Annotated in this window: 44 protein-coding genes; 9 read left to right on the top strand and 35 right to left on the bottom strand. The window is 42.7% G+C overall.

Annotated elements, in window-relative coordinates:
• The 6 genes from ACYQ5K_RS10645 to ACYQ5K_RS10620 form a co-directional block, all read right to left on the bottom strand.
• Nucleotides 1-135 (bottom strand): HPr family phosphocarrier protein (locus ACYQ5K_RS10645; protein ID WP_459777548.1); only part of this gene is annotated, 135 nt, incomplete at its 3' end.
• A gap of 94 nt (nucleotides 136-229) precedes the next feature.
• Nucleotides 230-2419, bottom strand: coding sequence for a PTS transporter subunit IIABC (locus ACYQ5K_RS10640; protein ID WP_195231461.1), 2190 nt, complete (start codon nucleotides 2417-2419; stop codon nucleotides 230-232).
• A gap of 238 nt (nucleotides 2420-2657) precedes the next feature.
• Nucleotides 2658-4043, bottom strand: coding sequence for a sodium-dependent transporter (locus ACYQ5K_RS10635; RefSeq protein WP_173689289.1), 1386 nt, complete (start codon nucleotides 4041-4043; stop codon nucleotides 2658-2660).
• A gap of 258 nt (nucleotides 4044-4301) precedes the next feature.
• Complete coding sequence (locus ACYQ5K_RS10630) at nucleotides 4302-5045, bottom strand: amino acid ABC transporter ATP-binding protein (protein ID WP_334297102.1); 744 nt, start codon at nucleotides 5043-5045, stop codon at nucleotides 4302-4304.
• Nucleotides 5042-5686: an amino acid ABC transporter permease gene (locus ACYQ5K_RS10625; protein WP_173689291.1), complete on the bottom strand. Its 645-nt coding sequence runs from the start codon at nucleotides 5684-5686 to the stop codon at nucleotides 5042-5044. Before ACYQ5K_RS10625 ends, ACYQ5K_RS10630 begins: the two co-directional genes overlap by 4 nt.
• A gap of 47 nt (nucleotides 5687-5733) precedes the next feature.
• Nucleotides 5734-6564, bottom strand: coding sequence for a transporter substrate-binding domain-containing protein (locus tag ACYQ5K_RS10620; RefSeq protein ID WP_173689292.1), 831 nt, complete (start codon nucleotides 6562-6564; stop codon nucleotides 5734-5736).
• Between the two features lie 474 nt (nucleotides 6565-7038).
• On the opposite strand from ACYQ5K_RS10620, the gene hydF reads away from it, so the two are divergent.
• A complete protein-coding gene (gene hydF / locus ACYQ5K_RS10615; RefSeq protein WP_173689293.1) occupies nucleotides 7039-8286 on the top strand; it encodes a [FeFe] hydrogenase H-cluster maturation GTPase HydF in 1248 nt (415 codons plus the stop codon).
• 734 nt (nucleotides 8287-9020) lie between these two features.
• Here hydF and ACYQ5K_RS10610 read toward each other — a convergent pair.
• The 16 genes from ACYQ5K_RS10610 to ACYQ5K_RS10535 form a co-directional block, all read right to left on the bottom strand.
• Nucleotides 9021-10235, bottom strand: a complete 1215-nt coding sequence (locus tag ACYQ5K_RS10610) for an LL-diaminopimelate aminotransferase (RefSeq protein WP_173689294.1) — start codon at nucleotides 10233-10235, stop codon at nucleotides 9021-9023.
• 26 nt (nucleotides 10236-10261) lie between these two features.
• Nucleotides 10262-11089 carry a diaminopimelate epimerase gene (gene dapF, locus ACYQ5K_RS10605; RefSeq protein WP_173689295.1) on the bottom strand — a complete coding sequence of 276 codons (828 nt, stop codon included), beginning with the start codon at nucleotides 11087-11089 and terminating at the stop codon, nucleotides 10262-10264.
• A 23-nt stretch (nucleotides 11090-11112) separates the two neighbouring features.
• Nucleotides 11113-11658 carry an ANTAR domain-containing response regulator gene (locus ACYQ5K_RS10600; protein WP_173689296.1) on the bottom strand — a complete coding sequence of 182 codons (546 nt, stop codon included), beginning with the start codon at nucleotides 11656-11658 and terminating at the stop codon, nucleotides 11113-11115.
• 37 nt (nucleotides 11659-11695) lie between these two features.
• The gene (gene glnA / locus ACYQ5K_RS10595) at nucleotides 11696-13027 is read right to left on the bottom strand and encodes a type I glutamate--ammonia ligase (protein WP_173689323.1); all 1332 of its coding nucleotides are present in this window, start codon (nucleotides 13025-13027) and stop codon (nucleotides 11696-11698) included.
• 284 nt (nucleotides 13028-13311) lie between these two features.
• Nucleotides 13312-14301: a phosphate acetyltransferase gene (gene pta / locus ACYQ5K_RS10590; protein ID WP_173689324.1), complete on the bottom strand. Its 990-nt coding sequence runs from the start codon at nucleotides 14299-14301 to the stop codon at nucleotides 13312-13314.
• A 139-nt stretch (nucleotides 14302-14440) separates the two neighbouring features.
• Complete coding sequence (locus tag ACYQ5K_RS10585) at nucleotides 14441-15145, bottom strand: TetR/AcrR family transcriptional regulator (protein ID WP_173689297.1); 705 nt, start codon at nucleotides 15143-15145, stop codon at nucleotides 14441-14443.
• 204 nt (nucleotides 15146-15349) lie between these two features.
• Nucleotides 15350-16666, bottom strand: a complete 1317-nt coding sequence (locus tag ACYQ5K_RS10580) for a sensor histidine kinase (RefSeq protein ID WP_195231474.1) — start codon at nucleotides 16664-16666, stop codon at nucleotides 15350-15352.
• On the bottom strand, nucleotides 16656-17336 hold the full coding sequence (locus tag ACYQ5K_RS10575; RefSeq protein ID WP_008368508.1) for a winged helix-turn-helix domain-containing protein: 681 nt from the start codon (nucleotides 17334-17336) through the stop codon (nucleotides 16656-16658). The genes ACYQ5K_RS10580 and ACYQ5K_RS10575 overlap by 11 nt, the downstream gene beginning before the upstream one ends.
• Before the next feature lie 22 nt (nucleotides 17337-17358).
• Nucleotides 17359-18015, bottom strand: coding sequence for a phosphate signaling complex protein PhoU (phoU, locus tag ACYQ5K_RS10570; protein ID WP_173689299.1), 657 nt, complete (start codon nucleotides 18013-18015; stop codon nucleotides 17359-17361).
• The gene (pstB, locus tag ACYQ5K_RS10565; protein ID WP_055158199.1) at nucleotides 18016-18765 is read right to left on the bottom strand and encodes a phosphate ABC transporter ATP-binding protein PstB; all 750 of its coding nucleotides are present in this window, start codon (nucleotides 18763-18765) and stop codon (nucleotides 18016-18018) included.
• Between the two features lie 13 nt (nucleotides 18766-18778).
• Nucleotides 18779-19666 (bottom strand): phosphate ABC transporter permease PstA, encoded by an 888-nt coding sequence (gene pstA, locus ACYQ5K_RS10560; protein ID WP_178025285.1) that lies wholly within the window; start codon nucleotides 19664-19666, stop codon nucleotides 18779-18781.
• Entirely contained in the window at nucleotides 19659-20552 is an 894-nt protein-coding gene (gene pstC, locus ACYQ5K_RS10555; RefSeq protein WP_459777546.1) for a phosphate ABC transporter permease subunit PstC, read from the bottom strand. Before pstC ends, pstA begins: the two co-directional genes overlap by 8 nt.
• 20 nt (nucleotides 20553-20572) lie before the next feature.
• Nucleotides 20573-21499, bottom strand: coding sequence for a substrate-binding domain-containing protein (locus tag ACYQ5K_RS10550; RefSeq protein ID WP_173689302.1), 927 nt, complete (start codon nucleotides 21497-21499; stop codon nucleotides 20573-20575).
• A 282-nt stretch (nucleotides 21500-21781) separates the two neighbouring features.
• The gene (locus ACYQ5K_RS10545; protein ID WP_173689303.1) at nucleotides 21782-22489 is read right to left on the bottom strand and encodes a GTP pyrophosphokinase; all 708 of its coding nucleotides are present in this window, start codon (nucleotides 22487-22489) and stop codon (nucleotides 21782-21784) included.
• Between the two features lie 133 nt (nucleotides 22490-22622).
• Nucleotides 22623-23135, bottom strand: a complete 513-nt coding sequence (locus ACYQ5K_RS10540) for a cysteine hydrolase family protein (RefSeq protein WP_173689304.1) — start codon at nucleotides 23133-23135, stop codon at nucleotides 22623-22625.
• Between the two features lie 21 nt (nucleotides 23136-23156).
• Nucleotides 23157-23993 carry a glucosaminidase domain-containing protein gene (locus ACYQ5K_RS10535; RefSeq protein ID WP_173689305.1) on the bottom strand — a complete coding sequence of 279 codons (837 nt, stop codon included), beginning with the start codon at nucleotides 23991-23993 and terminating at the stop codon, nucleotides 23157-23159.
• Nucleotides 23994-24772: 779 nt separating this feature from the next.
• Between ACYQ5K_RS10535 and ACYQ5K_RS10530 the strand changes: the two genes are divergently transcribed.
• The gene (locus tag ACYQ5K_RS10530) at nucleotides 24773-25036 is read left to right on the top strand and encodes a hypothetical protein (protein WP_173689306.1); all 264 of its coding nucleotides are present in this window, start codon (nucleotides 24773-24775) and stop codon (nucleotides 25034-25036) included.
• Nucleotides 25037-25080: 44 nt separating this feature from the next.
• Here the strand turns inward: ACYQ5K_RS10530 and cysK are convergent, their stop codons facing one another.
• The 6 genes from cysK to ACYQ5K_RS10500 form a co-directional block, all read right to left on the bottom strand.
• Nucleotides 25081-26025 carry a cysteine synthase A gene (cysK, locus tag ACYQ5K_RS10525; protein WP_459777545.1) on the bottom strand — a complete coding sequence of 315 codons (945 nt, stop codon included), beginning with the start codon at nucleotides 26023-26025 and terminating at the stop codon, nucleotides 25081-25083.
• Nucleotides 26026-26047: 22 nt separating this feature from the next.
• Nucleotides 26048-26941, bottom strand: a complete 894-nt coding sequence (locus ACYQ5K_RS10520) for an ABC transporter permease (RefSeq protein ID WP_459777544.1) — start codon at nucleotides 26939-26941, stop codon at nucleotides 26048-26050.
• Nucleotides 26938-27429: an ABC transporter ATP-binding protein gene (locus tag ACYQ5K_RS10515; protein ID WP_459777547.1), complete on the bottom strand. Its 492-nt coding sequence runs from the start codon at nucleotides 27427-27429 to the stop codon at nucleotides 26938-26940. The genes ACYQ5K_RS10520 and ACYQ5K_RS10515 overlap by 4 nt, the downstream gene beginning before the upstream one ends.
• Nucleotides 27430-27437: 8 nt before the next feature.
• The gene (locus ACYQ5K_RS10510) at nucleotides 27438-27560 is read right to left on the bottom strand and encodes a hypothetical protein (RefSeq protein WP_279325110.1); all 123 of its coding nucleotides are present in this window, start codon (nucleotides 27558-27560) and stop codon (nucleotides 27438-27440) included.
• 24 nt (nucleotides 27561-27584) lie between these two features.
• Nucleotides 27585-28697, bottom strand: a complete 1113-nt coding sequence (locus tag ACYQ5K_RS10505; protein WP_459777543.1) for an ABC transporter substrate-binding protein — start codon at nucleotides 28695-28697, stop codon at nucleotides 27585-27587.
• Between the two features lie 242 nt (nucleotides 28698-28939).
• Nucleotides 28940-30955, bottom strand: coding sequence for a beta-galactosidase (locus ACYQ5K_RS10500; RefSeq protein ID WP_178025279.1), 2016 nt, complete (start codon nucleotides 30953-30955; stop codon nucleotides 28940-28942).
• 136 nt (nucleotides 30956-31091) lie between these two features.
• Between ACYQ5K_RS10500 and ACYQ5K_RS10495 the strand changes: the two genes are divergently transcribed.
• Nucleotides 31092-31904 (top strand): AraC family transcriptional regulator, encoded by an 813-nt coding sequence (locus ACYQ5K_RS10495; RefSeq protein ID WP_459777542.1) that lies wholly within the window; start codon nucleotides 31092-31094, stop codon nucleotides 31902-31904.
• Between the two features lie 79 nt (nucleotides 31905-31983).
• On the opposite strand, the gene ACYQ5K_RS10490 is transcribed toward ACYQ5K_RS10495, so the two are convergent.
• Nucleotides 31984-32856: a phosphoribosylaminoimidazolesuccinocarboxamide synthase gene (locus ACYQ5K_RS10490; RefSeq protein WP_178025277.1), complete on the bottom strand. Its 873-nt coding sequence runs from the start codon at nucleotides 32854-32856 to the stop codon at nucleotides 31984-31986.
• A gap of 320 nt (nucleotides 32857-33176) precedes the next feature.
• Here ACYQ5K_RS10490 and ACYQ5K_RS10485 point away from each other — a divergent pair, with 320 nt between their 5' ends.
• Entirely contained in the window at nucleotides 33177-34508 is a 1332-nt protein-coding gene (locus tag ACYQ5K_RS10485; protein WP_178025275.1) for a threonine/serine exporter family protein, read from the top strand.
• Nucleotides 34509-34579: 71 nt separating this feature from the next.
• Here the strand turns inward: ACYQ5K_RS10485 and ACYQ5K_RS10480 are convergent, their stop codons facing one another.
• Nucleotides 34580-35332 (bottom strand): DUF4866 domain-containing protein, encoded by a 753-nt coding sequence (locus ACYQ5K_RS10480; protein ID WP_459777541.1) that lies wholly within the window; start codon nucleotides 35330-35332, stop codon nucleotides 34580-34582.
• Between the two features lie 263 nt (nucleotides 35333-35595).
• Between ACYQ5K_RS10480 and ACYQ5K_RS10475 the strand changes: the two genes are divergently transcribed.
• Nucleotides 35596-36717: a [citrate (pro-3S)-lyase] ligase gene (locus tag ACYQ5K_RS10475; protein ID WP_178025271.1), complete on the top strand. Its 1122-nt coding sequence runs from the start codon at nucleotides 35596-35598 to the stop codon at nucleotides 36715-36717.
• An 11-nt stretch (nucleotides 36718-36728) separates the two neighbouring features.
• Nucleotides 36729-37223: a citrate lyase holo-[acyl-carrier protein] synthase gene (gene citX, locus ACYQ5K_RS10470; protein ID WP_178025269.1), complete on the top strand. Its 495-nt coding sequence runs from the start codon at nucleotides 36729-36731 to the stop codon at nucleotides 37221-37223.
• A 96-nt stretch (nucleotides 37224-37319) separates the two neighbouring features.
• Here citX and ACYQ5K_RS10465 read toward each other — a convergent pair whose 3' ends face one another.
• The 4 genes from ACYQ5K_RS10465 to ACYQ5K_RS10450 form a co-directional block, all read right to left on the bottom strand.
• Nucleotides 37320-37901, bottom strand: coding sequence for a GNAT family N-acetyltransferase (locus ACYQ5K_RS10465; RefSeq protein WP_178025267.1), 582 nt, complete (start codon nucleotides 37899-37901; stop codon nucleotides 37320-37322).
• Between the two features lie 17 nt (nucleotides 37902-37918).
• Entirely contained in the window at nucleotides 37919-38056 is a 138-nt protein-coding gene (locus tag ACYQ5K_RS10460; RefSeq protein ID WP_173689287.1) for a hypothetical protein, read from the bottom strand.
• A gap of 196 nt (nucleotides 38057-38252) precedes the next feature.
• A complete protein-coding gene (locus ACYQ5K_RS10455; protein ID WP_178025265.1) occupies nucleotides 38253-38522 on the bottom strand; it encodes a TIGR04076 family protein in 270 nt (89 codons plus the stop codon).
• The gene (locus ACYQ5K_RS10450; protein WP_178025263.1) at nucleotides 38522-39337 is read right to left on the bottom strand and encodes a pyridoxamine kinase; all 816 of its coding nucleotides are present in this window, start codon (nucleotides 39335-39337) and stop codon (nucleotides 38522-38524) included. Before ACYQ5K_RS10450 ends, ACYQ5K_RS10455 begins: the two co-directional genes overlap by 1 nt.
• Before the next feature lie 243 nt (nucleotides 39338-39580).
• Here ACYQ5K_RS10450 and ACYQ5K_RS10445 point away from each other — a divergent pair, with 243 nt between their 5' ends.
• The 3 genes from ACYQ5K_RS10445 to ACYQ5K_RS10435 are packed head-to-tail and all read left to right on the top strand — an operon-like array spanning nucleotide 39581 to nucleotide 41447.
• The gene (locus ACYQ5K_RS10445) at nucleotides 39581-39952 is read left to right on the top strand and encodes a GntR family transcriptional regulator (protein WP_178025261.1); all 372 of its coding nucleotides are present in this window, start codon (nucleotides 39581-39583) and stop codon (nucleotides 39950-39952) included.
• A gap of 3 nt (nucleotides 39953-39955) precedes the next feature.
• Complete coding sequence (locus ACYQ5K_RS10440; protein ID WP_178025259.1) at nucleotides 39956-40813, top strand: ABC transporter ATP-binding protein; 858 nt, start codon at nucleotides 39956-39958, stop codon at nucleotides 40811-40813.
• 1 nt (nucleotide 40814) lies between these two features.
• Entirely contained in the window at nucleotides 40815-41447 is a 633-nt protein-coding gene (locus ACYQ5K_RS10435) for an ABC-2 transporter permease (RefSeq protein WP_178025257.1), read from the top strand.
• Nucleotides 41448-41501: 54 nt separating this feature from the next.
• Here ACYQ5K_RS10435 and ACYQ5K_RS10430 read toward each other — a convergent pair whose 3' ends face one another.
• The gene (locus ACYQ5K_RS10430) at nucleotides 41502-42461 is read right to left on the bottom strand and encodes a DHH family phosphoesterase (protein ID WP_178025255.1); all 960 of its coding nucleotides are present in this window, start codon (nucleotides 42459-42461) and stop codon (nucleotides 41502-41504) included.
• Between the last annotated feature and the right edge of the window lie 186 nt (nucleotides 42462-42647).

Below are 42647 nucleotides of genomic sequence, written 5' to 3'. Positions count from 1 at the left end.
ATTGACTTCACGTGTATCTTCTGCTTTTTTGATCTTAATATCGGAAGTTTTTTTCGCAATTGCTTTTACCAGAATTCCTGCCGGTCTTGCGTGGATTCCCTGTGCATCTGTTACTACATACTTAAATTCTTTCATGATAAATTCTCCTCTTCTTTTTTCATTTTAGTTTATCTTTTGACAGCGCTTTGCTTTTCAAAGCGCCGCCATTATTAAAACAGCTTTTGCTGTTCTATTCTACTGTATCTACGGCAAATAATGGATCACCGGCTTTAACTTCTCCCGTCGCAAGGAGACGTACTCTCTGATTCTCTTCCAGTTCTGTACAAAGTACCGGCGAACAAAGAGACGGTGCATGTGAAGCCAGGAATGGAATATCGATCTTCATAAGCGGATCGCCTTTTTTCACTTTCTGACCATTTTCTACAAATACTTCAAATCCTTCACCGTTCAGAGATACGGTATCAATACCGATGTGAAGCAGCATACCAAGTCCGCTTTCTGTCTGGAACCCAAGTGCATGCTTTGTTTCAAATACAAAAAGCACTTCTCCATCTTCCGGTGCGCATATCACAGCATCTTCCGGTATAACAACGGCTCCGTCACCCATCATTTTTCCTGCAAATCCTTCGTCCGGACAGGTTGTAATATCGCCCGCCATACCGGTGATCGGGCTGGATACAACAATTGTATTTACCACTTTTTCCTGTGTTTCATTATTTACATTTACAGTATCTGTATTTTCTTCGGCTGAATTCTCTTCTGACACGGCAGCGCTCTCATAATATTCATCCGGAGCTGTTTCCAGATAATCTTCCAGTTTAGACTTAATCACAGTTACCTGAGGACCATAAATGATCTGGACACCCTGTCCCTTTTTCACAATTCCTCTGGAACCTGTTGTCTTGATGATCTCATCATTTACGCGGGCTGCGTCATGGACTGTGATACGAAGTCTCGTTGCACAGCAATCCACATCACTGATATTTTTCTTTCCGCCAAGTCCCTGTGTGATTGCCTCACTTACCGGATCTGCGGCCCCTGTATTTCCTGCTTTTTCTTTTCCTGCTTCTTTTCTGGCATTTACATCTGCCTTTGTATATAATTTTGTCTCTGTATCATCATCTTCACGTCCCGGTGTCTTGAAGTCAAACTTCTTGATCAGGAAGCTGAAAATAAAGTAATACAGGAAGAAATAAATAATTCCGACCGGAATGATCCGAAGCCAGCTTGTCTTTGCATTTCCCTGCAGGATACCGAAGAGAAACAGATCCAGAAAACCACCGGAGAAGGTAAGCCCTACTGCTATATTCAGGATATGTGCGATCATGTAAGCAGAACCTGCAAGTACTACCTGTACAGCAAAAAGTGCCGGTGCAACAAAAAGGAATGAGAATTCCAGTGGTTCTGTAATACCTGTCATCATGCAGGCAAGTGTTGCTGAAAGAAGAAGTCCTCCTGCCTGTTTTTTCTTTTCCGGTTTTGCACAGCGGTACATTGCAAGTGCCGCTCCCGGAAGTCCGAAGATCATAAAGATAAATTCACCGGAGAAATATCTGGTTGCATCTGCGCTGAAATGTGCAATATTTGCAGAATCAGCAAGCTGTGCAAAGAAGATGTTCTGTCCTCCCTGTACCATCTGTCCCGCAACTTCCATTGTTCCACCGACTGCTGTCTGCCAGAATGGCATATAAAATACATGGTGAAGTCCGAACGGAATCAAAGCTCTCTTAATAATACCAAAAATCAGGGTTCCCAGATATCCGCTTCCGGTTACCAGTCCGCCAAGTGCATAAATTCCATTCTGTACAACCGGCCAGGCAAAATACATTCCAATTCCAACGAACATGTACACCAGTGTAGAAATGATTGGAACAAATCTGGATCCTCCGAAGAACGATAACGCATTTGGAAGAACGATTTTGTGAAAACGGTTATGCAGAGCAGCAACACCAAGTCCTACAATAATACCACCAAACACACCCATCTGTAAGGACTGGATTCCGCAAACAGAAGTGATGGTTCCTTCCAGTACATTCGATGCGATCGTTCCATCTGCGGTAATCTCGCCTGTGATCACAAGCATCGCATTGATCGCAACATTCATAACAAAGAATGCAATCAATGCAGAAAGTGCCGCTACTTCTTTTTCTTTCTTTGCCATACCGATCGCAACCCCAACCGCGAAAATCAGTGGCAGGTTGTCAAATACAGCACTTCCTACTTTGTTCATGATAATGAGTAACGAATTCAGGATGGTTCCGTCTCCTAAAATTTTCTCCAGACCATAAGTCTGGATTGTGGTAGCATTGGTAAACGAGCTACCGAATCCCAGCAGCAGACCCGCTACCGGAAGAATTGCGATTGGAAGCATGAAGGATCTTCCAACTCGCTGCAATACACCAAAAATTTTGTCTTTCATTGCATGTACTCCTTTTCCTCAAGAAATTTTAATTACCTGGCTTATGCCAATGATATTATTTTCTTTCGTGGAAGCCTTTTGTCCGAATTTTTGACACAAAAAAAGGCACTAACCCCACACAAATATCAAAATAATATCTATGTATGGTTAATGCCTGCCGTACAGTTACACACCAAAATCTATAATTTACAATAATTTATTTTTCACTAAATGTCAAGCCTTTTCTAAAATTTTCTTTTTATAATCCTACGGACTGGGCTAAAAGAACCAGAAGCATCAATGGCGCAATTACCTTGATCATTGCAATATAAAGTTTTTCTCTTCCAAACCTGTAACCGCCAAGTGTCACTTCATCGATGATCGCTTTGGGTTTTACAACCCATCCGATCAGAATACAGGTAAGCAATGCCACCATCGGCATCAGGCAGTTATTGCTGATATAATCCATCACGTCCAGAATCTGCGCTACCGTACCGTTCGGAAGTTTAAATTCGAAATAAAGCTTGTTGTATCCAAGACATACGATCACACCAACGATCATTCCATACAAAGTAGTCAGGATCGTTCCTTTTTTTCTGGATACATGGAATTTATCCATCATGCTTGATACGATTGCCTCCATAACAGATACAGAAGAAGTAACTGCCGCAAAAGATACCATCAGAAAGAATACAGTTCCTACCAACACTCCTGCTGACCCCATTGCTTTAAATACTTTTGGCAGAGATACAAACATCAGTCCAGGTCCTGCAGACATTCCTTCAGTTCCCATAAAAGTATAAACAGCCGGAATGATCATAAGTCCTGCCAGAAGCGCTACAAGCGTATCAAAAAACTCAATCTGGTTGATCGACTTCATCAGATTGGTCTCTTTCTTCGCATAGGATCCGTAAGTAACCATAATTCCCATCGCCACACTGATTGAAAAGAAAAGCTGTCCCATTGCATCCATCACAACCGAAAGGAAACTTTTAATCGTCATCCCTGTAAAATCCGGGATCAGGTAAATCGCCAGTCCCTGCATACCGGTTCTCGTCACTCCATCTGCGTTTGTATGTTTCAGGGTAAGGGAAAATACAGAAATCCCGGCGATCAGTACAAACAGGATCGGCATCAGAATCTTACTGTATTTTTCAATTCCTTTATTTACTCCTTTATAGACAACCGTTGCCGTAATAAGCACATAGATCAGCATCCATATGATCGGCTGTCCGACCTGTGTAATATAACCTGTAAAATATCCGTCTTCTGCAGCCTGCGCCCCATGACCTGTAAGAAATACCGACAAATATTTGAGTACCCATCCACCAATCGAGCAATAATACGGAAGAATGATAACCGGTACTGCACATGCAAGCACACCGATTCCTCCCCATCCTTTATGCATCTGCTCATATGCAGTAAGCGGACTCTGTCCTGTCTTACGTCCGATCGCGATCTCTGTTGTCAGCAGCGTAAACCCAAAGGTAAGTGCCAGTACCACATAGCACAGGATAAACACTCCTCCTCCACCTTTTGCTGCCAGATACGGGAATCTCCAGATGTTCCCCAGTCCGACTGCACTTCCTGCAGCCGCCAGCACGAATCCGATCGAACCGGTAAAATTACTTCTCTTCTTTTCCATCTCTTCTACTCTCCTTTTGCGGTGGTACCTCCGTACACACCGTTCCCAGCTTTTTAATAATATAGATCCTATAAGCCAAAAACACCTCCGCCGTGTGGCGAAGGTTCCTTCTTTAGCTTTCTTCTCATTTTAACAATCGGATATAGGAAAGTCAATGGAAGTATTTTACTCATTTTCTTGATCTTTTTTACACCGGGGCAGGCTCTCACCTGCCCCTTTATGAGTAGTATATCAATAATTTTTACAAAACGTCTTATTTTATGCAGTTGCCGGAAGAACACGGGATAAGAATGTCTGTGTTCTTCTCTCTCTTGGTGCTGTAAAAATTGCATCCGGTCTGCCTTCTTCAACAACATATCCGTCTGCCATAAAGATGACCCTGTCTGCCACATCACGTGCAAAGCCCATTTCATGTGTTACAACGATCATCGTCATTCCTTCTTTCGCAAGAGATTTCATAACATCAAGAACATCTCCTACCAGCTCCGGATCCAGCGCAGATGTCGGCTCATCAAACAACAACGCTTTCGGTTCCATCGCCAGTGCTCTTGCGATCGCAACTCTCTGCTGCTGTCCACCTGAAAGTGTACTCGGATATACATCCGCTTTATCCTTTAATCCTACCTTATCCAGAAGTTCCAGTGCTTTTGCATGCGCTTCTTCCTTATTCATGTGTTTGGTAAGGATTGGTGCCATCATAACATTCTGCGCAACTGTCTTAAGCGGAAACAGATTGAATTTCTGAAAAACCATTCCGACTTCCTCACGGAATTTGCGAATGTCACAATTCTTATCAAGAAGATTTTTTCCCTCATACTGTACAGTCCCGCCTGTCGGTCTTTCAAGCTGATTGATACATCTTAAAAATGTACTTTTTCCCGATCCGGAAGGGCCGATGATGCAGACCACTTCGCCTTCATTGATATCAAGATTGATATCCTTTAATACCTCCAGGTTCCCAAATTTCTTCGACAAATGCTTTACTTTAATCATACCAATCACCTCATTTTCCTTTCTATCTGTTTCTGGACAATTATCAGTACCGAAAGTATCACCAGATAAAACGCAGCCAGTGCTGTGTATGTAGGAATTGCCTTAAAGCTCAACGCTGCATACGCCTGTGCCTGATGCGTGATCTCATTAACCGCAATCGCAGATAAAAGTGCGGTATCCTTAACAGAAATGATAAACTGGTTAAATAATGCCGGAAGTGCCGCTTTAAATGCCGGCGGGATAACCAGATGGATCATCGTCTGCGTGCTTGTAAGTCCAAGTGATGCACCTGCTTCTTTCTGTCCCGGATCAATGCTCATCAATGCACCCTTTACAATTTCTGAAATAAATGCACCGGAATTCAATGCGATAACGCCAATTCCCACTGCAGTGCTTCCAATATCGACACCCAAAAGCTTCGGAATTACAAAATATCCGTATAAAGCCTGCACCATAAGTGGGGTTGCCCTGATGATCCAGATGTAAACCTCTGCAATCGCTTTTCCTATTTTATATTTTGACTGAAGCAGGTATCCGCACAGGCTTCCGATCAGGAAGCCAATTGCGATACCGACAACAGCAATTAAAATCGTAAGTTTTAACCCGTCAAACATCATCGGGAGTAAAACATCCAAAAATTTCATATCCATATACTATCTCATCCTATCTGCTGTTTTTTGTTGCTGTCTGTTTCTGCTTATTCACACCATTTAGCGTAAAGTTCATCAGTTGTTCCATTATCAATCAGTACCTTTACAGCTGCATTGATTTTATCATAATATTTGCATTCTTTAGAAATTGCTACGCAATACGGTGCCTGGCCCTGATTAAACTCATCCCCGACTACCTCCAAGTTGCTTTCCGGTGTTGTCTTAATATAGAAATATGCTCCAGGTCCATCCTGAATAACAGCATCTACTTTTCCCTGCTCCAAAGATTCATATGCAGTTGTGATCGTGTCATGTACTTCAAGTGTTGCACTTGTAAGATTCTTGCTTGCATAAGTATGAGATGCGGTTCCCTTTTCAACAGCTATTTTTTTATCCTTCAGATCATCAACACTCTTAATTCCTTTATCGTCGTTTTTATTTACCATAACAACCTGACCGGAATCACAATAGATATCACTGAAGTCCATAACTTCTTTTCTTTCATCTGTTGCACAAAGTGCTGCTGCTCCGATGTCCAGTTTGTTTTCAGCAAGTGAAGTAGTAAGTGCCGAATAATCCATTGCCTGGAGACCACCATCGATTTCGAATCCCAGAAGCTCCTGCAGATCATTTAACAGATCAACATCATATCCGATCAGCGTCTTTCCGTCCTCATCATAGTATGTAAATGGCCCGAAAAGTCCGGTTGTTCCGACTTTCAGTTTGACACCTTTCATGCTGTCCTTCAGCTCGTCTTCTGTATATTCTTTCTTTGTATCAGAGGTTTCCTTTGTATCTTCTTTTTTACTTCCACATCCTGCTCCAAGGACTGTTACCATTGCTGCACACATTAAAACTGCTATTAATCTTTTTTTCATAATAATAATCCTCCTTAACTGTGTAGTGAAAACGTAAGGGCGCATCACAAATTCTTTTGTAATGCGCCCTTGCATTTCCGTCCGCAGACACTCTCTCGTTCCCGGGATTGTTCGAGAAATTACTTTGCACTTCTGATTACTTTCTTTTCTGAAATACAAAAAGGATGCCGCATCTGATGCGACATCCTTGTCTGTTCGGTTCTTTATGAACTTGTGATTATTCTACCGTACTTTCACACTTTAGTCAATGAAACTTTTATCCAAAATTGCCAGTTTTATATATCTCTTTTAAGTAAATTTTCACAAAATTGATTTTCTACAGTATATGTGATACACTATTTCCATATTCATGATCTGGAAAAAGAATATGTCAAGGCACATTCCTTCATCAAAAATGAAGTACTTTTCCAGATCCAAACTGACTGCAAAGGAATTCCTGCGCAAAAAGAATACAAAAAAGGAGATTACAAAACTATGAGTCTTAACAGCACCCCTTCTGCTGACCGCGTACATATCGGTATCTTCGGTCGCAGAAATGCCGGCAAATCCAGTATTATCAACGCTATTACCGGACAGAATCTTGCCATTGTATCTGATGTTCTCGGAACAACAACCGACCCGGTTCCAAAGGCAATGGAGCTTCTCCCACTCGGTCCTGTCGTGATCATTGACACTCCGGGACTTGACGACACTGGAGAACTTGGACAGCTTCGTGTCAAAAAAGCTTACCAGATTTTAAATAAAACGGATATCGCCGTTCTGGTGATCGATGCCTCTCTTGGCATGACACCAGAGGATTTATCCATTTTAAAGAAAATACAGGATAAGAAAATCCCTTACGTTGTGGTAAATAATAAATCCGATCTCTGCTCTTCTGCTGAAAATGGCACAGTCTGTCCGAACCCGGATACGCTACCGGATACTTCTTTTCATTTAGATGCTTCCAACAGTATCGATGTCAGCACCGTAACTGGATATCATATCCATGAATTAAAAGAGCTGATTGCAAGACAGGTGTCAGAAGACGAACAGGACAAGTATCTTGTCCGCGATCTTTTAAGTCCGAATGATTTTGTCGTTCTGGTCGTCCCGATCGACTCTGCCGCCCCGAAAGGACGTCTGATTCTTCCGCAGCAGCAGACCATCCGCGATGTACTGGAAGCCGGTGCAATCTCTATTGTAACCCGTGACACAGAACTGAAAGAAACCCTCGCATCCCTCGGCAAAAAGCCACGCCTTGTCATCACAGACAGCCAGGCTTTTGCCAAAGTATCTGCCGATACACCGGAAGAGATTCCTCTGACTTCTTTCTCGATCCTTCTTTCCAGATACAAAGGAAATCTGAAACTTCAGGTTGAAGGAGCACAGATGCTGGACAAGCTGGAAGATGGCGACAGGATTCTCGTCTGCGAAGGCTGCACCCACCACAGACAATGCGATGACATCGGAACAGTGAAGCTTCCCCGCTGGATCCGCCAGCACACAGGCGATAAAAATCTGGACTTTGTCTTCACCAGTGGAACCGAATTCCCGGTAGATCTGTCACCATATAAACTCATCATTCACTGCGGCGGCTGCACCCTGAACGAACGCGAAATGCAGTACCGCCTCAAATGTGCCGAAGACCAGGGAGTGCCGATTACGAACTATGGAACCGCAATCGCTCACCTGAAGGGCGTACTGGAGCGGAGTCTCATCCCGGTGAGTGGAAGTTTGGAATAGACCTTCGGGCTAAGCGGGGACGAGGTGGCAGTTTCACGCCGGTCTTCATCGCCTGCATTCTGTAAAATTTAATTGGGACGGAAGTTGCGACACCGGACTGATTCGACGGAAAATCTAATGATTTTCCATCTCAGGCAGTCCTCAGATTCCGTACTTGTAGTACGAAATCCGGTCACAATTTCCGTCCCAATTAAATTAACAGACTGCACGGCTCTTACGAATGGCGTGAAACCGTCACCTCGTCCCCGCTCAGCCCTTACGTTATTCAAAGCTTCCGCATTGGCGCATCGTGGATGCGCCTCGCTGTGGATGGAAGGATTGTTTGTTCAGAATTGAAATCCATTCTTATTATATTTACTTTTGTTCTGGTTTATATGTTATGAGTGATTTTGTTTTGGTATAGACACACATAACGGTTGAATAAAGCTTAAAGCCAGGTATCGTTTTAAATTGTCTGCAGCGCCCAGGGCGTCGGATCACGGTGTGGATTTGGCGGTATATGGCGGCGTGTTACAGCCTGTTAATGAAAAAAAGAGAAAAGTGTGATCGGATTTCGTACCACAAGTACGAAACTCCGAAGACTCCTGAGATGGAAAATCATCAGATTTTCCGTCGAATGAGTCTGGTATCACACTTTTCTCTTTCTTTTCATGTTACAGGCTGTTCACGCCAGAGTCCACCGCCAAATCCACACCGTGATCCGACGCCCGTCCCTGCAGCCAAATTTTTTTCAATTAAATATTCTCAATTCTCTTGATTGCTTCCAGCGTATTCTCGTAACTTCCAAATGCTGTCAGACGGAAGTATCCTTCCCCGCTCGGTCCAAATCCCGATCCCGGAGTTCCGACTACATTTGCTTTTTCAAGAAGGAAATCAAAGAATTCCCATGAAGTCATGTTATCCGGTGTCTTTAACCATACATATGGTGAGTTCACTGCTCCGGATACCGTGTATCCGGCATTCTTCAGACCTTCATAAATCGTTTTTGCATTCTTCTGATAATATGCGATCTGCTCTTTGATCTGTGCTTTTCCGGCCTCTGTATAAACAGCAGCTCCGGCTTTCTGCACGATATAAGGTGCTCCATTGTATTTTGTTCCGTGACGTCTTGCCCACAGTGAATGAAGCATCACATCTCCGCACTTAAGATCTTTCGGAATGATTGTTGCGCCAAGACGTACTCCTGTAAATCCGGCATTCTTAGAAAAACTTCTAAGTTCAATCGCACAGGTTCTTGCTCCTTCACATTCAAAAATACTGTGTGGTACATCTTCTTCTGTGATATATGCTTCATATGCAGCATCATAAATGATCACTGCCCCGTTTTTATTTGCATAATCTACCCATTTCTGGAGTTCATCTTTTGTGATAGCCGCTCCGGTCGGGTTGTTCGGGAAACATAAATAGATCATATCCGGTACTTCTTTTGGCAGTTCCGGTACAAATCCATTTTCTGCTGTACAAGGCATGTAGATTACATTGCTCCATGTTTCTGTCTTTGGATCGTATATTCCGGTACGTCCTGCCATTACGTTTGTATCTACATATACAGGATATACCGGATCTCCTACTGCGATTCTGCAGTCAGGTCCAAAAATCTCCTGGATATTTCCAGAATCACTCTTTGCTCCGTCTGAGATAAAGATCTCATCTGCTGCAATATCGCATCCTCTTGCCTGGAAATCATTCTTTGCGATCGCGCTTCTTAAGAATTCATATCCAAGATCCGGTGCATATCCGTGGAATGTCTCTGCGTGTGCCATCTCATCAACTGCACTGTGAAGCGCTTCGATGATTGCAGGTGCAATCGGCTGTGTGACATCACCGATTCCAAGACGGATGATCGGTGCATCCGGATTCGCTGCCGAGAACGCTGCAACTTTTTTGGCAATATTGGAAAACAGATAGCTTCCCGGTAACTTTAAGTAGTTTTCATTTACACTGTACATATGTCGTCTCCTTTGTGATTTGGTCTTTATAGTACACCATCAAATACTTTAACCGCAGGTCCCTCCAAAAACACATGATTTACCTTACGGTCCCATCTGACAGATAACTCTCCACCTAATAATTTAACGATTACTCCCTCATCTGTCAAGTCATTCAGCACAGAAGCCACAACTGCTGCACATGCTCCGGTTCCGCAGGCAAGCGTTTCACCAACCCCCCGCTCCCACACACGAACCTCCATCCGGTCCCTCGCAGTCACATGACAGAACTCGATATTCGCCCTCTCCGGAAATCTCGGATGAAATTCCAACTTCCTTCCTGTCTCCTCCAGAGGAATCCCGTTTATCTCTTCTGAAAAGATTACCGCATGCGGATTTCCCATCGAAATCCCGGTCATGCGGTAGTTCTTCTCCTGTACCTCAATCGGATCATTGATCACCAGATCCTTTTCACTCAGGATCGGAATGCTGTGTGCGTTCAGTCTTGGAACACCCATATCAACCATAGCACCGCAGGCTTTCCCACCATGAATCTGAAGGTGCATGTTACGAATTCCGGATTTCGTCTCGATACTGAGTGTTTCCTTTCCGGTAAGTCCGTAATCATATACATATTTTCCCAGGCATCGGATGCCATTGCCGCACATTCCGGCAACAGATCCATCCGAATTGTATATCTCCATTTTAAAATCAGACACCTTTGACGGACATATCAGAATCAGACCATCCGCTCCGATCCCGTAATGCCTGTCACAAAGTGCTCTTGCAAATCCAGGTGGATCTTCCACCCTTTCTCTGAAGCAGTTTATACACACATAATCATTTCCAAGACCATGCATTTTTGTAAAGATCATATATCCTGCCTCTTCAATCTCCTTTATTCCGCCATAATACTAAGTACCATCTGAGCTGTCTCCACCATATTGACACCGCTCTCCATACTACATTTCTGCAGATAGCGATGCGCTTCTTCCTCCGTCATATTATTACGTTCCATCAGAAGACTCTTTGCCTCTTTTACAAGTGCCTGCTGCTCCGGATTCCGGTTCTTAAGCTCTGCTCTTCTTTTCTTTCTCCGCCTGCTGATCGATTGTGCCATCATCTCGATCGTATTCATCAGATCAAAGACCTTAAACGGCATCGACAGGCTGATCACTCCCGGCGTCCTGTCACTGCATTTTTCCGGCGATGCGATCAGAAGCATCTCAATCGTACCCGGCAGATAATCTCTCAGTTCATTATATAACATATCTGTCATTTTATAACCACAAACTACAATTCCATCATCCAGATTATCTGCCAATTGAACCGCCTGCGCTCCGGTTACCCCCACACCGATCACATCAAATCCATTTCGTACCAGTATATTGCGAATATTGGTTGCAATCTCCTTTTTTGGAAATACAACAATAATACTGCTCATAATACCAGCCTCCTGCCTTTAGAATTGGAAAGTTTCTTTAGAATTTCTGTAAGTACTCATTAATTTCCCATTCTGTAACCTGAGTGCGGTATTCTCTGTATTCTGCGCGCTTTGACTCGATCAGCTTCTGTGACAGTTCTTCTCCTAATACTTCCTGCATAAACTGATCTTTCTGGAATTCTGTGATTGCTTCTCTCAGGCTTGCCGGAAGCTCCTCAATTCCAAGTGCATTTTTCACCACATCTGTCATTTCGTAAATATTCTCATCCACACTCTCCGGCGGCAGGATCTTGTTTTTAATTCCTTCCATTCCGGCAGCCAGACATACGGCAAGTGCCAGATATGGATTTGCTGCCCCATCCGGACTTCTGAGTTCGACTCTTGTGCTTTTCCCTGACACCCGTGGAATACGGATCAGAGGAGTCCGGTTATTCGCTGACCAGGCAATATATACCGGTGCCTCATATCCGGGAACCAGTCTCTTATAGGAATTCACGATCGGATTTGTGATAAAGCTGATCGCTTTGATATGTTTCATAAGTCCGCCGATAAAATAATATGCCTCCTGGCTCAGACCATTCGGATCTTTTTCATCTGCAAAAACATTCTTTCCATCTCTTGACAGAGACATATTCAGATGCATTCCTGAGCCATGGATACCATCCTTTGGCTTTGGCATGAATGTAGCATGAAGCCCGTGTCTTTTTGCGATTGTTTTGGTAACAAGCTTAAATGTCATGATATTGTCCGCTGCATCCAGCGCCTCTGTATATTCCAGGTCGATCTCATGCTGTGCCGGTGCCATCTCGTGATGAGATGCCTCCACACCGTACCCCATATCTTCCATTGTAAGAACGATATCACGTCTTGCATTCTCTCCCTGGTCCAAAGGTCCCAGATCAAAATATCCTGCACGTTCATTGGAAATCGTCGTCGGATTTCCCGCATCATCCGTTTCAAACAGGAAAAATTCGCATTCCGGTCCTACGTTAAAGTCATATCCCATCTCTTTTGTCTCGGAAAGTACCTTCTTAAGAACATGTCTCGGATCGCTTTCGTAAGCTGTTCCATCCGGTCTGTAAATATCGCAGATAAATCTTGCAACCTTTCCCTGCTGCGGCCGCCACGGGAAAATTTCAAATGTATTCAGATCCGGGTGCAGATACATATCCGATTCTTCGATTCTGGCAAATCCTTCTATCGAAGATCCGTCAAACATGCATTTGTTATCCAGTGCTCTCTTAAGCTGGCTTACTGTAATCGCTACATTCTTCATTGTTCCGAAAATATCGGTGAACTGCAGCCTGATAAATCCTACGTCTTCTTCCTCGACAAGATTCAGGATATCTTCTCTCGTATAATTTTTCATACTCATACAAATCCTCCTGTTTTTACTACTCATAAATAAAATATCAAAAAGTCTCATGTTAAAGACTGATGATAATCGAGCAGGCTGACTCCTACTCGATTCGTATACTTTGCGCACCATCTCGCTTAACAGCCAGGTGATGTACATTCGCCAAATGCAGATTCTTGTGCAAGCACAAATCTGCACTTGGCTCATCGTATACACAAAAAGGGCGTTCTCAATCCCTTTTGAAAACGCCCTTGTTTGTTATATTATAATTTTCGTCTGAATATTTGTCAATACTCTTAGTCTTCTACGAGTGCTGCTGTGATGATTGCCATAGAATAAACCTCTTCTGCATTGCATCCACGGGACAGGTCATTGATCGGTGCATTAAGGCCAAGAAGGATCGGTCCGTATGCATCAAAGTTACCAAGTCTCTGTGCGATCTTGTATCCGATGTTACCTGCGTTGATATCCGGGAAGATAAATGTATTTGCCTGACCTGCTACTTCACTGTTCGGGCATTTTGTTCTTGCAACACGCGGAGATACAGCTGCATCAAACTGAAGCTCTCCTTCGATTGGAAGTGAAGGATACAGTTCTTTTGCTTTTGCTGCTGCATTGCGCATCTTATCTACATCTTCTCCTTTTCCAGAACCAAGTGTAGAATAGCTCAGGAATGCAACTTTTGGATCGATACCAAAATGTTTACCACATTCTGCTACTTCCCATGCGATTTCTGCAAGCTGATCCTCTGTTGGTTTGAGGTTGATCGCGCAGTCACCCATAGCAAGAACTTCGTTCTCACCTGTAGCTGACGGACGAACCAGAATGAAGCAGGAAGATACACAGCTTGATCCCGGTTTGGTCTTGATCAGCTGAAGTGCCGGACGTACGGTGTCTGCTGTAGAGTAAGTAGCTCCTCCAAGAAGTGCGTCTGCAACGCCCATCTTAACCAGCATAGTTCCAAAAAAGTTGCTGCTCTTAAGTGTCTTTGCTGCCTGCTCCGGTGTAACCCCTTTGCTTTTACGAAGTTCGCAGAACAGTTCTACCATCTCATCGAATCTGTCATAGTTGTCCGGATCGATGATCTCTCCGCCACGAATGTTGTATCCATATTTTTCTGATGCTTCTAATACTGCTTCTTTATTTCCAACAAGAATTGGTGTAAGGAAGTTTCCTGCTAAAAGACGGGAAGCTGCCTCAAGAATTCTTTCATCTGTTCCTTCTGTAAAAACGATAGTTTTTGGGTTCTCTTTCAGAGCATGAATCATCATGCCGAAGCCTTTCATATTGTCCATTATATTGCCTCCTTATTTCGTGTGTTCGATACTTTCACATATACTTTACCACGTTTTTTTTGGATTGCAATCTAATTAAATTTTTAACAAGGATTGTATTTAAAAATAACCAAAAACCGACGTTTTTCCCCTATTTACGGTATCCTTTATAGCCTTTCAGATTGTTGGCAAGAGCCATAACGATCGTATCCACATCATCTACCATCAGTTTTACACGTTCCGTAATCTGCTCTTCCTCAATCCCGTTTTCATATACATCCTTGAAATAGCCTTCAAAGAGCATGCACACCATCCGGTTTAATTTTACTGCATTGTCATATGTAATACCACCGACATTGATACACCGCTTGCACATCTCAAAATCACGAGCAAGAAAGCTTGGTGTCTGAAGCATATTGTAGAAAAAACGGTTAACATTTACAATGTCCTCCGGAAACATTTCATAATATTCCCGCATTGCTTCTTTGAGCTTTACATTGTTATACTCAAAAAATAACAGATTATATGCTTCCGGATTATGAAATGCCTCCGTTGCATAACAATCCCACACCCCTACATATACCTGCCACATATTCTTCCAGGATTTTTCAGCCTCATTCAGCCTGTCAATGTAACCGGTTAAAATTCTGAGTTCTGCATAGTATAAAAGTTCAGACACATTATCAAAGTACCTGTACAGACTTGCTGATGAGCACCCCATCTCCTTAGCAATCCTGCGGATAGATACTGCCTGAATCCCTTCTTGCTGAATGATCTCATGTGCTTTCTGGATATAATCCCTTCTGGATAATCCTTTAAAATAATTGCTGCTCGTACTCTGTTTCTGTTCTTCCATAGTTGCCTCTCATTTTCCATGTGAATCTCTACACAGATTGTATCCGGCACTCTTCCGTACCGAATTCAACCATTTTTTAATTTTAGTCATATTACTTTTTATTATACATGATTCTGTTTTTGATATAAAATAGAAAAAAGCTATAATATCTCATAGCTTTTTTCTATACATTATACCTTTATTTTCCCACTTGTAAACAGTTTTTTAACAATGAAAAATAAGCTCCATTTTTGTTCCTTTTCCTTCTTCACTTTCCACATGGATTTCTGCATTATGCAAAAGTGCTCCATGCTTTACAATCGAAAGGCCCAGACCTGTTCCGCCGGTCTCTCTGGAATGGCTCTTATCCACCCGGTAAAAGCGCTCAAAAATACGGTCCTGATGCTCTTTTGGGATTCCGATCCCGGTATCCTGGACAATGACCTTTTTCCCGTTCAGTGTATTTCCAACCCAGATATTTACTTTTCCATTTTCTTTATTGTATTTGATGGCATTTTCACAGATGTTGTAGATCATCTCATCCAGGATCTGACGGATTCCAAAACATTCCACATGTTCTCCTACCACTTCAACCTGTATTCTGCGTTTTTCTGCCTGAAGCGCCAGACGGCTCACGATCTCCCTTGTCATCTGATACAGATCCACATTCTCTTTTTCAAGCTCCACACTGCCCTCATCCAGCTTTGACAGCTTGATAATATCACCGACCAGAGTGATCATCCTGCTTGCCTCTTTATAGATCCGTTCGCTGAATCCCTGCATATCTTCCGTTTTTACAAGACCGTTCATCATAATTTCTGCATATCCCGAAATTGATGTCAGAGGCGTCTTCAGCTCATGAGAAACATTTGCAGAGAATTCTCTCCTCATCTGTTCAATTGCTGCTTTTTCTTTATTCTGCCTGTCAATTCTTTCAAGCAGCGGATGTAACTCTTCATATACATCATTTTCCAGTGGTTCTTCCAGATCCAGATTGTTAATCGGTGCAATCAGTCTTTTCACCTGATGCCTTGTCATAAACCACGCAACACATGCCATCATGACCCCGATTGCAATCATATACGGTAAGATCATGAATGCTGTATTCCAGACCGTATCCATGCCTTTTGACACACGCAGGACAGAGCTATCATCCATCTTCAGCGCATAATAGTACATCTCCTGTCCTTTGCTGTCTGACATACGGATATCCTGTCCACTGCCATTTGCCAATGCCTCTTTGAATTCTTTTCTTGATTTGTGGTTTGCCAGCGTTTCCTGATCATCTCCGGTATCATAAAGTACTTTTCCGTCTTTATCGATCCATGTTACCCGGGTATTCTTGCTGACCTTATCCATGGTACCAAAATATTCTTCTCCGGATATATCTATTGCCGCCCGGATATATTCTGCCTCCTGAACCAGTTCACTGCGCCGGATATCCAACGCCTGCCGGTAAATAACCAGAGTAACCAGAATATATGAGATCAGAAGTGACATCGTAACCACAAAAATCATACTTTTCTGAATTCTATTTCGCATCGATCTCTCCTATACGGTATCCAACTCCACGGACAGTCTCAATATATTCTCCTGCCTGTCCCAGCTTCTGGCGCAGGGTTCTTACATGGACATCTACCGTTCTGGTCTCACCGTCAAAATCATATCCCCAGATTTCTTCCAGTAATTTATCTCTTGTCAGAACAATATTCTGATTCTCCATAAGTTTTCTCAACAGCTCATATTCTTTCAATGTTAATGCTACCGGTTCTCCCGCTACCGTTACTTCATGCTTTTTACGGTCCATGCGGATCTCACCCAGCACATAGGTATCATCCTCTTCTTTTTTCGATGTCCGTCTGAGTACTGCACGGATTCTGGATACCAGTTCCATCATTCCAAATGGTTTGGTCACATAATCATCTGCTCCCGCATCCAGTCCCATGACCTTGTCATATTCTGCACCCTTTGCCGTAACCATGATGACCGGAATATCTTTGGTTCTCCCGGAAGTCTTCAGCTTCTTCAGGATCTCCATTCCATCTTCTCCCGGGAGCATGATATCAAGCAAAATCAGCTCTGGCAGTTCCTCTGCCAGAGCTTCAAAGAATGATGTGCCTTCTTCAAATCCACGGGCCTCAAATCCCGTAGTTTCAAGTGTATATACTACTAATTCCCGGATGTTCGCTTCATCCTCCACACAAAAAATCATTCTCGTTCTCCTTTAATTTCTTTTAGATTGCAGTTCCGCCTGCATGAATACCTGTAATTGAAAATTCAACCCACTCTGCAATATTTGTTGCATGATCTCCGATCCTCTCCAGATATTTTGCGATCATGATCAGGTCGATTGCCTCATCTCCGGCATTTCCTTTGTGATCAGAAATAAATTTTACCAGATCTCCTTTTACCAGATCAAAAAGATCATCTACCTCATCATCTGCTGCCATGACTCTTCTCGCAAGCTCCAGATCTTTCTGTACATAGGCAGATACACTGTCTCTTACCATCTTTACTGTCGACTCTGCCATCCGGTTAATATCCTTCAGACTCTTTTCCTCTGTTGATTTCGTTGCAATCACAATATCTGCAATATCCGCAGTCTGATCTCCGATACGTTCCATATCCGTGATCATCTTAAGTGATGCCGAGATCCTTCGCAGATCCCGCGCTACCGGCTGCTGCTGAAGTAAAAGCTTCAGGCAGAGATTTTCAATTTCTTTTTCCATCTGATCGATCTCGCTGTCTGCTGTAATGACAGCCTTTGCTCTGGCAATATCATGTCCTTCCAGGGCTCCTGTTGCTTCCTCGATTGCCGTCTCGCAAAGTTCTCCCATATGAATAAGCATCTCATTAAGTTCTTCCAGCTGTCTGTCAAATCTGTTCCGCATTTAACCAAACCTCCCTGTAATATAATCTTCTGTCCTCTTATCGGACGGGATCGAGAATAATTTTTCAGTATCATTATATTCTACAACTTCTCCAAGAAGGAAAAATGCGGTGTTGTCCGACACTCGGACTGCCTGCTGCATATTATGAGTTACCATAACGATAGTATAATCTTTTTTCAGTTCCATCGCAAGGTCTTCTATCTTGGATGTTGAGATCGGATCCAGTGCGGAAGTCGGTTCATCCATCAGAAGTACTTCCGGTTCTACTGCAAGTGCACGTGCAATGCAAAGTCTCTGCTGCTGACCACCGGACATACCAAGTGCACTCTTTTTCAAACGGTCCTTACACTCATCCCAGATAGCTGCATTACGCAGTGATTTTTCTACAATATCATCTAGTTTTGCCTTTGAACGGATTCCGTGCGTTCTCGGTCCGTAAGCAATATTATCATAAATGCTCATCGGGAATGGATTTGGTTTCTGGAATACCATTCCGACTCTTTTTCTCAGGACATTTACATCCATTCCTTTAAAAATATTCTGTCCGTCCAGAAGGATCTCTCCGTCAATCCGGCATCCTTCTACCAGGTCATTCATGCGGTTGATCGACTTGAGAAGTGTGGATTTACCACAACCACTTGGTCCGATAAACGCTGTGATCTTATTTGGCTCAATTTCAAGATTGATATTTTTCAGTGCTTTGAAATCGCCATAATATAAATCAAGATTTTTTACACTTATCTTTGACATTTTCTTTTCCTCTCTATGCTTTCGTCAGTTTCTTCGCAACCACGCCGGAAAGGGTGTTGATTGCAACAACCAGTACAAGCAAAATAACTGCTGTCGCATACGCCTGGTCCATATACAGTCCTTCACTGGACAGCATATACATATGGATCGCCAGTGTACGGCCGGAACCAAGTACATTCTTTGGCACCTGTGCAACCGTTCCTGCTGTGTAAATCAGTGCTGCCGTCTCTCCTACGATACGTCCGATGGCAAGGATCACACCTGCCAGGATTCCAGGCACTGCTGATGGAAGTACAATACGGAATACCGTACGGAGCTTTCCTGCTCCAAGTCCAAAACTTCCTTCTCTGTAAGAATCCGGAACTGCTTTGAGTGCTTCTTCTGTCTGACGCATGATCAGCGGAAGAATCATGATTGATAAGGTAAATGCACCTGCCAGGATGGAAAATCCCCATTTCAGTGTATTTACAAAGAACAGCATACCGAACAGTCCATATACGATTGACGGAATACCGGAAAGTGTCTCCGTAGTAAGACGGATCACTTCAATAAATTTATTTCCTTTTCCTGCATATTCTACAAGGAAGATCGCTGAAAAAATGCCAAACGGTACTGCAATCAGAAGAGAAAGCAGTGTCATAACGACCGTATTGATCAGCGCCGGTATAACGGATGCATTCTCTGATGTATAATGTAACGAGAACAAAGACGGCTTGATATACGGAATTCCATTTACCAGAATATAAAAGATCAGGAACAAAAGCAGTGCAAATGTGATAAATGCTGCAAGCATTACCAGAAGCATCAAGATCATGGATCCCGGATGTCTTAAATAGCTCTTTACCTTATCTGCAAAATTTTCCCGGTTGACTCCGACAGGTTTTTTCGTCTGATTACTCATGTTCACCCCTCCTCTTAAGCAGCGCAACACTAAAATTGATGATCAGGATAAATACAAAAAGTACGACTCCTGTTGCAATCAGCGCTTCCCTGTGAAGTCCGGTCGCGTATCCCATCTCGATTACGATGTTACCGGTCAGGGTGCGGACACCGAGTAAAATATTATTTACCAGTCGTGGCTGGTTTCCTGCGATCATGATTACCGCCATCGTTTCACCGATCGCACGTCCGATTCCAAGGACAACCCCTGTGATCACGCCAGACTTTGCTGCCGGGATTACAACTTTGAAAATACTTCTTTCCTGTGTTGCCCCAAGTGCCAGCGAGCCTTCATAGTACTGTGGCGGTACTGCACGCATTGCACTTTCTGTCGTTCCGATGATCGTTGGAAGGATCATCATTCCAAGTACGATCGATGTAGTCAGGATTCCTTTTCCATCGCCGGATTTTTCAACCAGTCCCATCATCTTTAAAGTTCTTCCGAAGTCCCGGATGATCGGAACTACGATCACCATACCGAAGAAGCCATATACAACCGAAGGAATACCTGCCAGCAACTCTGTTGCTGCTTTTAACGGCTTATAGATTTTCTTCGGACAATACATTGCCATGAATACCGAGGTCAGGATTCCGATCGGAACTCCGAATATGATCGCCCCTGCCGTCACATAGATACTTCCAATGATCATCGGGAAGATACCGAAGAGTTCATTTCCAGGCCGCCAGATATCACCGGTTATAAATTTTACAAATCCTATTTGTCTGATTGCAGGGATTCCATTTGCAAATAAGAAGATGCAAATGAGAGCTACCGCCAGTACCGAAGCACAGGCGGCAATGAAGAACACTCCCTGCATGACTTTTTCAGTCCATGCTTTTGATTTCATTCTTTAATTTCCTCTTTGATTTATTTGGAAACTTCATCCCATGTAGTAACATCTCCAACGTAGATGGATTTCACCTGATCTGCTGAAAGTTCATCTGCCGGGTTTGCTTTGTTTACGATAACTGCGATACCATCTGTTGCGATAACAGTTGCTTCAAGTTCTGCTGCTTCGTCATCTTTCAGTTCTCTTGATGCCATACCGATGTCATAGCTTCCTTCGATTGTAGATGTCATACCTGTTGTAGAATCTGATGTCTGAAGTTCGATTTCTGCATTCGGGTTTACCGCTTTGTAAGCTTCGATCAGTTTTTCCATCAGTGGTGATACAGAAGAAGATCCACCAACTACACATTTACCAGATGGTTTTGATCCTGCATAATCTTCTACATCAGATACCGGAATGTATTTTTCATCAGCAACCACTTTCTGTCCTTCTGTGCTCATGATGTATGCCATGAAATCTTTTGCTACTTCGTTGTCAAGATCTTTCTTGATTGCAATGTTGAATGGTCTTGATACTTTGTAAGATCCGTTTTCAATGTTGTCTGCTGTTGCTTCTGCTCCGTCGATCTTTAATGCTTTTACGCTGTCATTTAAAGAGCCAAGGGAAACATAACCGATTGCATATTCATCACCTGCTACTGTTGTAAGCATTACAGATGTGTTGTTTGTGATCTGTGCATCTGTTGTTGTCATATCAACCTTTGTTCCATCATCCTGTTTTTCTTCGATTCCGAACAGTTCGATGAAAGCTCCTCTTGTACCGGATCCATCTTCACGGGATACGATTGTAATGTCGTTTGATGTATCGAAATCACTTCCGCTGTCTGTGCTGCTATCTGCACTGCTGTCTGCGCTCTTATCAGATGATGATCCGCCGCATCCAACTGCCATTGTTGCTGCCATTGCTGCTACAAGTGTTACTGCCATTAATTTTCTGAATTTCATAATACTAAAATCCTCCGTTTTATGTGTTTTTGTTTTTTCTTTTCTTCACGGTCTCTATCATATAAAACGGTTGTAAAATCTGAAATCCTGGACGTGTAAAGTTTTTGTTAAATGTGATTTTTCCTGTTTAATCTCGCATTTCCAATTCGAAACTCACTGCGTTCCGAATTGAGTTGTACATATTATAGGCAAAAAAAGGATCAGCCAATTAACTTTGAGGGTATTCCTCAATAGTCAGTTGACTGATCCTGCTTCTTTATAATTCTTTTCCTATCTCTCTTTTTATCGTATCATCGGATTATCAATGATCTCCGCATCCACTTCTTCTGTCTTCTCCGGAATCGGCTTCTCGCCGCCCTCTTTCAGGCATTCCAGAATCGCCTCATTCAGTGACAGCATCTTATCATCCAACGCCGATACCATGTCCGCGCATTCTTTTAATTCCCGGCTGATATACTCTGGTGCCTGTCCTTCAAACTTGTAATAAATCTTATGCTCCAGACTCGCCCAGAAATCCATCGCAATCGTCCGGATCTGGATCTCGACCTTTGTATCTACCACACTGTCCGACAGAAAGATCGGAACAGACACCAGCATGTGGTAGCTTTTATATCCACTCTCTTTTGGATTCTTGATGTAGTCTTTGATCGACAGAACCTTTAAGTCGCTCTGATTCCCGATCATCTCTGCAAGCCGGTAAATATCCGATGTAAACGAACAGATCAGACGGACTCCTGCGATATCATTGACATAACGCACCATGTTCTCGATGCTTGTCTCATATCCGTACCGCTTCAGCTTCTTCACAATACTTTCTGCGGATTTGATCCTGGTCTTGATATGCTCGATCGGATTATATCTGTGTACATGTTGAAATTCATCGTTCAGTATCTCCAGCTTTGTCCCTACTTCTTTCAATGCGGAATTGTAAAGAAACATGACGGTCTTCCAGCTGTCTACATCATCGTAATACTTCATTGCTGACTGCATGTAATCTCCCCTTTTTATGTATACTTCCCTCCGGAATCTATCTCCCTTTTTCGTCCCGAAAGTAAAATCAGTATACCATTTTTTCTCTTTGAAATCTATACAGCCGGGGCAAGCTTCATAGTATTTTAATAAATTAGACAATCTCAATCTGACACATTTTCATAGTCTCTAATGCCGCCTGATGGGTCGCCGGTGTCACACCTGCGCAGCAGGATGCATCCACCTGGATCCTTGCTTCCGGAAGTACCGCCTTTAACAGTAACGCATTCGATACCACACAGATATCTGTACAAAGTCCGACAAGTTCAATGTCTGTATATCTCATCTTTTTTGCAATTTCTGCCAGCTCCGTACTTCCAAATGTTGGCTTATCAATCTTCTTTAATACATATGGCTTTAACGCATCGATAATTTCCCATCCATGCGTACCCTGTATACAATGTTCCACCGGAAGCTTTTTTCCTTCCTGAGTCTGCAAATAATCTGCCTGATGGGTATCTCTTGTAAAAATAATATCTGTCTCTTCTTCTCTTGCATCCTGCACTTTTTCAACTACACTACTTACGATTTCCTGTGCTTCTTTTGTTCCCAGGCTTCCATCCACAAAATCATTTTGCATGTCCACTACCACTAAAAGTTTTTTCACAATGTACCTCTTTTCTTTCTTTTATTTTCGCATTGCATGAATCATTTCTACAATGTCGTATCCATAACGTTCACCGGTTGCCCAGCCATACCCTTCCGGGTTCTCTTTCTGCCCCAGCCATTCCACATATGGTGCACTCCCCTTTGTCACATAAGAGTACCGGTCATCCACACATTCCCCGGCAAGTGCTTCGTCTGTCGCATAAGCTTTCAGATGCTGGATCTGCGCCCGGATCCCGGTTCTTACATTCGGGTAGGAATTTCCCGGTACACCTCCTCCCGTCGTCCCGATCCCGGCAAAATTATACTGGGTAATCTGCATATCCCCGCCATACTGCAGCCAGCCTGTCTCTTTCATCGCCTGTGCAAATGCGACTTCCGGACGAACGCCTTCTGCCGTGGCTTCTTCATAATACATCTGTGCAAATGTCTCGATATCAGGGGCGCCTCCCTGCGCCAAAACTTCTGCCGGATAAGTGCTTCCATGCGCTTTAAAATAATTTACTAATTGCCATGCGCGGATACTGCTGATCCCCATCACCGGATACTGTCCCGGCTGGATGGATGCCTCGATAGCTTCTGCCTCGGCAATTGCTTTTGCTTCGGTGCCCGATACCTGCTTCTGTTCTGTCATCTTAGTTTTTACTGTGCTGTCCTGTTTTGCTGATCCCGTGCTGTCGTTTTCGCTTTTCTCTGCCTTCTTCTGCTTTGCATTTTTTTCTGATTCTTCTATATAAGTTCTGTCGTTTCCATTTGCATTCCCGGCTTTTGACTTACCATATATCATACCAATCGATACAACTATCATACAGATTCCCAGTATAACCCGGATTATAGTTTCTCGTTTTATTCCAGACATTTTTCTGATTCCCTGTCTTTTTTCTCTATCCTATTCCATGTTCTTGATAAAGATGCTCTTTCTTTCATAAACTTTAGTATCAAAAGAGCTTCTTTTAAGCTCATTGAGTTCATTATTAGGTTCTTTATTAAGCTCATTAGGCTCATTATTTGGTTCTTTATTGGGTTCATTGACCTCAATGATCCCATTCCGACCGCTCTACAACTTAATCCAGAAAGACTACTTCATACCATAAAACACAAAATATATCACCCTCTTAAATATAGCACATCATATCATAGAATAAAATCTGTCAGATGTTAGATTTGTTGACCTATTTTTGACTTATAAAATATATAATCAACTTTTAAGATGTTTCTTGTTGATTTATTTTTAGTTTTTGCACTTTTCGATCAACTTTCAGGACCTACTTTATTGACTGATTTTTCATTTTTCCAATATATAGTCAACTTCTAAGGCTTGTTTTGTTGACCTATTCTTTGCCTTTATCTTTTTCAATCAACTTCCTAGCCTTATTTTCTTGATCTATTCTTCGCCTTTATCTTTTTCAATCAACTTTCTAAGCTTATTTTGTTGATCTATCTTCAACTTTTCTTCTTTCCAATCAATTCAACCTCCCTATCAACTTACTTTCAATGTACTCATGTACTCCTCTGACTATGATCTTATAACTCTCCTTTACTTTCTCCCTCAAATCCGCTATACTGAAAATCACTTGATGCAGAAATATTCTTGCCTTAACTGGCGCTTTTCATAATTTTTATAAGGAGGATTTTACCATGTTCCGCTTATGGGGAAAAGAATTTAAAGACAACCGTATGATCAAAGACACTACCATCTGTGATGACAGTGACGATACCAGAACACACAAGATTTTTAATGCTCTGGATGAAATCTGCTACGAATTTGATCTTAGCAAACCAATCTGGCTGGATGTCAATATCAACGAATTCAAACGGCATTCCAAAGCAAGATTCTACCAGGACAGCTTTGTGGATTCGATCGATTTTGATTTTCTGGAAATCCAGGTGATTGAAGAATAGAAAAAGAGAGGATTTTTCAGCCACATGAAAAATCCTCTCTTCTTCTATCGTTTCGTCTCATCCGAATAAATTCCACTGGAAAGATATCTCTCCCCACTGTCCGGCAAAATTACAACCAGATTCTTCCCTACATTTTCAGCTCTCTTTGCCACCTTGATTGCAGTCCAGAGCGCCGCACCTGACGAAATTCCAACTGAAATTCCTTCTGTCTTTGCCGAAAGTCTTGCTGTCTCATAGGCATCTTCATCTGTCACAGTAATAATCTCATTAAATAATTCCTGCCTTGTTACCGGAGCGATCATTCCACCGCCGATTCCCTGGATCTTATGCGGTCCAGGCTCTCCACCGGAAAGCACCGGGCAGCCTGCCGGTTCCACTCCAACGAGCTCCACATCCGGATTCTTTTCTCTTAAATATTCGCCAAGTCCGGTTAAGGTTCCACCTGTTCCAACTGCAGCAACCACAATATCGACTTCTCCGTCTGTATCTTCCCAGATTTCCGGTCCTGTCGTCTTAAAATGTGCATTTGGATTGTTCGGGTTTCCTCCCTGTCCGATCACAACTCCACCCGGTGTCTCTTCCAGAAGCTGTGCTGCTCTTTCTCCTGCACCGCCCATATTTTTCTCAGCCGGTGTCAGATAGACTTCTGCGCCATAGCCGTTCAGAATCTGGATTCTTTCTTTTGACATATTTTCCGGCATGCAGATATACGCCTTATATCCTTTAGCAGCCGCTGCCATCGCAAGACCGATCCCGGTATTTCCTGAAGTTCCTTCAATGATCGTTCCACCCGGTTTTAATTTTCCTTCCTGTTCTGCTGCCTCAATCATGTTCACTGCAATCCGGTCTTTTACACTTCCACCCGGATTAAAATATTCCAGTTTCCCAAGGATCCTTGCCTGGCTTCTCTCAAGTTCCTCAATTCTGTGAAGCTCCACAAGCGGTGTTCTTCCTGTAAGTTCTAATATGCTGTCATAGATTCTTCCCATTTTTTCTTCCTCTTTCCGTTTTCTATTTCCATTTGATCAGACTGCTCTCCAGTTTCTTTACCAGCACATCAATGATCGTAACCACGATTCCCATCAGGACAATTCCGGCTATCACATTGGTATAATCTGCATAATCCGAAAATTTCTTTACAAAATATCCAAGACCGGATGTTGCTCCGAGTAGTTCTGCTCCTGTCAGACACAGGAACGCTCCTCTAAGTGTTCCCGAAAGTCCTCCAATAATATCCGGTAACGTATAAGGAAGAATGACCTGAAAAAGCATCTTCGGGGTCGATACGTTCATAACCTTCGCCGACTGGATGATCTTTGGATCCATCCCACTGACTCTGGCGATCATCGTCTGAAATGTCGGCCAGAACACTGCTGAAAAAATTACAAAAATGGATGCGATTTTAAATGTAGGCATCACCGCTACCACATAAGGCGTATATACAAGTGGCGGAATCGGGCTGATCACATTGGCGATCGGTACGACTGCTTCTCTGAGTCTTGGAATCCATCCGGTAAAAAGCCCTAAAAACACGCCCAGAATTACCGCCAGTCCAACGCCCCACGCCAGAAGGACAAGGGAACTTACACCTCCGGCAAGCATCAGCTCTTTCTGTTCGATAAAGACATAAAATACATTTTCCGGTGCCGGCACCAACACAGGATGTGTAAAACCAAGCTTATAAGCACTTTCCCATATTCCTAAGAACAGGAATGTAATAAATGCAATGTCAATCGCACTTTTTCTTCTGTCTTTTATGTATTTGACTAAAAATAAAACCTCTGCAAATACAAGCACCGCAAGATATGCTACCGGTGATTCCATTTCCTGGTCTGTTTTCAAAAAGAGAACCAGAAAAATATTGATAAGAAACGCTATATTTGCACGATTTACCAGAATACTCACAGAACCACCTCCTCACCGATTTCTTCTGCCACACGGTTATAAAACAGCGAAATCAGTTTCTGATGAAGTTTTCGATAGTCATCCGTTCCGGCAAGCTCTTCTTTTCTTCGCGGATAAGGGATCATAACCGGAATCTCCGCACGGATTTTTCCAGGTTCCATCACAACGATCCGGTCCGCAAGAAGAATGGCTTCATCAATGTCATGGGTAACGAAAAGAACCGTTTTCCCTTTTTCTTTACTGAGCTTTGAGAAAAATTCCTGAAGCTCCTGCCTGAGCTTTGGATCGATCGCACCAAAAGGTTCATCCATCAGTAAGATGTCTGCTTCCATCGCCATCGCTCTTGCAATTGCCACTCTCTGCTGCATTCCGCCGGAAAGCTGGGATGGATACTTTTTCGCAGCCTCTTCCAATTCCACACTTTTCAGATAGCCATCTGCAAGCTCTTTTCTTTCTGCACGGGTATATTTTTTCCCGCTTTGCTTAATTCCGAAGATTACATTATCTCTGGCTCAAACTCTCCCTCCCGGATCGACAGATCGATCTTTTTCAGAGCCTCAAACCTCTGATGATTATCTTCATATGTAAATAACAGATTCCTGATTTCTATCTTACTCATGGATTCTCTCCTTATGATGTTCCTCTACTTGTTGTACTTGTTAAATGTCGTAAGCTGTTCCTGATAAAATGCATCATCCGGATTTTCTTTGATCAGTTCATCCAGTGCTGTTTTGTAAATCTCAGTATCAATATGATCATCAATATCTACCTTTGTGTCATCCTCAAAGAATCCGGAATCCTTAAGTGACTGATAATAAGTCTCGATTCCCTGTTTGTTCGGATCCAGTGTCAGTACGGTACGGTTTACAAATAAATAATTTCTTACATAGTCCTCATCCTGACCGGAAAAATCAGCCGGTTTTTTCACGATATCATCCTGATTGGCTTCATCACTGTAATATTCCCATGCCCGTAAATTTGCCTTTGTAAATTCGACAAATGCGTCATGCTTTTCTTCCAGTTTCTTCTTTGAAGTTACCTGACGGCAGCATACATACAGTGGAGAAAGCTCTCCTACCTGATATACCTGCTCGATTCCGATATCTGCATAGGAATTTGCAAATTCAATTGGAAGGAATCCAACCTCTGCTTCCCCTTTTGCAACTGCCTGTGCCACATTTGCCTGGCTGTCTACTTCTACAAGCTGAATGGAATCTACATCTACGCCTTCTTCCAGAAGCTTCGCTCTTGTTACTACCCAGGCGGAGTCACCACGGACCATTGCTGCTTTGATTCCTTCATAATTTTTCAGATCTTTAAATTTATCTACATCTTCCGGTTTGGAAATAATGGCTCCGCCTTCTGCTGCGGTTCCTCCGAAGATCACCAGATCCGAACCATTTGCAATAAATGTAAGATCCGGTACAACTCCGGTTCCCAGAACATCTACATCTGATTTCCCGGAACTAATAGCAGTTAAGGTAGCTGTTCCATCCTGTGTCTCCGGAAATTCAACATTCACGCCTTCTTCTTTGTAATAACCGAGTTTATTTGCCAGAATCACAATTGCTGTTCGAATAGTTCCCGGCTGAATCGCAAATTTGATCGTATTATTTTCAGAGTCCACAGATGCTTCCTTTTTGGAACTGCTCTCTGATGTCGTTTTGCTTCCACAGGCTGTGAGCCCCGTTACTGCCAATATTGCTGCTATACTAAGTGCTGTTACCTTTGTTGTAATGAGTTTCAATTTCATCATCTTTGTCCTCCTTTTTCTTTTCCTTATTTACCTATCTATTTAATAGGTTTTTGTTGTTTTGAATTATATCGTCTTATAACCTATATGTCAAGTATGAAAACTATGCTTTTATTTTCGTACAATCCGCAAGGCATCTCTACTGGCACTTTTCCTGTTAAATAAAAAGAAACAGAAATCCCAGGCAGCCTTGCTTTTGCATCTGCCTGAAATTCCTGTTTCCTTTTATGTTTCTCTCAGATTTTTTATTCTTCTATAATCTTCACACCAAATTTAGGAAGCTTTTCTCCCTTTTCTACTTCATTTCCACTTAAAAGATCCTTCTTTCCTGCAAATTCTTCCGGAATTTCCAGTTCTTCATCCTTAAAGTTCATCACAAAATAGAAGTTCTTTCCTTCTCCGTTACGTTTTACGATCTCCAGACCGTTTCCATTTCCTGCAACCGGATTTGCTCCTGCATCCTCTGCTGCCATCGCAAGCACTTTATCAGTACCTGCATCTTCCATACAGCTTCCAATATAATACAGCTTTCCATTTCCATAGGTATTTCGGGTTACCGCAGGCATACCAGCATAGAAATCTTCCGCATATTCCCCAAGTGACTCCGCACCTTCCAGATGCATCAGATCGCATACGATCTTACATTTGCTCTGGCTTCCATCTTTGAAAGTCACCACATTATACTGTTCCGGTGCGAGGGCATCGATTTCTTCCACCCAGACACCTGCCATCTCTTTTAATGGTCCCGGATATCCGCCCAGATATACATTGTCTGACTCTCCGACAATACCACTCATGTAGGTTGTCACGAGAATTCCACCATTTCTCACATATTCTTCCAATGCTTCTTTCATTCCCGGTTTCACCATATAAAGCACCGGTGCAACGACCATCTTATATTTGGAGAAATCTGCATCCACCGGAATCATGCTGACACCGATATTTTTCTCATAGAAATAACGATAATAATGATGAATCTGCTCCACATATTTGAGGTCAATGGACGGACCGCTTGTATATTCCAGAGCCCAGTAGTTATCCCAGTCAAAGATCACACCCACCTGTGCCTCATTTGCAGATCCTGGTATGATATCGCTCAGCTGTTCAAGCTCTTCACCAAGCTGCTTTACCTCGCGGAATACTCTTGTATTTTCTGTTCCTGCATGGGCAATGACTGCTCCGTGGAATTTTTCGCATCCGCCTACGCTTCGACGAAGCTGGAAGAACTGGATCGTATCCGCACCATGTGCCATAGTCTGATAGCTCTGTGCCCGCATCTGTCCCGGACGCTTGAGAGAGTTGTACGGCTGCCAGTTCTGCTGGCTTGGTGTCTGCTCCATCAACATAAACGGCTCATCCTTAAGACCACGCATCAGATCATGCCGCATTGCAACCAGACTCCACGGCGTATCATATGCCGGGTAATTGTCCCAGGAAATCACATCCATTTCCTTCGCCCATTTGAAATAATCCAGTCCCTTAAAGGTTCCCATCATATTAGTTGTGATCGGGGTCTCTTTGTCGTATCGGCGGATCGCTTCTTTTTCCATCTTAAAATTATTCAGCATTCCATCGGAATTGAACCGGCAGTAATCAATGGAAATTCCTGCAAATGCCGTCATATGCGGTTCTGCCGCATCTTCGATTCCGTCACCAAGCGCATTTGGAAGCACCACTTCATCCCAGTCATAAATGGTATGTCCCCAGAATTCCGTATTCCATGCTTTATTCAGTTCATCCAGTGTCTGATATTTTTCGCGCAGCCATACCCGGAACGCTTTTTCACAGTTTTCACAATAGCATTCTCCACCGTACTCATTGCTGATATGCCAGCAGGTCACATGTGGATTATCCCCGTAACGCTCGGCAAGTTTGCCTGCAAGGCGGGATGCAAATTTCTGAAACACCGGTGAATTCGGGCAGGCATTGTGTCTCTGTCCGAATTTGTGATGTCTTCCTTCATAATCCGTCCTTGCCACTTCCGGATAACGTTTTACCATCCATGCCGGGAGTGCTCCTGTGGAAGTTGCAAGCACGATATCATAGTTCTCGCGGCTCAGCATATCGATGATCTCATCCAGTTCTGTAAAATTATAAATTTCCTCTGACGGCTGGATCTTCGCCCAGGAAAATACATTGATCGTTGCACTGTTGATCCGGGCATCCTTGAAAATGCGCATATCTTCTTTCCATATCTCTTTTCCCCACTGGTTTGGATTGTAATCTCCGCCGTATAAAATTCTCTTAAATGGTCGTTTCATAATATCTCCTTTTATTTCTGTCTGTCACACGTTCTGTCATGTTTCTTTTCGTATGTTTCTTCTTGATTATACTAAAAGTAGACAGATCTTTGTATAACATGATAAACTAATAATATAACATTTCGAAACAGGTGATATGATGCCAATTTTTTTCAGAAATCTACCCTCATCGGAGCCGTTTACCTTTGATTCTGTTGGAAATGACCGTATCCAGGAGGCTGTAAACCGCCCACGGGGTTATCCTTTTTACCATTACCTCCAGACGGAAACCGGAGAGGGAATCGTAAAAGTACAAGAAAAAGAATATCTGCTAAAAGAAAATGAAGGAATCCTCATCGCACCCTCGATCCGGCATTCCTATCAAAGCCTCCATGTCTCTCCGGACTGGAAAACGTGCTTTGCAACATTTACCGGATCCCTGGAAAGCTCGATTGGGGATATTACCGGGAACCAGCCTGTTCTCCTCATATCCAGCGAACAGGGGATTCCCATTTCAACGATTATAAAAAAGGTGGTTACACAGTATCAGAATCCGCCTCTGGATCCTCTGTCACTGTCCTCCTCCTGTTATCGGCTCCTCCTGCTCCTCGCCGGCGGAACTGCCGTTCAGGCTGCCACAGATCCTTTGTATCAGCAATATCTGGTTCCTGTTCTTCATGAAATGGAAACAAACTATGATTCTCCTCTTACGATTCAGGAACTCAGCCGGATGGTCTATGTCACACCACAATATCTTTCCCGCCTGTTCCGCCGCTTTCTCGGATGCTCTGCTTACGAATATCTGACCAGCTACCGGATTGCCAAAGCACGGGAACTGCTTCTTTCCTCTCCACGTAGCGAAGTACAGGAAATCGCACGACAGACAGGATTTACAGATCCCAGTCATTTTATTGCGGTATTCCGTAAGATTACCGGGGTTACTCCACTGGAATTTCGGAAATTAAATTAACTTCTGTATGCACGAAAGGACCGGCAGTCCAAAACCGCCGGTCCTTTCGTCATATTTTATCTCATGGCATGTGATGTAATTATGCAAGTTTTTCGCCTGTGAGCATCTCATACGCCTGCAGGTATTTTTCGATTGTCTTATCCACGATCTCCTGTGGAAGTGTCCAGTTATTATCCGGATTAGCTGTGAGCCAGTCACGTGCGAACTGCTTGTCAAATGACGGCTGTCCGTGTCCCGGTTCATATCCGTCTGCCGGCCAGAATCTTGAGCTGTCCGGTGTCAGCATCTCATCACCGATCACCATGTTGCCATCTTCATCAAGGCCGAATTCAAACTTGGTATCTGCGATGATGATTCCTTTGCTAAGTGCATATTCTGCACATTTTTTGTAAAGAGCGATGGTGTTGTCACGAAGCTTTTCTGCTAATTCTTTTCCTCTTCCCGGGAAATATTTTTCCAGATGATCGATACTCTGTTCAAAAGAAATATTCTCATCATGATCACCGATCTCTGCTTTTGTAGATGGTGTGTAGATTGGTTCAGGAAGTTTGTCTGATTCCTGTAATCCTTCCGGAAGTTTGATTCCGCATACAGTTCCATTCTCTTTGTAGCTCTTCCAGCCACTTCCTGTGATGTATCCACGAACGATACATTCGATTGGGAGCATGTTCAGCTTCTTGCACATCATGGATTTGCCTTCGTATTTCTCCTGCTGGAAGAATTCCGGCATGTCTTTTGTATCTACAGAAATCATATGGTTCGGAAGAATCTCTTCTGTCATATCGAACCAGAATTTTGACATCTGTGTCAGAACAGTACCTTTCTTAGTTACTTCATTATTCAGAATCACGTCAAAGCAGCTGATACGGTCTGTTGCAACCATGATCAGGCTGTCGCCATTGTCATAAATCTCACGTACTTTACCTTCTTTGATCGGTTTTAATTCCTGCATGTTCTTACACCTCATTGTTTTATTTTCTTGTAAACTGAGTTTTATAAAAACTCTCAAAAGCGGTGCACTTTGGATACCGTATTCTCAGTATCTGCACCATATCTTGCATCCTAAATAACCGTAACACCGAACATAATGAGTGTCAAGAGAAACAAGGTTTCTGGCTTATTAGCATTTTTTATTAGCATTTATTACTTTCAGAATGAACTCTTGACATTTCCCTTTTACTGACTATACTATATTATAATAAATCAATATCATAAATACATATTTAATATACTAGACATATATTTATGGTATATCAAAAGGAAGTGCATTTTATGCAGCAAGGCATTATAGAAAAAAACCATATGGATATTCTCTGGCATGATTATGCTCTGAATAAAGAAGATACCATTCCGATCACAGAAGCCAGCCTTATAGAAAAAGCTTCCATCGTCGGAAGAACCGGTATGATGCTTCTTTCCTGTGGTACCGGTGCATGGCGTGTCCGCAGTTCTATGAATACGCTTTCCCGTGAACTCGGAATCACCTGTACCGCTGATATCGGTCTGATGTCTATTGAATATACCTGTTTTGACGGAGAAAACTGTTTTTCACAGTCGCTGTGCCTGACCAATACCGGCGTCAACACCTCGAAACTGAACCGTTTAGAGAACTTTATCAATGATTTTCCAACAAAAGAAAAATATCTTTCCGGAGAGCAGCTCCATTCTTACCTGGATGAAATTGAGCGGATCCACGGTCTGTATTCCCCGATCGCACTCGGATTTGCAGCTGCACTTGCCTGTGGCGCATTTACCTTTCTCCTGGGTGGCGGTCCGGTGGAAATGCTTCTCACTTTCTGTGGTGCCGGAATCGGTAATTTTGTAAGGTGTAAACTGACCAAACACCATTTCACCTTATTTTTAGGTATTACAGCCTCTGTGGCAGCTGCATGTATGGTATATGCCGCACTTTTAAAATTGACAGAAGTCCTGTTTGGAATTTCACTTGAGCATGAAGCCGGATATATCTGTTCCATGCTTTTTATCATACCGGGATTTCCATTCATCACCAGTGGTATTGACCTTGCAAAACTGGATATGCGGTCTGGTCTGGAACGCCTGACTTATGCAATGATCATTATTCTTGTCGCAACAATGACCGCATGGATCATGGCGCTGATCCTTCATCTGAAACCAAATGATTTCCCGTCTCTGTCACTCACACTCTGGCAGCATATTCTGTTCCGGCTTCTCGCCAGCTTCTGTGGAGTCTTTGGTTTCTCGATCATGTTTAACAGTCCAAAAGAACTTGCCGCGACTGCCGGGATCCTCGGTGCAATTGCGAATACCCTCCGGCTTGAACTTGTTGACCTGGCATCCCTGCCGCCTGCTGCCGCCGCATTTATCGGCGCACTGACTGCCGGAATTCTGGCATCTGTCTTAAAAAGCCGGATTGGTTATCCAAGAATTTCGCTGACCGTTCCATCCATCGTCATCATGGTACCCGGACTTTACCTGTACCGGGCAATTTACAACCTGGGCGTCATGTCACTCCAGACTTCCGCTTCATGGTTTGCGGCAGCACTACTTATCATTCTTGCTTTACCACTTGGACTGATCTTTGCAAGAATCCTGACAGACAAGACTTTCCGGTATTGCACGTAAAACGTTTTTTTCGATAAAAAAATGGTGTATGAAAAATGTTTTGTCGTTTTCATACACCATTTTTATCTGCTTTATTTCCTGTATATAATCTGGTCTGCCTTTTCAATATGTCTTTCCAGCCTGTCGGAAAAATGTTCAAGCGGAAGAAATACCCCCATTTCATCGTATCGCTTTCCGTCCTCTTCCAGCGAATCCTGTCCATAATACACAACCGATCTTGGAAGATCCTTCTGAAGCTCCATCATGATATCCCACACTGCTGCATAGGCTTCTGCTTCTGTCTTTTTCTCTTTTACCGTATCTGGAAGTTCATAGATCATAAGAACTCCGTTATGTTCTCCCATCTTGTATTCCTGCGCTTCCATTGTATCCGGATTATACGAGTGTCTTTTTCGATAACCGTGAGCCAGATACATTTTTACTTTGTCACGCTTCTGGTAAACTTTGCAGAACTTTTCATATTCTTTTTCTTTTACGTGAACCGGCAGATCCTCCAGCAGATTCCCATCTTCATCCGTCAGAAAATACGGATTTGTTTGACCGTCCGCATTAAACTTAAACGGCGCAAGAAAAGCATTTCTCAAAAGATCAAACATACTGTTCTGGCAGATCGCCATCAGAAATGCTGTCAGATCTTTATTTTCATACGCATCAAATAATGCACTCGTAAACTGCTTTGCCGGAAGATTCTCCGTCATAAATTCATCTCCGGAATCAATTGCATCATAAAAAGTGCTTTTCAGGCGTCTGCATGCCTCCGGATTTTCCAGTATTTTGTCAAATAACATCTCAGCCTTTTCTTCTCTTGGAAAAATCGTTGCCATATCTATCCTTCCTTTTCTTCCTAATGATATGATTTCTTTAAATCCTACTATATTATAGGTTTATCCAAGTGATTCGTAAATTGCATAATTTGTATTGTAACTATATCACTGTGACATAATGACGATTTTGTATTTTTTCAAAAAATCATACCCGTATTCATTTTCAGAATCCCCTCTTCTCTTTACTTTTCCGGTACAGATGTTAAAATAATTTCAGTAAATACTTTTGGCTGCCATGCAGCCAGGCAGAAAGGATTCTATCTATGTCAGATTATTATATTTCTCAAATCTATCCTTCCGACAAACGTGCCAACGCTGAAGTGGACGCGCTGCTTGTCTCAGAAGGGATCCGCAGGGATGCCAACCTGGATTACACCTGTGGAATGTATGACGATGAGATGCACATTATCGCAACCGGAAGCTGCTTTGGCAACACCTTACGCTGTTTTGCCGTAAGCCATGAACATCAGGGTGAGGGACTGATGAATTCCATCGTCTCACATCTGATCGAGTTCCAGTTTTCAAGAGGGAATACCCACCTCTTCCTCTATACCAAATGTAATTCGGCAAAATTTTTCGGTGATCTCGGATTTTACGAAATTGCCCGGATTGAGGGACAGATTGTCTTCATGGAGAACCGGAAAACCGGATTCCAGAACTATCTGAACAGTCTTGCAAAGGATCCGCTCCCGGAAGGGTATGCTGTAGCTGACTCATCTGCTGCGCCAAATTCAGAGTCGGACACTGACGCTTCATCCGATTGTTCAGGTAAAAAAATTGCCGCTCTTGTCATGAACGCCAACCCATTTACCCTCGGCCACCAGTATCTTGTCGAAAAAGCTGCCGCTGAAAATGATCTGCTTCACCTCTTCATCGTCAGTGAAGATACAAGCCTGGTTCCGTTTCAGGTAAGGAAACAGCTCGTCATGGAAGGAACCGCTCACCTGAAAAATATCTGCTACCACGACAGCGGTCCGTATATCATCAGCAATGCCACCTTCCCGAGCTATTTCCAGAAGGATGAAAATGCAGTCATCGAAAGTCATGCCATGCTGGATCTGACTGTATTTACGCAGATTGCAAAGACACTCGGCATCACACGCCGCTATGTGGGGGAAGAGCCGACAAGCCTGGTTACCGGAATCTACAACCAGATCATGTCTGAGAAGCTGCCGGAACAGGGAATTGAATGTATCATCGTACCACGAAAGACCTGTGAGGACACACCGATCAGTGCTTCCAATGTACGTCTTGCCCTGCAAAATGATAATTTCGATACACTTGCAAAGTTGGTTCCACAGACCACACTGGATTACTTCAGAAGTCCGGAAGCTGTGCCTGTGATCGAGCGGATTAAAAAACAGCAAAATGTAATTCATTATTAGGAGGAATCAAAATGGAAGGACATGAAGTTGTATTAACCGATATGCTCGCCTGCCGCGAACGCCGCGTCAATACGCAGAACGCATATATTCAGAAATACCATTGCCCGGTGATCTCATTCTGCATGAATATCCCGGGACCAATAAAGACAAATGACAAGATCAAAAAAGCATTCCTTTCCGGGAAAAAAGCTCTGTTCGATGCATTACAAAAAGAGAACATTCCGGTTCTCTCACAGATTGAATTTGATGATAAGACCGGAAATGAAATCATTCTTGCTGTCAATTATCCGGCAGATAAGATCAAAGAACTGACTACAGAAATTGAAGAAATGCATCCGTTTGGACGACTTTTTGATATGGATGTGATCGGAACGGACGGGGAAAAACTCTCCCGCGGTGTCTACCGCAAATGCCTGATCTGCGGCTGTCAGGCACAGGAATGTGCCAGGTCGCGGAAACATACCGTTTCTGAGATGCAGGCTAAGATTGAAGAAATGTTATTGTAATACAATAAAAATTTGTCATATAACGGTTGTTCTTATCATTCACATCGTTATATGGCAAATTTTTTATTTAGCTATTTAAATCTCAAGTTTTTCTTTTTACTCATTTCTTTGAATTTCTGTAAAATGCTTTACCGGCTCCGGTTTCTCCTGATGCTCTCCGATCATTTTCTCCATCCAGACCATATGATACCATCGTCCAAATTTGTAACCACACTTTCGGAATTCTCCGATCAGACGATACCCCAGATGCTCATGGAACTGCTCACTGTTCTTTGTCAGATATTCATCATCCACCTCGGGATAGCCGATGCACGCATACAGATTGATGATATTCTGCGCTTTCAGCGCATCCTCCAGTGCCTGATAAAGTAATTTCCCTACGCCACTGTGTCTGCAATCTTTCTTAAGGTAAATCGTAGTTTCCGCCGACCAGTCATATGCAGCCCGGCCATAAAAAGCTCCGGCATATGCATAACCGATGATCTCCCCATCTCTTACCGCCACCAGATACGGATATTTCTCCAGTGTATGGTGAATCCGCCCGGTAAACTCTTCCAGAGTCGGCACGTCATATTCAAAGGTAATTGCTGTGTCCGTAACATACGGTGCATAGATATTTAAAATTTCTTCCGCGTCCGCCTCAGTTGCCGGGCGGATCCTGATTTCATTTGTATCCATTTTTCTACTCCTGATCCCTATATCCAGTTGCTGTCAATTTCTTCTTTCAATTCACAGAACATTTTGTAAAACTCCTGTTTTGCCAGCGTAATGATTCCCATCGCAATCTTCCGGTTATAAGAATGTGTTACATTATTTCTTTCATCATCTTCCATGACTGCTCAAAAGTAATTTCATATAATCCAACCAAACCAGTTAAAACGACATTATCACACGGTGTATATTATATTTTTTTACAAATGAAATGATTTCATCTATAACTTCCATTTTTATTCCGGTATTCACAAAAGTCTGCATCATTTTCCTTCCATATCAAATGCGCGTTCCCCCAGAATCCGCATCCATCTTTTTCTAGTCTTCCTCACACACTTCAATCTTAAACACATTGATCGTATCCACATCCGGACAGCAAAATACCGCGGTTCCTGGCTCCTGTCCCGGAATACTTCCGCCGTACCGCAGGATATCCACATATGGAAATGCCACATGCATCGCCATCGGACAGAGTTCACCTCTCTGGGTGTCAAAATCATAGCTGTCTCCAATCTTATGTCCTCTGTGACATCCAACCGGTCCTTTCCGGTCGATCAATGTAATTTTTATTTTTGGTCTCCTGCTCATTATACAATTTCCTCCAGATACTGTTCGATTGGGATTCCTTTATATTTATCCTCATTATCCTTATTTTTTACAATCAGCTTTTCCACTGCATCCATTGCAAGCCGGACGCTTTCTGTCAGCGGCGTTCCGCTTTTGAATTTACCGATCAGGACAGAAGAAAAAATGTCTCCTGTTCCGGCAAACCGAACCGGAATTTCTGTATATGGAAGGCTGGTGATCTCGCCATTTTCTCCATCCAGAATCATCGTACAGGAGTGTCCATCGATCTTCATACTGGTAATAACTACCGTCTTTGCCCCGTCTGCATGAAGCGTACGGATCAAATCCTCTGCTTCTTCTTTTGTAAGCTCCATCTTGTCTGTATACTTTCCTGCAAGAAAAGCTGCTTCCGTATAATTCGGCACGATCATATCTGCCACCTTGCACATCTGACGCATATAAGTAACGGTCTTCTCCGTCACACCATTGTAAAGGTGTCCGTCATCTCCCATGATCGGATCTACGAAAATGAAAGTTCCATTCTCTTTTTTCTTCTGACAATACTCAGAAACCAGCTTTGTCTGTTCTTCAGAAACCAGAAATCCAGTACTGATCATATCAAATTTAAATCCGAGCTCGTCCCAGATCCGCATACTGTTCTTCATATAATCCGTTGTTTCCAGAATATCGAATTTTCCATAGTCCAATGTATTTGACACTAATGCGGTCGGGAGATTGTACACCTGGAATTTCATGCTCGAAAGAATCGGTATCATCGAAGATAACGCAACCTTTCCATAGCCTGCCATATCGTTGATAAGTAATATACTCTTCATGTTTTATCCTCTTTTCTGGAAATTTTCCGCACTTTTTTCTACTATAAAATTTATCATACCATGAATCAAATTTGTATACAAGCAATGAAAAAGATCGAAGTCTTCTCATATTCCGTCAGCATTTCCCGCATTACCTTTTTCCACATATAAAAAGACTAAATATTATTCTTACTCTTGACACATCTGTGCTAACTGTATATACTGTACCTATACAGTTGAAACATATAAAAATGAGGTGAAGACGTGAATATTTTCATAGATAACAAAAGTGGTGCACCCATCTATGAACAGATTTACACGCAGCTGAAGTCTCAGATCATCAGCGGAACGCTCCTGGAAGATGAAGCCCTGCCTTCCATCCGAAGCCTTGCCAAAGACCTCCGGATCAGTGTCGTGACCACCAAACGGGCTTACGATGAACTGGAAAAAGAAGGATTCATTTATACAATCACAGCAAAAGGCTGCTTTGTCGCTCCGCTTAACACGGATCTTCTGCGTGAAACCAATCTAAAGAAAATTGAAGACTATATGGAAAAAATAGTACATCTTGCAGCTTCCTGTAATCTCAGTGAACAGGAGCTTACCGAGATGCTTCATTTCATGATGGAGGAATAACTTATGACCACATTTGAAACAAATGCATTAGAACTAAAAGATCTGTGTAAATCCTATCCCGGATTTTCACTGGATCATCTGAATCTTACACTTCCAAGCGGCTGTATCCTTGGACTGATCGGGGAAAATGGTGCCGGAAAGACGACCGCAATCAAGCTGATTCTGGATATTATCAGGAAAGATTCCGGTATCATACGGATTCTTGGGAAAGACTGCTCTACCGAAACTTCTATCCCAAAAGAAGAGATTGGCGTTGTTATGGACGAAGTCGGTTTTCCAGAATGCCTGACTCCGACACAGATCGGGCTGATTATGAAGGATTCTTTCAACAACTGGGATTCTTCTTTGTACAGCCAGTATCTCCAGACTTTTCATCTTCCGGAGAAAAAAGAATTTGGACAGTTCTCCAAAGGAATGAAGATGAAGCTCGGAATCGCAGTTGCCCTCTCCCACCATCCAAAGCTTCTGATCCTTGATGAGGCAACCAGCGGACTGGATCCTGTGGTACGGGATGAGATTCTCGACATTTTTAACGATTTCACACGTGATGAATCGCATGCGATCCTGATTTCTTCCCACATTGTAAGTGACCTGGAAAAAATCTGTGACTATATCGCATTTCTCCATAAAGGAAAACTGGTTCTTTATGAAGAAAAAGACCGGCTCCTGGAAGAATATGGCATTATCCAGTGTACAAAGGAACAGTTACAGGAACTGGATCCTTCTGCGATTATCGGAGTCAAACAGACTTCTTATAATACGGAAGCTGTTATCCTCCGAGATCAGATTCCGGAAGGCTTTTCCGTTCAGCCGGTCAGCATTGAAGACCTGTTTATATTTATGATAAAGGAGGCGCACTGATATGAAAGGACTCTTACGCAAAGACTGTTATCTTATGATGAAATACTGCCGTGTCTTTTTACTGCTCGTATTTATCTTCACAATTGTCGGCATAAAAAATAATAAAGTCTTTTTCGCCCTGTATCCGATTGTACTTTCCAGCATTATTCCGGTAAACCTGCTTTCTTACGATGAAAAAGCACACTGGAACAGCTATGCCTGTACTTTCCCATATACCCGAAAAGCTATCGTATCCTCCAAATACATTTTAACCTTATGTGTCCTTGGAGCATCAAGTTTACTAATTATTTTTGCACAGGTATGTAATATGTTAATAAACCATAATTTTCAACTTTTTGGCTTATTCTCAACTTTTGCAGTGATACTTTCCTGTGGTTTATTACCGCCGGCATTTATGTTTCCATTTACATTCAAGCTTGGAAGTGAAAAAGGCCGCTTTGCCTATTATACGGGATTCGTTCTCTTTTTTGTAATCCTGGCTTTCTTTCAGGAAGTTACGGATAATCTCTCACTTCGTATTACACAAATGGCAGTTCCACATGCCCCAATCGTAATTGTCTTTCTGATCGTATTCGGACTCTATGGACTTTCATGGTTTCTATCTATGAAATTTTACCAGAAACGGGACTTGTAATTCTTTCTATAATAACAAAAGCGATTTACCTCAAAGTAAACCGCTTTTGCTCGTTTATTCCATAATCGTTTCCATTCGCTCTTTAATAATATCGGCAATTTCCCATCCCGCATACTGTTCACTGATGCAGTCTCTTGAAATCACACCACCGGCTTTGTCCATATGCCCTCCGCCGTTTCCAATTCCATCACACAGCTTTGCTGCTACTTCATTTGCCAGATAATCCCGGTCTGCACTTCTTACCGAAATCTGATAACCGCTGTCAATATCCGTATATGCAATACTGATCTTCGCTACATCGACTTTGATTGCCATATCTCCGATAATTCCAAGTACCGACTGTTCACAATGCATGGCACTGATCAGAAGATACTGCTTATCCTGGTCGAAATAAGCATGATGGAGCGCTTCTCCGGCAATCATAAGATCTTCCAGACTCATACAGGATTTCTTCAGGCGCTCCAGCTCCGGATAATCATCCCGTAATTCATCACGCATGGCAATATCATTCTTCTTATAGAGATCCACATACGATGAAGTATCTGTATACAATCCATATAAGAACGCAATACTCAGTCTTCTGTTTGCCTTCACATCATATCCTTCTTCTTTCAGAAGTTCCCATACAATTGTAGAACAGCTCTGATAAGAATTGTCGATCAATGTCTGCGGTGTCTTTTTCATAAAAGGCATGTGATGATCGATCACCACTATATTGTCTGTATCAAAGTGATATACATTCCCCTGACCGTATTGTCCATCAACGAGTAGCAGAAGCTCTGTATCAGGAAGCTCCTTTACATACTCTGCCGGAATCTCACAGATATTCAGCATATACAAAAGATCCTTCTTCTGTATCTCCCGTTCTCCACCGTAAATAATCGACGCTTTGATATCATGCAGTTTTAAATATGTATATACGCCATATGCCGCCGCCAGTGCATCTGCATCCGGACAGTTATGGCACTGAATACATACTTTTTTGTACTTTAATAGCTGATTTAAAAAACCCATTTTCTCCCGCCTCTTAGATTACTCTCATTCTTTCAGCATATTACCACATTTTTCCTTAAAGGTAAATAAACTAAATTTATTCTTTTCCATGTTCATGCTTTTTCATGAAAAAGCAAATACCTTTTGTATAAAAAATAGGCTTCGCCTATTCAGCTCCCCTGCCCCTCAATCGAGGGCACTGAAAAA

The organism is Allocoprococcus similis (genome assembly GCF_054660775.1).
The sequence above is the reverse complement of the archived record's forward strand: the minus strand, read 5'-3'. Positions and strand labels throughout refer to the sequence as shown.

What these genes read in the sequence shown, in the direction of transcription:
- ACYQ5K_RS10640 (WP_195231461.1), bottom strand. Translation starts at nt 2,419, where the DNA reads ATGAAAGACAAAATTTTTGGTGTATTGCAGCGAGTTGGAAGATCCTTC.
- ACYQ5K_RS10635 (WP_173689289.1), bottom strand. Translation starts at nt 4,043, where the DNA reads ATGGAAAAGAAGAGAAGTAATTTTACCGGTTCGATCGGATTCGTGCTG.
- ACYQ5K_RS10625 (WP_173689291.1), bottom strand. Translation starts at nt 5,686, where the DNA reads ATGGATATGAAATTTTTGGATGTTTTACTCCCGATGATGTTTGACGGG.
- ACYQ5K_RS10620 (WP_173689292.1), bottom strand. Translation starts at nt 6,564, where the DNA reads ATGAAAAAAAGATTAATAGCAGTTTTAATGTGTGCAGCAATGGTAACA.
- hydF (WP_173689293.1), top strand. Translation starts at nt 7,039, where the DNA reads ATGAGTCTTAACAGCACCCCTTCTGCTGACCGCGTACATATCGGTATC.
- ACYQ5K_RS10610 (WP_173689294.1), bottom strand. Translation starts at nt 10,235, where the DNA reads ATGTACAGTGTAAATGAAAACTACTTAAAGTTACCGGGAAGCTATCTG.
- dapF (WP_173689295.1), bottom strand. Translation starts at nt 11,089, where the DNA reads ATGATCTTTACAAAAATGCATGGTCTTGGAAATGATTATGTGTGTATA.
- ACYQ5K_RS10600 (WP_173689296.1), bottom strand. Translation starts at nt 11,658, where the DNA reads ATGAGCAGTATTATTGTTGTATTTCCAAAAAAGGAGATTGCAACCAAT.
- glnA (WP_173689323.1), bottom strand. Translation starts at nt 13,027, where the DNA reads ATGAAAAATTATACGAGAGAAGATATCCTGAATCTTGTCGAGGAAGAA.
- pta (WP_173689324.1), bottom strand. Translation starts at nt 14,301, where the DNA reads ATGAAAGGCTTCGGCATGATGATTCATGCTCTGAAAGAGAACCCAAAA.
- ACYQ5K_RS10585 (WP_173689297.1), bottom strand. Translation starts at nt 15,145, where the DNA reads ATGGAAGAACAGAAACAGAGTACGAGCAGCAATTATTTTAAAGGATTA.
- ACYQ5K_RS10580 (WP_195231474.1), bottom strand. Translation starts at nt 16,666, where the DNA reads ATGCGAAATAGAATTCAGAAAAGTATGATTTTTGTGGTTACGATGTCA.
- ACYQ5K_RS10575 (WP_008368508.1), bottom strand. Translation starts at nt 17,336, where the DNA reads ATGATTTTTTGTGTGGAGGATGAAGCGAACATCCGGGAATTAGTAGTA.
- phoU (WP_173689299.1), bottom strand. Translation starts at nt 18,015, where the DNA reads ATGCGGAACAGATTTGACAGACAGCTGGAAGAACTTAATGAGATGCTT.
- pstB (WP_055158199.1), bottom strand. Translation starts at nt 18,765, where the DNA reads ATGTCAAAGATAAGTGTAAAAAATCTTGATTTATATTATGGCGATTTC.
- pstA (WP_178025285.1), bottom strand. Translation starts at nt 19,666, where the DNA reads ATGAGTAATCAGACGAAAAAACCTGTCGGAGTCAACCGGGAAAATTTT.
- pstC (WP_459777546.1), bottom strand. Translation starts at nt 20,552, where the DNA reads ATGAAATCAAAAGCATGGACTGAAAAAGTCATGCAGGGAGTGTTCTTC.
- ACYQ5K_RS10550 (WP_173689302.1), bottom strand. Translation starts at nt 21,499, where the DNA reads ATGAAATTCAGAAAATTAATGGCAGTAACACTTGTAGCAGCAATGGCA.
- ACYQ5K_RS10545 (WP_173689303.1), bottom strand. Translation starts at nt 22,489, where the DNA reads ATGCAGTCAGCAATGAAGTATTACGATGATGTAGACAGCTGGAAGACC.
- ACYQ5K_RS10535 (WP_173689305.1), bottom strand. Translation starts at nt 23,993, where the DNA reads ATGTCTGGAATAAAACGAGAAACTATAATCCGGGTTATACTGGGAATC.
- ACYQ5K_RS10530 (WP_173689306.1), top strand. Translation starts at nt 24,773, where the DNA reads ATGTTCCGCTTATGGGGAAAAGAATTTAAAGACAACCGTATGATCAAA.
- cysK (WP_459777545.1), bottom strand. Translation starts at nt 26,025, where the DNA reads ATGGGAAGAATCTATGACAGCATATTAGAACTTACAGGAAGAACACCG.
- ACYQ5K_RS10510 (WP_279325110.1), bottom strand. Translation starts at nt 27,560, where the DNA reads ATGAGTAAGATAGAAATCAGGAATCTGTTATTTACATATGAAGATAAT.
- ACYQ5K_RS10505 (WP_459777543.1), bottom strand. Translation starts at nt 28,697, where the DNA reads ATGATGAAATTGAAACTCATTACAACAAAGGTAACAGCACTTAGTATA.
- ACYQ5K_RS10500 (WP_178025279.1), bottom strand. Translation starts at nt 30,955, where the DNA reads ATGAAACGACCATTTAAGAGAATTTTATACGGCGGAGATTACAATCCA.
- ACYQ5K_RS10495 (WP_459777542.1), top strand. Translation starts at nt 31,092, where the DNA reads ATGATGCCAATTTTTTTCAGAAATCTACCCTCATCGGAGCCGTTTACC.
- ACYQ5K_RS10490 (WP_178025277.1), bottom strand. Translation starts at nt 32,856, where the DNA reads ATGCAGGAATTAAAACCGATCAAAGAAGGTAAAGTACGTGAGATTTAT.
- ACYQ5K_RS10485 (WP_178025275.1), top strand. Translation starts at nt 33,177, where the DNA reads ATGCAGCAAGGCATTATAGAAAAAAACCATATGGATATTCTCTGGCAT.
- ACYQ5K_RS10480 (WP_459777541.1), bottom strand. Translation starts at nt 35,332, where the DNA reads ATGGCAACGATTTTTCCAAGAGAAGAAAAGGCTGAGATGTTATTTGAC.
- ACYQ5K_RS10475 (WP_178025271.1), top strand. Translation starts at nt 35,596, where the DNA reads ATGTCAGATTATTATATTTCTCAAATCTATCCTTCCGACAAACGTGCC.
- citX (WP_178025269.1), top strand. Translation starts at nt 36,729, where the DNA reads ATGGAAGGACATGAAGTTGTATTAACCGATATGCTCGCCTGCCGCGAA.
- ACYQ5K_RS10465 (WP_178025267.1), bottom strand. Translation starts at nt 37,901, where the DNA reads ATGGATACAAATGAAATCAGGATCCGCCCGGCAACTGAGGCGGACGCG.
- ACYQ5K_RS10460 (WP_173689287.1), bottom strand. Translation starts at nt 38,056, where the DNA reads ATGGAAGATGATGAAAGAAATAATGTAACACATTCTTATAACCGGAAG.
- ACYQ5K_RS10455 (WP_178025265.1), bottom strand. Translation starts at nt 38,522, where the DNA reads ATGAGCAGGAGACCAAAAATAAAAATTACATTGATCGACCGGAAAGGA.
- ACYQ5K_RS10450 (WP_178025263.1), bottom strand. Translation starts at nt 39,337, where the DNA reads ATGAAGAGTATATTACTTATCAACGATATGGCAGGCTATGGAAAGGTT.
- ACYQ5K_RS10440 (WP_178025259.1), top strand. Translation starts at nt 39,956, where the DNA reads ATGACCACATTTGAAACAAATGCATTAGAACTAAAAGATCTGTGTAAA.
- ACYQ5K_RS10435 (WP_178025257.1), top strand. Translation starts at nt 40,815, where the DNA reads ATGAAAGGACTCTTACGCAAAGACTGTTATCTTATGATGAAATACTGC.
- ACYQ5K_RS10430 (WP_178025255.1), bottom strand. Translation starts at nt 42,461, where the DNA reads ATGGGTTTTTTAAATCAGCTATTAAAGTACAAAAAAGTATGTATTCAG.